At 61.7% G+C, this 56,659-nt stretch carries 53 protein-coding genes and 1 other RNA gene (1 of these 54 cut by a window edge); 23 read left to right on the top strand and 31 right to left on the bottom strand.

From position 1 onward, the window contains the following. The first annotated feature begins 30 nt into the window (after positions 1-30). Positions 31-1,044, top strand: a complete 1,014-nt coding sequence (hemB, locus tag TMS3_RS04200) for a porphobilinogen synthase (RefSeq protein ID WP_025164001.1) — start codon at positions 31-33, stop codon at positions 1,042-1,044. Between the two features lie 18 nt (positions 1,045-1,062). Continuing rightward, entirely contained in the window at positions 1,063-3,261 is a 2,199-nt protein-coding gene (ppk1, locus tag TMS3_RS04205; protein ID WP_025164002.1) for a polyphosphate kinase 1, read from the top strand. On the opposite strand, the gene ppx is transcribed toward ppk1, so the two are convergent. Beyond that, positions 3,248-4,750, bottom strand: a complete 1,503-nt coding sequence (gene ppx, locus TMS3_RS04210; RefSeq protein WP_025164003.1) for an exopolyphosphatase — start codon at positions 4,748-4,750, stop codon at positions 3,248-3,250. The genes ppk1 and ppx overlap by 14 nt on opposite strands. 367 nt (positions 4,751-5,117) lie before the next feature. Between ppx and trxA the strand changes: the two genes are divergently transcribed. From trxA to TMS3_RS04235, 5 genes are all read left to right on the top strand, one after another. Next, the gene (trxA, locus tag TMS3_RS04215) at positions 5,118-5,444 is read left to right on the top strand and encodes a thioredoxin TrxA (protein WP_025164004.1); all 327 of its coding nucleotides are present in this window, start codon (positions 5,118-5,120) and stop codon (positions 5,442-5,444) included. Between the two features lie 248 nt (positions 5,445-5,692). Further along, the gene (gene rho / locus TMS3_RS04220) at positions 5,693-6,952 is read left to right on the top strand and encodes a transcription termination factor Rho (protein ID WP_025164005.1); all 1,260 of its coding nucleotides are present in this window, start codon (positions 5,693-5,695) and stop codon (positions 6,950-6,952) included. A 254-nt stretch (positions 6,953-7,206) separates the two neighbouring features. After that, the gene (gene ubiD, locus TMS3_RS04225; protein ID WP_025164006.1) at positions 7,207-8,673 is read left to right on the top strand and encodes a 4-hydroxy-3-polyprenylbenzoate decarboxylase; all 1,467 of its coding nucleotides are present in this window, start codon (positions 7,207-7,209) and stop codon (positions 8,671-8,673) included. Continuing rightward, positions 8,673-9,641, top strand: a complete 969-nt coding sequence (locus TMS3_RS04230) for a CDP-6-deoxy-delta-3,4-glucoseen reductase (protein WP_025164007.1) — start codon at positions 8,673-8,675, stop codon at positions 9,639-9,641. The genes ubiD and TMS3_RS04230 overlap by 1 nt, the downstream gene beginning before the upstream one ends. A 423-nt stretch (positions 9,642-10,064) precedes the next feature. Next, entirely contained in the window at positions 10,065-10,817 is a 753-nt protein-coding gene (locus TMS3_RS04235; RefSeq protein ID WP_025164008.1) for a helix-turn-helix transcriptional regulator, read from the top strand. A gap of 145 nt (positions 10,818-10,962) precedes the next feature. On the opposite strand, the gene TMS3_RS04240 is transcribed toward TMS3_RS04235, so the two are convergent. From TMS3_RS04240 to TMS3_RS04305, 14 genes are all read right to left on the bottom strand, one after another. Then, positions 10,963-11,577 carry an acyl-homoserine-lactone synthase gene (locus TMS3_RS04240; protein WP_025164009.1) on the bottom strand — a complete coding sequence of 205 codons (615 nt, stop codon included), beginning with the start codon at positions 11,575-11,577 and terminating at the stop codon, positions 10,963-10,965. A gap of 160 nt (positions 11,578-11,737) precedes the next feature. Beyond that, on the bottom strand, positions 11,738-12,427 hold the full coding sequence (locus TMS3_RS04245; RefSeq protein WP_025164010.1) for a hypothetical protein: 690 nt from the start codon (positions 12,425-12,427) through the stop codon (positions 11,738-11,740). A gap of 126 nt (positions 12,428-12,553) precedes the next feature. Beyond that, the gene (locus tag TMS3_RS04250) at positions 12,554-13,966 is read right to left on the bottom strand and encodes a beta/alpha barrel domain-containing protein (protein WP_025164011.1); all 1,413 of its coding nucleotides are present in this window, start codon (positions 13,964-13,966) and stop codon (positions 12,554-12,556) included. A 1-nt stretch (position 13,967) separates the two neighbouring features. Beyond that, positions 13,968-14,891, bottom strand: a complete 924-nt coding sequence (gene rarD / locus TMS3_RS04255; RefSeq protein WP_025164012.1) for an EamA family transporter RarD — start codon at positions 14,889-14,891, stop codon at positions 13,968-13,970. 27 nt (positions 14,892-14,918) lie between these two features. Continuing rightward, positions 14,919-15,911 carry a zinc-dependent alcohol dehydrogenase family protein gene (locus tag TMS3_RS04260; RefSeq protein WP_025164013.1) on the bottom strand — a complete coding sequence of 331 codons (993 nt, stop codon included), beginning with the start codon at positions 15,909-15,911 and terminating at the stop codon, positions 14,919-14,921. Further along, on the bottom strand, positions 15,908-16,738 hold the full coding sequence (locus tag TMS3_RS04265) for an alpha/beta fold hydrolase (protein ID WP_025164014.1): 831 nt from the start codon (positions 16,736-16,738) through the stop codon (positions 15,908-15,910). The genes TMS3_RS04260 and TMS3_RS04265 overlap by 4 nt, the downstream gene beginning before the upstream one ends. Next, complete coding sequence (locus TMS3_RS04270; RefSeq protein ID WP_025164015.1) at positions 16,728-17,996, bottom strand: condensation domain-containing protein; 1,269 nt, start codon at positions 17,994-17,996, stop codon at positions 16,728-16,730. The genes TMS3_RS04265 and TMS3_RS04270 overlap by 11 nt, the downstream gene beginning before the upstream one ends. 12 nt (positions 17,997-18,008) lie before the next feature. Then, on the bottom strand, positions 18,009-19,619 hold the full coding sequence (locus tag TMS3_RS04275) for an FAD-dependent monooxygenase (protein WP_025164016.1): 1,611 nt from the start codon (positions 19,617-19,619) through the stop codon (positions 18,009-18,011). A 72-nt stretch (positions 19,620-19,691) separates the two neighbouring features. Then, positions 19,692-20,690, bottom strand: coding sequence for an aldo/keto reductase (locus TMS3_RS04280; RefSeq protein WP_200929595.1), 999 nt, complete (start codon positions 20,688-20,690; stop codon positions 19,692-19,694). Between the two features lie 249 nt (positions 20,691-20,939). Then, complete coding sequence (locus tag TMS3_RS04285; protein ID WP_025164018.1) at positions 20,940-21,623, bottom strand: HAD family hydrolase; 684 nt, start codon at positions 21,621-21,623, stop codon at positions 20,940-20,942. Further along, the gene (locus TMS3_RS04290; RefSeq protein ID WP_083491700.1) at positions 21,607-22,353 is read right to left on the bottom strand and encodes an AfsA-related hotdog domain-containing protein; all 747 of its coding nucleotides are present in this window, start codon (positions 22,351-22,353) and stop codon (positions 21,607-21,609) included. The genes TMS3_RS04285 and TMS3_RS04290 overlap by 17 nt, the downstream gene beginning before the upstream one ends. A 240-nt stretch (positions 22,354-22,593) precedes the next feature. Continuing rightward, positions 22,594-23,223: a TetR/AcrR family transcriptional regulator gene (locus TMS3_RS04295; RefSeq protein WP_025164020.1), complete on the bottom strand. Its 630-nt coding sequence runs from the start codon at positions 23,221-23,223 to the stop codon at positions 22,594-22,596. Positions 23,224-23,495: 272 nt separating this feature from the next. Beyond that, entirely contained in the window at positions 23,496-23,801 is a 306-nt protein-coding gene (locus tag TMS3_RS04300) for an EthD family reductase (RefSeq protein ID WP_025164021.1), read from the bottom strand. A gap of 120 nt (positions 23,802-23,921) precedes the next feature. Beyond that, complete coding sequence (locus TMS3_RS04305) at positions 23,922-24,899, bottom strand: NADPH:quinone oxidoreductase family protein (protein ID WP_025164022.1); 978 nt, start codon at positions 24,897-24,899, stop codon at positions 23,922-23,924. A gap of 159 nt (positions 24,900-25,058) precedes the next feature. Here TMS3_RS04305 and TMS3_RS04310 point away from each other — a divergent pair, with 159 nt between their 5' ends. Further along, on the top strand, positions 25,059-25,475 hold the full coding sequence (locus tag TMS3_RS04310) for a flagellar basal body-associated protein FliL (protein WP_025164023.1): 417 nt from the start codon (positions 25,059-25,061) through the stop codon (positions 25,473-25,475). Between the two features lie 54 nt (positions 25,476-25,529). Here TMS3_RS04310 and TMS3_RS04315 read toward each other — a convergent pair whose 3' ends face one another. From TMS3_RS04315 to TMS3_RS04335, 6 genes are all read right to left on the bottom strand, one after another. Further along, positions 25,530-27,371, bottom strand: a complete 1,842-nt coding sequence (locus TMS3_RS04315) for a diguanylate cyclase domain-containing protein (protein ID WP_025164024.1) — start codon at positions 27,369-27,371, stop codon at positions 25,530-25,532. Between the two features lie 65 nt (positions 27,372-27,436). Beyond that, positions 27,437-27,886 carry an EVE domain-containing protein gene (locus TMS3_RS04320; protein WP_025164025.1) on the bottom strand — a complete coding sequence of 150 codons (450 nt, stop codon included), beginning with the start codon at positions 27,884-27,886 and terminating at the stop codon, positions 27,437-27,439. Positions 27,887-28,274: 388 nt separating this feature from the next. Beyond that, complete coding sequence (locus TMS3_RS04325) at positions 28,275-28,871, bottom strand: 5-formyltetrahydrofolate cyclo-ligase (protein ID WP_025164026.1); 597 nt, start codon at positions 28,869-28,871, stop codon at positions 28,275-28,277. A gap of 49 nt (positions 28,872-28,920) precedes the next feature. Next, a non-coding RNA gene (ssrS, locus tag TMS3_RS24490) (6S RNA) lies at positions 28,921-29,099 on the bottom strand. A 33-nt stretch (positions 29,100-29,132) separates the two neighbouring features. Then, positions 29,133-29,447 carry a cell division protein ZapA gene (locus tag TMS3_RS04330; RefSeq protein ID WP_025164027.1) on the bottom strand — a complete coding sequence of 105 codons (315 nt, stop codon included), beginning with the start codon at positions 29,445-29,447 and terminating at the stop codon, positions 29,133-29,135. After that, positions 29,444-29,653, bottom strand: coding sequence for a TIGR02449 family protein (locus tag TMS3_RS04335; protein ID WP_025164028.1), 210 nt, complete (start codon positions 29,651-29,653; stop codon positions 29,444-29,446). Before TMS3_RS04335 ends, TMS3_RS04330 begins: the two co-directional genes overlap by 4 nt. Positions 29,654-29,904: 251 nt before the next feature. Between TMS3_RS04335 and TMS3_RS04340 the strand changes: the two genes are divergently transcribed. The 10 genes from TMS3_RS04340 to gcvP all read left to right on the top strand — a co-directional run bounded on the left by TMS3_RS04340 (position 29,905) and on the right by gcvP (position 42,624). After that, entirely contained in the window at positions 29,905-30,459 is a 555-nt protein-coding gene (locus TMS3_RS04340) for a YecA/YgfB family protein (protein WP_025164029.1), read from the top strand. 35 nt (positions 30,460-30,494) lie between these two features. Further along, the gene (gene pepP, locus TMS3_RS04345; RefSeq protein WP_025164030.1) at positions 30,495-31,829 is read left to right on the top strand and encodes a Xaa-Pro aminopeptidase; all 1,335 of its coding nucleotides are present in this window, start codon (positions 30,495-30,497) and stop codon (positions 31,827-31,829) included. A gap of 4 nt (positions 31,830-31,833) precedes the next feature. Next, positions 31,834-33,018: a 2-octaprenyl-6-methoxyphenyl hydroxylase gene (gene ubiH / locus TMS3_RS04350; protein ID WP_025164031.1), complete on the top strand. Its 1,185-nt coding sequence runs from the start codon at positions 31,834-31,836 to the stop codon at positions 33,016-33,018. 10 nt (positions 33,019-33,028) lie between these two features. Then, entirely contained in the window at positions 33,029-33,511 is a 483-nt protein-coding gene (locus TMS3_RS04355) for a DUF4442 domain-containing protein (RefSeq protein WP_025164032.1), read from the top strand. 12 nt (positions 33,512-33,523) lie between these two features. Then, entirely contained in the window at positions 33,524-34,756 is a 1,233-nt protein-coding gene (locus TMS3_RS04360) for a 2-octaprenyl-3-methyl-6-methoxy-1,4-benzoquinol hydroxylase (RefSeq protein WP_025164033.1), read from the top strand. A 294-nt stretch (positions 34,757-35,050) separates the two neighbouring features. Next, on the top strand, positions 35,051-36,052 hold the full coding sequence (locus TMS3_RS04365) for an extracellular solute-binding protein (RefSeq protein ID WP_025164034.1): 1,002 nt from the start codon (positions 35,051-35,053) through the stop codon (positions 36,050-36,052). Between the two features lie 115 nt (positions 36,053-36,167). Continuing rightward, on the top strand, positions 36,168-37,784 hold the full coding sequence (locus TMS3_RS04370) for an ABC transporter permease (protein ID WP_025164035.1): 1,617 nt from the start codon (positions 36,168-36,170) through the stop codon (positions 37,782-37,784). A 233-nt stretch (positions 37,785-38,017) separates the two neighbouring features. Beyond that, positions 38,018-39,115, top strand: coding sequence for a glycine cleavage system aminomethyltransferase GcvT (gcvT, locus tag TMS3_RS04375; protein ID WP_025164036.1), 1,098 nt, complete (start codon positions 38,018-38,020; stop codon positions 39,113-39,115). Positions 39,116-39,241: 126 nt separating this feature from the next. Further along, the gene (gcvH, locus tag TMS3_RS04380; RefSeq protein ID WP_025164037.1) at positions 39,242-39,631 is read left to right on the top strand and encodes a glycine cleavage system protein GcvH; all 390 of its coding nucleotides are present in this window, start codon (positions 39,242-39,244) and stop codon (positions 39,629-39,631) included. A gap of 116 nt (positions 39,632-39,747) precedes the next feature. Then, the gene (gene gcvP, locus TMS3_RS04385; protein ID WP_025164038.1) at positions 39,748-42,624 is read left to right on the top strand and encodes an aminomethyl-transferring glycine dehydrogenase; all 2,877 of its coding nucleotides are present in this window, start codon (positions 39,748-39,750) and stop codon (positions 42,622-42,624) included. Positions 42,625-42,711: 87 nt separating this feature from the next. Here the strand turns inward: gcvP and TMS3_RS04390 are convergent, their stop codons facing one another. The 5 genes from TMS3_RS04390 to TMS3_RS04410 all read right to left on the bottom strand — a co-directional run bounded on the left by TMS3_RS04390 (position 42,712) and on the right by TMS3_RS04410 (position 47,957). Next, a complete protein-coding gene (locus TMS3_RS04390) occupies positions 42,712-43,011 on the bottom strand; it encodes a DUF2388 domain-containing protein (RefSeq protein WP_029866109.1) in 300 nt (99 codons plus the stop codon). Positions 43,012-43,157: 146 nt separating this feature from the next. Continuing rightward, positions 43,158-43,607: an NfeD family protein gene (locus TMS3_RS04395; RefSeq protein ID WP_025164039.1), complete on the bottom strand. Its 450-nt coding sequence runs from the start codon at positions 43,605-43,607 to the stop codon at positions 43,158-43,160. Between the two features lie 3 nt (positions 43,608-43,610). Then, the gene (locus tag TMS3_RS04400; RefSeq protein ID WP_025164040.1) at positions 43,611-44,531 is read right to left on the bottom strand and encodes an SPFH domain-containing protein; all 921 of its coding nucleotides are present in this window, start codon (positions 44,529-44,531) and stop codon (positions 43,611-43,613) included. A 127-nt stretch (positions 44,532-44,658) separates the two neighbouring features. After that, positions 44,659-46,443 carry a GspE/PulE family protein gene (locus TMS3_RS04405; RefSeq protein WP_025164041.1) on the bottom strand — a complete coding sequence of 595 codons (1,785 nt, stop codon included), beginning with the start codon at positions 46,441-46,443 and terminating at the stop codon, positions 44,659-44,661. A gap of 149 nt (positions 46,444-46,592) precedes the next feature. Continuing rightward, positions 46,593-47,957: a CYTH domain-containing protein gene (locus TMS3_RS04410; protein WP_025164042.1), complete on the bottom strand. Its 1,365-nt coding sequence runs from the start codon at positions 47,955-47,957 to the stop codon at positions 46,593-46,595. Between the two features lie 113 nt (positions 47,958-48,070). On the opposite strand from TMS3_RS04410, the gene TMS3_RS04415 reads away from it, so the two are divergent. The 4 genes from TMS3_RS04415 (at position 48,071) to argA (ending at position 52,678) form a co-directional block, all read left to right on the top strand. Continuing rightward, complete coding sequence (locus TMS3_RS04415) at positions 48,071-48,748, top strand: TIGR00153 family protein (RefSeq protein ID WP_025164043.1); 678 nt, start codon at positions 48,071-48,073, stop codon at positions 48,746-48,748. Between the two features lie 37 nt (positions 48,749-48,785). Beyond that, on the top strand, positions 48,786-50,054 hold the full coding sequence (locus TMS3_RS04420) for an inorganic phosphate transporter (protein WP_025164044.1): 1,269 nt from the start codon (positions 48,786-48,788) through the stop codon (positions 50,052-50,054). 69 nt (positions 50,055-50,123) lie between these two features. Then, on the top strand, positions 50,124-51,278 hold the full coding sequence (gene argE, locus TMS3_RS04425) for an acetylornithine deacetylase (RefSeq protein ID WP_025164045.1): 1,155 nt from the start codon (positions 50,124-50,126) through the stop codon (positions 51,276-51,278). A gap of 101 nt (positions 51,279-51,379) precedes the next feature. Next, a complete protein-coding gene (argA, locus tag TMS3_RS04430; protein ID WP_025164046.1) occupies positions 51,380-52,678 on the top strand; it encodes an amino-acid N-acetyltransferase in 1,299 nt (432 codons plus the stop codon). 77 nt (positions 52,679-52,755) lie between these two features. Here argA and TMS3_RS24495 read toward each other — a convergent pair whose 3' ends face one another. Together TMS3_RS24495 and TMS3_RS04440 are read right to left on the bottom strand one after the other, a co-directional pair. Continuing rightward, entirely contained in the window at positions 52,756-53,817 is a 1,062-nt protein-coding gene (locus TMS3_RS24495; RefSeq protein WP_083491701.1) for a hypothetical protein, read from the bottom strand. Further along, the gene (locus tag TMS3_RS04440; protein ID WP_025164048.1) at positions 53,817-54,011 is read right to left on the bottom strand and encodes a hypothetical protein; all 195 of its coding nucleotides are present in this window, start codon (positions 54,009-54,011) and stop codon (positions 53,817-53,819) included. Before TMS3_RS04440 ends, TMS3_RS24495 begins: the two co-directional genes overlap by 1 nt. A gap of 151 nt (positions 54,012-54,162) precedes the next feature. On the opposite strand from TMS3_RS04440, the gene TMS3_RS25290 reads away from it, so the two are divergent. Further along, positions 54,163-54,336 (top strand): hypothetical protein, encoded by a 174-nt coding sequence (locus TMS3_RS25290; protein WP_160321020.1) that lies wholly within the window; start codon positions 54,163-54,165, stop codon positions 54,334-54,336. Between the two features lie 9 nt (positions 54,337-54,345). Here TMS3_RS25290 and TMS3_RS04445 read toward each other — a convergent pair whose 3' ends face one another. The 3 genes from TMS3_RS04445 to TMS3_RS04455 form a co-directional block, all read right to left on the bottom strand. Continuing rightward, positions 54,346-54,870, bottom strand: coding sequence for a hypothetical protein (locus tag TMS3_RS04445; RefSeq protein ID WP_025164049.1), 525 nt, complete (start codon positions 54,868-54,870; stop codon positions 54,346-54,348). A 35-nt stretch (positions 54,871-54,905) separates the two neighbouring features. Continuing rightward, a complete protein-coding gene (locus TMS3_RS25570) occupies positions 54,906-55,922 on the bottom strand; it encodes a hypothetical protein (protein ID WP_235576605.1) in 1,017 nt (338 codons plus the stop codon). Positions 55,923-56,098: 176 nt separating this feature from the next. Continuing rightward, a protein-coding gene (locus tag TMS3_RS04455; RefSeq protein WP_025164051.1) for a hypothetical protein crosses the window boundary here: on the bottom strand, positions 56,099-56,659 show its 3' portion. It continues 69 nt past the right edge of the window; 561 of the gene's 630 nt are visible here — the last part of the coding sequence; its start codon lies beyond the right edge, outside the window; it ends in the stop codon at positions 56,099-56,101.

Below are 56,659 nucleotides of genomic sequence, written 5' to 3' on the forward strand. Positions count from 1 at the left end.
GGCCCGTTCGAGCGGGCTCTGGAGTCTGTCGTGAGCATCACCTCTGCCAATCGCCTATTCCCAGGCACTCGCCTGCGCCGCAACCGCCGTGACGACTTTTCCCGTCGCCTGGTGCGCGAGCACCGTTTGAGTGTCGATGACCTGATCCTGCCGGTGTTCGTACTGGACGGTGACAACCGCCGCGAAGCCATCCCATCGATGCCTGGCCTCGAGCGCTTGTCCATCGACTTGCTGCTGCAAGAGGCGGAAAAGTGGGTGGCCTTGGGGATTCCAGCGCTGGCGCTGTTTCCGGTCACACCGCTGGAGAACAAGTCGCTGGATGGCAGCGAAGCCTGGAACCCGGAAGGCATTGCCCAGCGTGCGATTCGCGCCCTGCGCGCGCGGTTTCCCGAGTTGGGAGTGATCAGCGATGTGGCCCTCGACCCTTTCACCACCCACGGCCAGGACGGCATCCTCGACGAAAACGGCTATGTGCAGAACGACATCACCGTCGACGCCCTGGTCAAACAGGCGCTGTCGCATGCCGCCGCGGGCGCCCAGGTGCTGGCGCCGTCGGACATGATGGATGGCCGCGTGCAGGCGATCCGCGAGGCGCTGGAGCTGGCCGATCACACTAATGTGCGGATCATGGCCTACTCGGCCAAATACGCCAGTGCCTATTACGGACCGTTTCGCGATGCCGTGGGCTCGGCCGCCAACCTCGGCAAAGGCAGCAAGAGTAGCTACCAGATGGACCCGGCCAATGGTGATGAAGCGCTGCATGAAGTGGCGGCGGATTTGTCAGAAGGCGCCGACATGGTCATGGTCAAGCCGGGCATGCCTTATCTGGACATCCTCTGGCGGGTAAAAGCTGAATTTCGTGTGCCGACTTTTGTCTATCAGGTCAGTGGCGAGTACGCCATGCACATGGCCGCGATCCAGAATGGCTGGTTGAGCGAGGCGGTGATTCTTGAATCCCTGACCGCCTTCAAACGCGCCGGCGCCGATGGCATCCTCACTTATTTCGCCGTTCGCGCGGCAGAACTGTTACAGCAGGGCCGCTAGTCCTGCCAGGACGATCTAATGAATACCGAAGGACTCACCGATAGCGAACTGCTCGATCCCCAACCTGTCGTCGCCGACCTCGTGGTGGAAACTCAGCCGCCGGTCGAAGTGCCAACGCCGGCACCGCCGCTGGTCGTGCCAAACCTGGACGACAGCAGCCTGTATATCCACCGTGAACTGTCCCAGCTGCAGTTCAACATCCGGGTGCTGGAGCAGGCGCTGGATGAGTCCTATCCATTATTGGAGCGGCTGAAGTTCCTGCTGATCTTCTCCAGCAACCTCGACGAGTTTTTCGAGATTCGCGTTGCCGGCCTGAAAAAACAGATCAACTTCGCCCGCGAGCAGGCGGGCGCCGACGGCCTGCAGCCGCACCAGGCGTTGGCGCGGATTTCCGAGCTGACCCACGAACAGGTCTCGCGCCAGTACGCCATTCTCAATGAGACCCTGTTGCCAGAGCTGGAAAAGCATCAGGTGCGCTTCATCCGTCGGCGCCACTGGAACACCAAGCTGAAGAGCTGGGTGCGGCGCTATTTTCGCGACGAAATTGCGCCGATCATCACCCCCATCGGCCTCGATCCGACCCACCCGTTCCCGCTGCTGGTGAACAAGAGCCTGAACTTCATCGTCGAGCTGGAAGGGGTCGACGCCTTCGGGCGTGATTCCGGCCTGGCGATCATTCCGGCGCCGCGCTTGCTGCCGCGGATTATCCGGGTACCGGAAGAGGTCGGCGGAGCCGGGGATAACTATGTGTTCCTCTCCTCGATGATCCACGCGCATGCCGACGACCTGTTCCAGGGCATGAAGGTCAAGGGCTGCTATCAGTTCCGCCTTACCCGTAACGCCGATCTATCGGTCGATACCGAAGATGTCGAGGACCTGGCCCGTGCCCTGCGCGGCGAGTTGTTCTCGCGGCGCTATGGCGATGCGGTGCGTTTGGAGGTAGTCGACTCCTGCCCGAAGAATCTGTCGGATTATCTGCTCAAGCAGTTCGGTCTGGCCGAGACCGAGTTGTATCAGGTCAACGGCCCGGTCAACCTGACCCGGCTGTTCAGTATCACCGGCCTGGCCAGTCATCCGGAGCTGCAATATCTGCCGTTCACCCCGGTGATTCCCAAGTTACTGCAGAACAGCGAGAACATCTTCAGCGTAATCAGCAAGCAGGACATCCTCCTGCTGCACCCCTTTGAGTCATTTACTCCGGTGGTCGACCTGCTGCGCCAAGCGGCGAAAGATCCGCACGTGCTGGCGATCAAGCAGACCCTGTACCGCTCCGGGGTCAACTCGGAAATTGTCGACGCCCTGGTGGAAGCCGCGCGCAACGGCAAGGAGGTCACTGCGGTGATCGAGTTGCGCGCACGCTTCGACGAGGAGTCCAACCTGGCCCTGGCCAGTCGCCTGCAGGCGGCGGGTGCGGTGGTGATCTACGGTGTGGTCGGCTTCAAGACCCACGCCAAGATGATGTTGATCCTGCGCCGCGAGAACGGCGATATCGTCCGCTACGCGCACCTCGGCACCGGCAACTACCACGCTGGCAACGCTCGCCTGTACACCGATTACAGCCTGCTCACCGCCGACGTGGCACTGGGCGAGGACGTGTCGAAAATGTTCAGTCAGCTGATCGGCATGGGCAAGACCCTGCGCATGAAGAAGCTGCTGCATGCGCCCTTCACCCTGAAGAAGACCCTGCTCGACCTGATCGCCCGCGAGACTCACCTGGCCAGCGAAGGCAAGCCGGCGCACATCATCGCCAAGTTCAACTCACTGACCGACGCGAAGATAATTCGCGCCTTGTACAAGGCCAGTCAGACCGGGGTGAAGATCGACCTGGTGGTGCGCGGCATGTGTTGCCTGCGCCCAGGTATCCCGGGGGTGTCGCACAATATCCAGGTGCGCTCGATCATCGGCCGCTTCCTCGAGCATACGCGGGTGTTCTACTTCCTCAGCGAGGGCGAGGAGAAGATCTATATGTCGAGTGCCGACTGGATGGAGCGCAACCTCGACAAGCGGGTCGAGACCGGCTTCCCGGTAGAAGGCAAGAAACTGATTCTGCGAGTGAAGAAGGAGCTGGATGCCTACCTGACGGATAACACCCACAGTTGGATCTTGCAGCCCGATGGCCGTTACCTGCGTAGTAGCCCAACCGGCAACCAGCATCCACGCAGTGCCCAGGCGGGGCTGCTGGACAAGCTGACGGTGCCGTTGGTCAGCGCACGCTGAGTACTATGCCGACTCTTTTGAGCCATTCCGCTTCCTGAGTGAAGTCTGCCTGGGTCAGCGGGTTGGTTTCCAGCCAGCCTTCCGGGAAGCGGATTTCCAGGTGCTGTCCGCTCGCCTGCAGGCGCACCATGGGAGACTCCTGACTGCCGCGGATGTGGTGGAACAGAATGGCGAAGCGCAGCAGCACGCACAGGCGGATCAGCTTGAGGCCGTCTTTGCCGAATTCGCCGAGTTTGTCCTTGGGAATATTGCGCCGATGACCGCGCACCAGCAGCGCCAGCATCTGTTGATCCTGACGCGAGAAACCAGCCAGGTCGGAGTGTTCGATCAGGTAGGCGCCGTGCTTGTGGTACTGGTAGTGGGCGATGTCCAGACCGATTTCGTGCACCCGCGCCGCCCATACCAGCAATTCGCGGTGCCACTCATCGTCCAGTTGCCAGCTATCTGCAACCTGCTCCAGCGCTTCCAGGGCCTTGGCTTCGACGCGTGCCGCCTGTTCCAGGTCGACGTGGTAGCGCTCCAGCAGCGCGCTCAGGGTGCGCTCGCGCACGTCCTCGTGGTGATGGCGGCCGAGCAGGTCATACAGCACACCTTCGCGTAAGGCGCCTTCGGAGTGGCTCATGCGGCTGATCTCGCAGGCATCGAAAATAGCCTCGAGAATCGCCAGTCCGGCAGGGAAGATCGCCCGGCGATCCGGTTTGATGCCCTCGAGATCGAGTTTATCCGTCTCGCCGAGCTTGAAGATCTTGCGTTTCAGCCAGGCCAGACCCTGCGGCGTCACCTCACCGTTGCCATGGCCGGCTGCCTTGGTGGCGAGGCCGATGGCCTTGATGGTGCCGGAGGCACCGACCGCATCCTGCCAGCCGATTCGTCGCAGGGCGTGTTCGATGCCCATCAGTTCCAGGCGCGCCGCAGTGTAGGCCTGGGCGTAACGCGCCGGGGTGATCTTGCCGTCCTTGAAAAAACGCTGGGTGTAGCCCACACAGCCCATCTGCAGGCTTTCGCGCAGCAGCGGCTCAAAGCGTTGGCCGATGATGAACTCGGTGCTGCCGCCGCCGATATCGGCCACCAGGCGCTTGCCCGGGGTATCGGCGATGCTGTGCGAGACGCCGAGGTAGATCAGCCGCGCTTCTTCGCGACCGGAGATGACCTCCACCTGATGTCCCAATAGTTCTTCGGCGCGGCGGATGAATTCACCGCGGTTGCGTGCCTCGCGCAGGGCATTGGTGCCGACGATGCGCAGTGCGCCCTCGGGCAAGCGGGCAGTCAGCTGGGCGAAGCGGCGCAAGCAGTCAAGACCGCGTTGCATGGCTTCTTCGCTGAGCAGGCGTTGCTCGTCGATACCGGCAGCCAACTGCACTTTGTCGCCCAGGCGTTCGAGAATGCGAATCTCGCCATGGTCGGCTTTGGCCAGGACCATGTGGAAGCTGTTGGAGCCCAGATCGATGGCGGCAATCAATGGCAATGACTCGGCAGGGGTATGCGTCATGGAGGTAAACGTCTCGATGTGGGACGCCGCCATCCTGCCACGATAGGCCGGGCACGCCAACGCATAGTGATCCTGCTGTGCTCTCAGGACGCTCTGCGCTTAGGCGCGGACGCCTGCGATGCGGGCGTCGGTGCCCGGCGCAGGGCGTTGGCAATTCTCCTGGGCTGTGGTCATTCGGCACTTTATCCGTTGGCCGACCTTGCGTACGGAGCCGCTATTTGCTGTGCTCTGTGACTGGACTGCCGGAAAATTTTCTGAGGTCCATAGATAAGCTCAATAGTGTTTATCAATAGTGCTCACCTTCCTGTGCCGCCAAAGCCGGGCTATGATGCCAGCCACTTTTTGCTTCCGAACACGGAGACTTTCCATGAGCGAACTCATCACCAATGTCAGCGATGCCAGCTTCGACGAAGATGTGATCCAGGCCGATGGCCCGGTTCTGGTCGACTATTGGGCTGAGTGGTGCGGCCCATGCAAGATGATTGCGCCGGTTCTCGACGAAATTGCCCAGACATACCAAGGCAAGCTGAAAATTTGTAAGTTGAATATCGACGAAAACCAGGACACCCCGCCGAAGTACGGCGTGCGTGGCATCCCGACCCTGATGCTGTTCAAGAACGGTAACGTTGAGGCGACCAAGGTGGGTGCACTGTCCAAGTCGCAACTGACGGCTTTCCTCGACAGCAATATCTGAGTGGCTGTGATTAATAAAAAGCCTCGCCAATAGCGGGGCTTTTTTCTGCATGAAGGCTAGACGCCTTCGTCAAGCCGGTGTTACATTCGGCCTCGCTGTATTTTCTATGCAGCCCTCTGCAAGCCGTTGTCGCCGCATTCCTACTCGAATACTTCGCTACACCAGCAGGCGATCCAGTCGCCTTGTTTAGCGGCGCGGCCTCCCAAGCGAATAGCTTATTCTCCCTCCTTCATGATTACGTCATTCCTATGAATCTGACCGAACTCAAGCAAAAGCCGATTACCGAACTGCTAGAACTCGCTGAACAAATGGGCATCGATAACATGGCCCGTTCGCGCAAGCAGGACGTGATCTTCTCGCTGCTGAAAAAACACTCGAAAGGCGGCGAGGAAATCTCCGGTGATGGCGTGCTGGAGATTCTCCAGGACGGTTTCGGCTTCCTCCGCTCCGCGGATGCCTCGTACCTCGCTGGCCCCGATGACATCTATGTCTCGCCGAGCCAGATCCGCCGCTTCAACCTGCGTACCGGCGACACCATCGTCGGTAAGATCCGCCCGCCGAAAGAAGGCGAGCGTTACTTTGCGCTGCTCAAGGTCGATACGATCAACTACGATCGCCCGGAGAACGCGAAGAACAAGATTCTGTTCGAAAACCTGACGCCGTTGTTCCCCACCAAGCGCCTGGTCATGGAAGCCGGTAACGGCTCCACCGAAGACATCACCGGCCGGGTGATCGACCTCTGCGCGCCGATCGGCAAGGGTCAGCGCGGCCTGATCGTGGCGCCGCCGAAGGCCGGCAAGACCATCATGCTGCAGAACATCGCGGCCAACATCACCCGCAATAACCCCGAATGCCACCTGATCGTCCTGCTGATCGACGAGCGTCCGGAAGAAGTGACCGAGATGCAGCGCACCGTGCGCGGCGAAGTGGTCGCCTCGACCTTCGACGAGCCGCCGACCCGCCACGTGCAGGTCGCCGAGATGGTCATCGAGAAGGCCAAGCGCCTGGTCGAGCACAAGAAGGATGTAGTTATCCTGCTCGACTCCATCACGCGTCTGGCACGTGCCTACAACACCGTGATCCCGAGCTCCGGCAAGGTCCTCACCGGTGGTGTCGATGCTCATGCCCTGGAGAAGCCCAAGCGCTTCTTCGGCGCCGCGCGCAACATCGAGGAAGGCGGTTCGCTGACCATCATCGCTACCGCGCTGGTGGAAACCGGCTCGAAGATGGATGAGGTGATCTACGAGGAATTCAAAGGCACCGGCAACATGGAGCTGCCTCTGGATCGTCGTATCGCCGAGAAGCGTGTCTTCCCGGCGATCAACATCAACCGTTCCGGCACTCGCCGTGAAGAGTTGCTGACTGCCGAAGACGAACTGCAGCGCATGTGGATTCTGCGCAAGTTGCTGCATCCGATGGATGAAATCGCCGCCATCGAGTTCCTCACCGACAAGCTGAAGGCAACCAAGACCAACGAAGAGTTCTTCCTGTCGATGCGACGCAAGTAAGGCAGATCTACTGCGCTTCGGTGATGCTGCGTTAAAAGCAGGCTCAGATGCTCATGTACAAAAGTACACTCCGCTTCTTCGCCTGCTTTTGCCTTGCCTGACCTTCGCTCGCTACGCTCTTTGGTTAGTGTTAAGCCACAAAGGCCGGGGAAACCCGGCTTTTGTGTATCTGCACTTCGCTTGAATCTTCAGCATGACCGACTTCGGCGCTAAACTTTGCGTCTCGACTGGTATGCCCGACACGAGGCTTTTGCATGCAGTATCGCGATCTGCGCGATTTTATCCGTGGCCTGGAACAGCGCGGCGAGCTCAAACGCATTCAAACAGCGGTCTCTCCGGTGTTGGAAATGACCGAGATCTGCGACCGCACCCTGCGCAAGGGCGGCCCGGCCTTGTTGTTCGAAAACCCCACGGGCTTCGACATGCCGGTACTCGGCAACCTGTTCGGCACGCCGCAGCGGGTGGCGCTGGGCATGGGCGCGGAAGCGGTCAGTGAACTGCGCGAGATCGGCAAGCTGCTGGCCTTCCTCAAGGAGCCGGAGCCGCCGAAAGGCCTGAGAGACGCCTGGTCCAAGCTGCCGATCTTCAAGAAGGTCCTGGCCATGGCGCCCAAGGTGCTGAAGGACGCGCCGTGCCAGGAAGTGATCGAGGAGGGCGACGACGTCGACCTGGGCAAGCTGCCGGTACAGACTTGCTGGCCCGGCGATGTCGCGCCGCTGATCACCTGGGGTCTGACCGTGACCAAGGGCCCGAACAAGGAGCGGCAGAACCTCGGTATCTACCGCCAGCAGGTGATCGGTCGCAACAAGCTGATCATGCGCTGGTTGAGCCACCGCGGTGGCGCCCTGGATTTTCGTGACTGGTGCGAGAAGTTTCCGGATCGCCCCTACCCGGTGGCCGTGGCCCTGGGCGCCGATCCGGCGACCATTCTCGGCGCGGTCACGCCGGTGCCGGACAGCCTGTCCGAATATGCCTTTGCCGGCCTGCTGCGTGGCAACAAGACCGAACTGGTGAAGTGCCGCGGCAGCGAGCTGCAGGTTCCGGCCAGCGCCGAGATCGTCCTGGAAGGGGTGATCCATCCCGGCGAGATGGCCGATGAAGGTCCCTATGGCGACCACACCGGCTATTACAACGAGGTCGATCGCTTCCCGGTGTTCACCGTCGAGCGCATCACCCGTCGGCAAAAACCGATTTACCACAGCACGTACACCGGTCGGCCACCGGATGAGCCGGCAATCCTCGGCGTGGCGCTGAACGAAGTATTCGTGCCGATCCTGCAGAAGCAGTTTCCCGAGATCACCGACTTCTACCTGCCGCCGGAAGGCTGCTCGTACCGCATGGCGGTGGTGACTATCAAGAAGCAGTACCCGGGCCATGCCAAGCGGGTGATGCTCGGGGTCTGGTCGTTTCTGCGACAGTTCATGTACACCAAGTTCGTTATCGTCACCGATGACGACGTCAATGCGCGCGACTGGAACGACGTGGTCTGGGCCATCACCACGCGCATGGACCCCAAGCGCGATACGGTGTTGATCGACAATACCCCGATCGACTACCTGGATTTCGCCTCACCGGTCTCGGGGCTAGGCTCCAAGATGGGGTTGGATGCCACCCATAAGTGGCCGGGCGAGACCAGCCGGGAATGGGGCCGCGTCATCGTCCAGGACGAAGCGGTCAAGCGCCGTGTCGATGAGCTGTGGCAAGAGTTAGGAATCGATTGATGCAAGTTACCTTACAACCCTCGGGTGCCGTGTTGGCGATGTTGCCCGGTGAACGCATCCTCGATGCAGCGCGGCGCCAGGGCTTCGACTGCCCGCAGGCCTGTCGCAACGGCAACTGCCATATCTGTGCGGCGTTGCTGCTCGAAGGGCGTGTACAGCAGAGCGGTATGGCTATTGAGCATGGTGAGCTGTTTACCTGCCTGGCCGAGCCGCTGGAAGACTGCGTGGTGCATTGGGACGGCGTACTGGCACCGGGAGAGTTGCCGGTGCGGGAGTTGGCGTGCCAACTGCTCGAATGCGTCGAAGTCGGTGGCGATGTCTGGCGTGTGCGTCTGCACGCGCCGGCCGGTAAGCTGCCGCGCTACCACGCCGGACAGTACCTGCTGTTGCAGCGCGAGGACGGCGAGTTTTCGGCGTTTTCCCTGGCCTCGGCGCCGCATGCCGGGCGCGAGCTGGAGCTGCATATCCTGGCGCGCGACGCGTCGTCTCTGGCGCTGCTCGACTTCCTCCGTCGCCAAGGCTTCGCGCGCGTGCAACTGCCGTTCGGCGATACGCACCTGGCCGAATTGCCAGACGGTCCACTGGTCTTGATCGCCGCCGGTACCGGTATGGCGCAGATGAACAGCCTGATCGAGCATTGCCGGGTTAGCGGATTCGCCCATCCCGTGCACTTGTACTGGGGGGTGCGGCGCCCGGACGATTTCTACCAGTTGCCGAACTGGAGCGAATGGCAGCAGTTGACCAACCTCTCGCTGCACCGGGTAGTCAGCGAGGCCTGTGTCTGGGAGGGACGCTGTGGTCTGTTGCATGAGGCGGTAAGTGCCGACTTTGCCGACCTCAGTGCGTTGCATGTTTACGCCAGCGGCTCGCCGTCAATGATCTATGCCACTCTGGATGCTCTGGTCGAGGCCGGTATGGATGCACATCAGATGCGCGCCGATGTCTTCGCCTACGCGCCGCGCCAGTAACTGCTAGGGGTAGGCCGACTGGGTTGTCGCGTTGTGCAGCCCGAATTGCGCTTGTTCATCCCTGCTCGGCGCCGTTGAACAGCGGCGCCGACTCCTGGGGTTCGGGCATCCGCGCCTGAATTTATCGCGCTAAGCGGACGCACGCCCCACTTCCTGACATAACACTCCGGCATAACGAACCCGTGACCAGAGCGTGCCCACCGTCGGCTGCTGTGTGATGGGGAAAAGTGTGCGCGGCATCGTGTTTTTCGCTATATGTGTATCGATCGATAAATAATTATTGAATCGACCAGAAGGCGGCTATAGGATCGTTTTTGCAGTAGGTAAGCTGCTGATCACAACCGTTACATGCACCATGCTGGTGCCCTGCAGTTAATGGACGCTATCTAGTTGTGCGTGGAGTTCGCTGGAGGCATGGATGTTATGGCTAGCACCTTCCACTCTCGTAATGACTTGGTGAAACTGTTGGAGCTGGCACAGCTCTGTATCAAAGCCAGCAGCAACAGGGATGAAGTCGACCAGGTGATTGCCCTGGCGCGCAGTATCATTCCGTTCTCCTCCCTGGTTGTCTGCTTGAACAATATCCACACGCTCGACCTGAGCGAGAGCCGACAGCTGATCAATTACGGCTACAGCGAGGAATGGATCGAGCTGTATTTTCGCCGCTCCTTCCAGTTGCAGGACCCAGTGCTTTTGCAAGCGCAGTGCCAGGATCAGGCTTTTGTCTGGCAGGACAGTTTTGGTCGCAGCCAACAGCCCACGGCAGAGTTTCACAAGCTGTCGCGGGGCTTTCTGGGCAGCAATGGCTTGGCCTGTGCGGCGAATGGCCGGGGAAACAAGGGTTCGACCTTGATTTCCATGGTGCTGCCGGACAGTTTGCCGGCCGAGGAATATGTCGGGGCGCTGGATTACCTGGTGCCGCATCTGCACGAGATCTTCAACCGACCAGGCGAGCTGAATCGTTGCAGCCTGATGGCGCCCGATATATCCCGGCGTGAACTGGAAGTGTTGCAGTGGGCCAAGGAGGGCAAGAGCAATTGGGATATCTCGCATATCCTCAGTATTTCCGAGCGAACGGTGAAGTTTCACTTCGGCAATATCTTTCGCAAGCTCGACGTCATCAATCGCTCCCAGGCCATCGCCAAGGCCATGCACTATGGCGTGCTGACTTTTTAGGCGACGAGGCGAGCGAGACCTAAACATTGCCGCATGCTGCATCTGCGCCGGGTACACATGAGCATTAGTGCGGGGTTCATTTCGAGTCTGTAGCAAACGCTTTGAGGTTGGTGTACGCCGCTCAAGGCCAGGGTGTAATCGCCGGCTAGCCGAGCGCCTGCAACGGTTGATCGCTATAGAAGGGGTCGGCGTAGTTGAGGAAGGCGTGCAGGTCGATGCGTACGGCCAGGGTCTCTACGCCGTCAGGCATCCGTACGATCGGCCCCAGTCGGGTGCAGGGCAAGCCTTTACTCAGCAACAGGCGATAAATCGGCTCGGCGACCACTACCCACCAATAGCGCACCGCGCTCTGCTGCGAGTGCTGCACCAGTCCCTTGATCAGCAGGTCGAACACGCCGAAGCGCCCGAGCATCCGTCGCCCCCGGTATTCGCGTGCGACGGCCAGGCGCGAGACCTCCATGCTGTTGCAGCACACCGCTGCCTGCTGGTGCGGGTCGAGCAGGAAGTCGAAGCATTGCTGCAACATCCAGGGCGCACCTTGTGGGGTGATGCGCAGATAGCCGGCGGCATGCCAGCCATGACTGACGGCCACATGCACGCTGTCGGCGTCGAAGCTGTCGTGTTCCAGCCCTGTGGCACTCTCGCGTACCCAGCGCAGTTCGCGAGCGAAAACGGCCTCGCGCAGACGCTGAAACGCGTGCAGGTTGGGCAACTCCCGACCCAGGGTCAGCAGCGGTGGGATGGGGCGGCTTTCGCGCATAACCCAGGCCTCTCGAAGTGTGGCGATTGGAGGGGGCACTGTAGGAGAGGGGCGGTCTGCCGGCAGCTGTCTGAAAGGGCAGTTGGCGAGGGGGCGTGCCACGGGGGTAGGCGACGACCGGCAGGCCGTCGCCTTCGCTGTGCAGGCGTTAGCAGTCGCGTTACTGCACGTGCCGCGGGTTGATCGGGTAGCTCGGGAACGGCGTGTTGAAGACGATATTTGGGCTGAGTTGAGTCAGCAGTGGGTTGACTTTCAACAGGGTGATTTTCCACTCCCCAGGAGCCGAGGCCATCAGCCCCAGGGTGTTGTTGCTGACGAACAACTGCGGGCCTGGCGTGGGGTCGAAGGGCTGCGGCTCGCTGGATAGCGAGGTGATTTCCTGGTGTACCAGCACGTTGAAGTTCAGGGCAATACTGCCGGTACCTACTCGGCGGCCGCTCTGGTACTGGCTGATATAGGGCGCCGAGAGGGAGAAGATGGCGTTCTGGCGAATGCTGGCCAGACCCTGAGTGGCGATTGCCAGTGCGGCGGCGCGACCACGAGAGCGCTTGCCGCCGATATCGATTTCAATGTTTTCGTCGACGGTTTCGTCGAAGCATTTCTCCACCTCCTCGAGAACGCCGGGTTGCAGCTTATGGTTTGAGGCTTCGGGGATGCACAGGAAAAAACGCCGAACCACCTGATTGGCCTCGAAATAGGCGCTTTGCTTGATCATGCTCGCGCTGATCGGAGCGAGATGACCGAGGCCGTTCGCCGCGTGCTTCTGCTCGGCTGGTTTACTGTCGGCCTGTACCAGGCAAGACGCACTGAGTGCGGAGATCAACAAGGCGGTGCGAAAGGGTTTGCTCACAAATTGTCCTTAATGCGCTGGCGGTTAGGGGGCAGAGAAGAGTGCTGCAAATCGATAGTAGATAGGCGCGCCGTACCGGGCTATTTCAGTGGCTTTCAGCGCGTTGCAGAGGGCTGAAGGCGGTTGTCACAGGCCTTGCTCGGGCGTCAGCAGCGACCAGTCACGGACCTCGAGCTGCAGTTTCGAATCCTTGAAAATCAAAAAGTTGGCTACGTCCAGGCGAATGCTGCCGACTCGGGTAGAGATGGGTTTGAAGCTGTCGAGTCCGACCGACTGCAAGGCGTGACCGATCTGTTTAACCGCCCGGCACAGCTTCACGTTGAATTGCGCCTCGTTGTCGCCAATCATGCGGTGCAGTTCTTCGCGCTCGAGCCAGCCTAGGCTGAGGGGGTCGATCTCACTCGGGTGAAGATCCTTACGCTGGATCTGTGTCTGCTGCTGCTGACAATACTCACGGGCCAGTAACAGCAGCAGGTAATGGTGTACCCGCTCGCCCAGGTCCAGCTCGGTGTCGCCGACTTCGATGCACAGACGCACATGCCAATCGTCACTGCTCACGCGGAAGACAAATCGCAGGTCATCGCCACTCAGGGCTGTGGGGCTCGGTTGGTCGGCAGGCGATGCCAGGGCTCGGCGTGACTCGGCGCTAGTGTCAAGGCTGCGGTAGGCCAAGCCGTCGCGCTGACTGAGGAAATCCCGGTAGCGGTTCAAGCCGGCCTGTTGTGCGGCGGGCAGGGAAAATTGTTCGAGCACGGCCACCAGAGGCGGCGGCTGATCCTGTTCGAGGCAGCCGGCCAGGCTGCAATGGATGTGGCTGGCGCCACTTTTTAAGGCGGCGATAACATTGGCCAGTCCCTGGCCGTGGGCATTTCCGGCGAGAAACTCCAGCTGCGGACCGACTGCGGCCATGCTCGGGGCCTGGCTCTGGAGTGCGGCGAAGATATTGCACACGCCCAGCGCGGTCAGCTGTGAGGCTTCGTCGCTCAGGGTCAGGCGGGCGAACTGCTGCTGCAGGGCGAAGGTCCGGCACAGCTGTAACTGTTCGTGGGAGGCGGTGGCGATTCGGCTCAAGGTCAGCCGCAGGGGCCAGCCGAGACGTCTGCCTAGCTGGCAAACGCTCTCAAGTCGCTGCAACTCGCTGTGCAGGCGGGTAGCAGCGCAGTCAGCCAGATCCACCTGCAAGTTCAGGCCGCAATGGGGGTGGCCGGTAGTCAGGTCGAGCAGTTGCTGCTCCTGCCAATTCGGCGATGTTGGCAGGTTGAACCAGATGCGCACCGGGGCCTGGTGACGCTGCAGCAGGTGCAGCAGTTCCTGGGGAGCACCAGACGGCTCGAGATTCAGCAGGACGTCGGTGACCCTGCTCTGAGCCATGGCATTGAGCCCCTGAGTCACTTCTTCCTGGCTGCTGCAGCTGTGCACCAGGGCATCGAAAGCATGCGCGACGACACCGGAAAAGCTCGGCATCAGGGCCAGTCGGTTCCAGTCGCAGAGGTGAGGTGGGGCGTTGTTGAGTGCGGGGTCTGGGTAATACGCGTGCATATCAGTGTTCCGGATGACTGAGTTTTTTTGCAGGCGATACGGCTGCCTCTGGAGGGGTGGGTTTGAGCAGTTGGTACAGCAGGGCGACCCAGATCAGGCTGAAGCCGGCCAATTTCAGAGCGTTCAGGTTTTCCTGGAAAACCAGCACGGCGAGAAGAAACATCAAGCTGGGGTTGAGGTATTGCAGGTTGCCCACGGTGGTCAGCGGCAGGTGGCGCAGGGACATCACGTAGAACAGCATCGGTAAGGTGGTCACCAGCCCGATGGCCACCAGCAGCTGCAGGTCGCCGCTGGAGAGGGCAGTGCTTTGCTCGCTTTCGATCAGCAGGTAGAGGGTCGCGGGGATGGCCGCCACTGTGGTTTCCAGGGTCAGGCCCGCAAGTGGCGGCATACCCACGGCTTTTTTCAGCGCAGTGTAGAGGGCGAAGGTCAGCGCAATCAGCAGGCCGATCCAGGGCACGTGTTGCAGCCCTCCGGCCAAGGCGATCAAGCCGGCGCCGAGCACGCAGAGACTGACGCACAGCGGCTCGCCAGTGCGCCAGGGTTCGTGAAACAGGCACTTGGCCAGTAACAGGCTGAGCGCCGGGGCGAGGTAGTAGCCCAGGCTTGCGTCCTGTAACCGACCGGCGCCCACGGCCCAGATCACCATGAACCAGTTGCTGGCGATCAGCAGGCTGCTCAGTGGCAGCCAGGCCAGTTGCCGAGGTGTGCGCAACAGGGCGCCCAACTCGGCCAGGGCGGTCCGGCCTCGGTAGAGCAGTAAGATCAACCCGCAGAACAGCAACGACCAGAGAATGCGTTGCGCCAGTACCAGCCACGCCGGCAGGTGCTCGAGTTGCTTGAACAGCAGCGCGGCCGATGCCCACAGCAGGTAGGCGCTGACACTCAGCGCCAAGGCGTGCGAATTGAGGCGGGGACTGGACATGCTCAGCTTCCTTGCTGCAAGGGGGGCTTATGCGCGGCTGATGCTCACCTTGCCCAGTGCCGCGCCAGCTTCGGCGTGGGCGTGGGCCAGGTTGACCTCGCTAAAGCTGAAGCGCTGCGGGTCGAGCAGCGGCGACAGCAGCCCTTCATCGACCAGGCGCGCCACCTCGCGCAGAATGAAACCGTGGTGCTCCATGCCTACGCCACTGGCCATCGGCCAGGACATGTTCACGCAGTGCAGCGACAGCTTGCGTGCCCAGGCCTGAGTGATGTCGAGGTTGCCCATGGCCAGAGTAGTAATCACATGGCCGCCGACCTTGGTGGCCTCCAGGCTGTTCTGCAGCACCTCGCCGCCGACGGTATCGACCACTACATCGAAGCCTTCACCCTGGGTGCAGCTTTGCACATAGGCGGCAACACTCTGCTCGCGGTAGTTGATGGTCACGTCGGCGCCGTACAGGCGCGACAGTTCGGCCTTTTTCTCCGAACTGACCGTGGTGAACACCTGCGCGCCGCGCCATTTGGCCAGTTGCGCGGCGACATGGCCGACCCCGCCCGTGCCGGCATGCACCAGCACGCGCTGGCCCGGACGAATTTCCACACGGTCGATCAGGCCTTCCCAGGCGGTGATGGCCACCAGCGGCAAGGTGGCCGCTTCGGTCGCGCTGATCCGGCTCGGTTGGCGTGCGACCAACGCGGCGTCGGCGACCATGTACTCGGCCAGGGCGCCTTGCCGGCCACGCACGCCACCGGCGCAGCCATACACCCGATCACCCACCTTGAGGTCGCTGACACCTGGGCCGACTTCCACCAGGGTGCCGGCGAAGTCGCTGTGCAGAATGGCCGGAAAATCATGGGTGAAACCCGGCAGATCGCCGCGACGCAGCTTGAAGTCCAGGGGGTTGACCGCAGTCGCCTCGACTTTTACCAGTACTTGCTGGGCGCCGACTTGTGGGGTGGGGAGCTCCATTTCCTCGAAGACATCCGCAGGGCCAAAACGCTTGATGACGATGGCTTTCATGACATTTTCCTTAATGTGTGCGCGACGAAGCTGTCGAGCAGGTCGTTGAAGCGCTGCGGTTGCTCGAGGTGCGGGTTGTGCCCGCAATCCTCGAACAGGCCGACGCTCAGGTTGCAGCCGACGAAGCTGTCGGCGGCCGCGCAATACTGCCAATCGATGAAGCCATCGGCCTGACCTTGCAGCAGTAAGGTTGGCACCGCGCTGTCACGCAGCAGCTGGCACTCGTCGGCGAAGCCCCCGGCGCCCAGGCAGGCGCCCAGTTGGCTGCGTACTTGCGGGTCGGTGGCGTGGATACCGGCTTCGACCAGCGCCAACAGGGGCTCCGAGAGGCGCGCTGAGTTGACGAAGGCGGCGGCCAGGCGACCGACCTGCTGCAGGTCCAGTTCGGCCTGGAACACCAGGCCGTCGCTCGGGTCCGGGCTGAAGGTCTGCCCGGCCGTGTTGGCGTTGAACGGCGGCGCGGCCACCAGCACCAAGCCCAGCAGGCCATGCAGGCGCGGCAGGGCTTCCAGGGCGGCATGCCCGCCGAGGCTGTGGCCGACGACGAAGTACTGATCCAGGCTGAGCAGCTCGACGGCCTCGACCAGCGACTGGGCGAAGCCGGCGAAGCTGTAAGCCTGTTCGGGATTGCGTGCGGGTTCCGAGCCGCCGTGGCCGAGAAAGTCCAGGGCAATGATCCGGTAGCGCTCGCCCAGCTCATCGAACTGAGCGCTGAAGGCTGCGGCGGCCGAGGAGTTACCGTGACAGAACAGCAGCAACGGACCGCTGCCCTGATTGTCCAGGTAGCGCAGCCGGCCGGCGGCGAGGGGCAGGTAATTAATGTGCATGGCAGAGCTCTTCCTGGCGGGCGCCGAACGTCAGCAAGCGGTGCTGCTGGTGCTCGATCAGCGCGACGATGCGCGCGCTGTCGATCAGCGGAGTGACGTAGGTGAAACTGAGATTGAGTCGTTCAGCGAAGGTGGTGGCATGCACCGCGACGGCAAAGTTGCCGGCGCTGCGACAGGCCACGTTGAGGTAGTCGTGCAGCACGAAGGCCGGTGTCTCCGGCAGTGCGATGCGGCCGTGGTTGGTCAGGGCGACGCCCTGCACGAAGCCTTCGGCCTGGATTAACTGAGCGCAGCGCTGGCGCACTTGCGCCAGGCTGGCGCCGGGATTGGCCCGATCGGCGTGCTGCAAGGCCTGCTGCAATTGCTGTTGGTAATCCTGGGCCAAGGCCAGCAGGGAACGTCCGCTCACCTGCAGGTCGCAGCCGACCACGCCGATGTAGCAGCCGAGCTGATCGTTGGCGATGGGCTGGGCCGCGCGTTGGCGCAATGAAATCGCACTGTTCAGGCGGATCTGCTGGCCCAGGCCAATCGCCTCGCAGGCCTGCAGCAGGGCGCCGCCGAGCAGCGCGTTGAGGCTCAGGTCTGCAGCGCGGGCATCGCGCTGCAGGCGTTGCAGCTGGGGTGTGGCCAGGCTGAGAACCTGCACACGGGTGCGCCGTTGTTCCAGTGGAACCCGCTGCTGGTAAGCCGGCGCCGGCAGGTGGCTGGGCAGCGGGGCTGGGCCGTGTGCGCCGAGGAAGTGCTCCAGGGCCGGCGCCAGCGTGCTGAGGTCCGGTGGTGTTGCTGATTCGTGCAACAGTGCCTGGCAAAACTGCAGCAGCTCGCCGAGTAGCAGAGTCAGGCTGAGCGCATCGACGATGGCGTGATGGCAGGTCAGGATCAGGTGGTGCTGGTGCTGCCCGGACTCGCTGAGCAGGGCCAGTTTCCACAGGCCGCGGCTGGGGTCGAGTGGGTGGTTGAGCTCCTGTTCCAGTTGCGCGAGGGTATCGCCGATGTCGGGCAGCGTCAGGCTGCGAATCGGCAGGTCATCCAGGTGTGCGTTGCGGGCGTAGTACAGGCCTTTGCCGTCTTCCTGGATGCTGGCTTGCAGCAATGGGTGGCGCTGCCACAGTAACGCCGCGGCAGCGCGCAGCAGCGCTGCATCCAGCGGGCCGTCGAGACTCAGCAAGCTACTGGTCTGGGTGGTGCCGGCCTGCTCGTGCAGGCCGGCCATGGCGGTTTCGATCTGGCCCAGGGGGCGCAGGCGGGAAAGGTTCATCGGCAACTCCGCTCAACCAGCCAGACGTTCGAGGGATGGCGGCGCAGCGAAGTCATGCAAGCGCTGCAGCTGGTCCCACAGTGTGGCGCTGTGCTGCAGTTGGCCGCTCTGGGCGACGTACAGGTCAGGCCGTACCAATACGAAGTCGCCCTCGGCCAATGCGTAGGCGTGGCGCAGGTGTTGTCGCTCGTCACGCAGGCAGAGTTCGCTGGGTAGGGCCAGGCGATCATGGCTGGCGTCGGTGAGCAGGCGCACGCGGATGCGGTCCTGGCAGACCTGTTGCACTTGAGCGATCAGTGCCAGGCAGGCGTGTAGGCCGGCGGCATCACGCGGCGGTACCAGAAACAGGCTGTGACGACCGCCGCCGAGCAGTGCCAGGCTGTCGCCACCGACGCCGTTGTCGGCGACATAGGGCAGTTGGCGGCCTGGCTGCAATACTTGGCCTGGTAGAGGCGGGGCGTCTGCCGGACCATAGGCCAGATTCAGGCCGGAAGACTCCCAGGGGAACAGGCGCAGGAAGTCGCGGTTGTGCATGCGCGGCAGGAAAGCCTGCTCGTCGCTGCTCTGGTGGCGATCCAGGCGCGCGATCAGTGAGGTGGAGCGGTCGGTCTTGCCGAGCAGTTTTGCCGTGTTGAGATGACGCTCGGCGTTGTAGCTGTCTAGCAGCGCGTCACTGCCGCAACCATTGAGGCAGTAGCCGAGCTTCCAGCCGAGGTTGAAGGCGTCGGCGATTCCGGAGTTCATGCCGAAGCCGCCGATCGGGCTGAACAGGTGCGCGGCGTCGCCGGCGATAAACACCCGGCCCTGCTGGAAGGTCGGCGCGCTGCGGTTATAGAACGGCGCGCTGGACAGCCAGATGGGATCTTCGACCTCCAGGCCTTCGATCTGGTAACGGGCGATGTACTCGCGAACTTCTTCCAGGCTGGGCTTATATCCAGGCGGGCACTCGGCTTCGGCCTTGATCACGATGCGGTGGTAGCCGCTCTTCAGCGGCAGCAGGATCAGGAAGCCATCGTCGCGGACGAAGTAGTGACCTTCCTCCTGGCGACCCGGCCAGCGGATACGCAGGTCGGCGAGGAGGAAGTGCATGCGGTAGTCGTAGCCTTCGAAGCTCAGACCCAGCGACTCGCGCACCTTGCTCAGGCCGCCATCGCAGCCGGCGACGTAGGCGAATTCTGCTGTTTCTTGCTGGGCGCCATTGCGTAGGGCCGCGCGTACTCGATCGCTGTGTTGCTCCAGGTCGAGCAGCTCGCAGTCGCGTTCGATCTGGTAGCCCAGGCTGTTGAGCCGTGCTTCCAGCACCCGCTCGGTTTCAGGTTGCGGCAGCATCAGGAAGAACGGGTATTTGTGTTGCATGCGGCTGAAGCGCGAGCGCGTCAGCGCGCGGTTGTTATACAGCAGGTTGATGACTTCGGTCTGGTGGCCCAGTTCGACCAGGGACTCGGCCAGGCCGAAGTCATTGAGCAACTGCAGCGAGGCCGGGTTGATGCTCAGCGCCTTGGAGGGCGAGGGTTCTGGCCGGCGTTTCTCGATGATGCGAAAAGGTACGCCATAGCGGTGCAGTTGCAGCGCCAGGGTCATGCCGGTGGGACCGCCGCCGACGATCAATACGTCCTGTTTCATCGCGCAGATTTCCATGCAGGGGGCGTGGCACCGATCAGCCGGGCTGCGAACAGCCCGGCTGGTGCCGCCTGGTCAGAGATTGGTGCCTTGGAGGATGGCGTCGGGGTAGCGTTTGCCGGCGATGGCCGATGGGTCGAAGATCTTGCCGAGCATGGCCGAGGCCGCCGCGTCGAGCTGAACGTTCTGCGCCGAGAAGTTGCCTTCCAGGTACGCAATGCGCTTGGTGCCCGGGATCACGTGCAGGTTGGCGTACTGGTCCAGTAGCCAGGCCAAGGCCAGTTGCGCAGTGGAACAGCCCAACTCGGCGCTCATTTTTTCCAGGGTCTTGACCAATTCCAGGTTGTGGTCGAAGTTTTCGCCCTGAAAGCGCGGCAGCTTGGTGCGAAAGTCGGCCGCGGCGTCGGATTGCTGGATCTGATTCTTGTCCAGCTTGCCGGTGAGGAAGCCGCGGCCCAGCGGGCTGTAGGCGACCAGGGCGATGCCGAGCTGCTCGCAGAGCGGCAGCATGGTTTGCTCGAGATCGCGCGACCACAGCGAGTACTCGCTCTGCAGCGCGGCGATGGGGTGCACTGCGTGGGCCTTGCGCAGGGTCTCGGGGGACATTTCCGACAGGCCGATGGCGCCGATCTTGCCTTCCTTGACCAGTTCGGCGAGGGCGCCGACGGTCTCCTCGATAGGGGTGTTGGGGTCGCGACGATGTACGTAATACAGGTCGATCTGCTCGACGTTGAGACGCTTCAGCGAGGCCTCGCAGGCCTTCTTCACGTAGTCGCGCGAACCCTCGATCAGCAGCTTGTACTTGTCGCTCGGGTCGCGGTAGATGCCGAACTTGCTCGCTATCAGCACGTCCTGGCGCTTGGCGCCGATGCGCTTGATGAACTTGCCGAGCAGCTCTTCGTTGTGCCCGCTGCCATACATGTCGGACGTGTCGAAGTGGCGGTAGCCCAGGTCCAGAGCGGCCTCCAGGGTGGCCAGGGACTGTGTGTCGTCGGTTTCGCCGTAAAACTCGCTCATGCCCATGCAGCCGAGGCCGACCGCGGGAACCATTTTGCCTGCCAACATCCTTTTCATGATTTTGCTCTCTCAACGTGGGGCCAGTGCTGTGGCCATTGACGGGTGCGCCATAGGGCGCGCTTACCAAGACTGAATTAAGGCTATAGCGCCGCGCGGCGACGCATCACTGTTCCCTCGTACAGGTAGGCAGGAGTCAAAGACGCAGGGCGTTATCCTCCGACCGGGCACTTGGGCTCAGTAATCCGGGTAGAGCGGCAGAGGGAAGTTGCCACGGCGTCCGAGGACGCCGTGGCGATGCGCGGCTGCTCAGGCAGCTTCGATGATCGGCCAGCGCCGTTGCTGACAGATGCTGCGCAGGGTGTCGTCTGGGTTGACGGTGGTGGGGTTACCCACGCTTTCCAACATGGGAATGTCAGAAATATCGTCGCCATAGGCGTAGCAGTCGGCCGTGTCGATGGGGTGCTCAAGTGCGTAGGCGAGAATGCCTGCGGCTTTACCCTGGCCTATGGTGGGCAAGCCGGTGAGCTCACCGGTGTAGCAGCCCTGTTGCACCGCGAGTGGAGCGGCGATTAGGTCGTCGATGCCCAGCTCATCGGCCAGAGGCTGAAGGATCGCGCGAAACGAGCCGGACACCAGCACTATGCGCACCCCTTGTTGCTGATGGCGGCGGATCTCCTCCAGCATGCGTGGGTAAAACAAGTCCTTGCGGCTGCGCACCAGGCGATACCACTGCTGCCCGAGACGCGCTACCAGCTCGACATCCAGGCCTGCGTAGAGGCTGTAATAGAAACGGTTGATCGCTTCGCGCGGCGCGTCTTCGGCGATCATTTGTTGCAGCTGGGCCCGATACGCCTTGACCCGCTCGGACTCGCCGATGCGTAGCTCGTCGATCAGAAACTCGAGAAAGCTGAACATGCTCTTGATGCTGATCAGGGTGCCATCGACATCGAAAAAGGCGCAGCTGCGTGCGACTTCAGGCCCGCTTTTCATGCTGCGCCTCCGCATAGAGCTCGTGTTGCAGTGCCGTTACGGCCATGCCCTCTTCCTTGGTGCTGATAAAACTGTCGTGGTAAGTGGAGAAGCGGGTTTTCACCACGCAGCAGATCTTCTCGTTCTGGATCACCGACATGCGCACCTGGAAGCGATGAGTGTTGCGTTTGCCCGGTTCATGCTCCTCCACTTCATAGAGGATGCTGATCGGCAAGGGAAAGACAAACTGCAGGTATTCGCTGTCCATCTGGTTGATGACGAAGTAACTGCTGGCGGGGTCGTCCTTGAGGTAGAACTCTTCGGTAACCGCGAGAAACGCCTGGCGGGTAGCTTCCAGCAAGACCATGCCCTGGATGTGTTGACCGGTCATATGGTCACTGAGGTCTGCGCATTCATCGTCGAGCCATACGTCCAGAAGAAAACTGCTGGGGCCGACGCGGCGCGGCATGCTGATCATGCTGTTGCGTGGGTCGTGTTTATGGGCGTGACTACGGCCCGCTTTTTCCGGGCGATTGAATGCCAGCAGTGGACGTTTTCTCTCGCTTTCAGCCAACTTGATCAGGTTTTCCAGGCGACTGGGCGATACCCCCTGGCCCAGCAGTAAGCGCACATTGTGATCGACCTGATTCTGCGCGAGCAGCGTTTCGGCGGCACTGATGGTCAGCACCTGCTGGTTTCCGGCGAACTGTTCGAAGCGGTCCCCAACGATAACCATTCTGTTAACCGACATAGCTCAATCCCTCGAGGGCATCGCCCAAGCAATATTCTGTTTAACCGTCAGTGGTATGGCAGTCAGTGCGACGCAGGCGCTTTGCCGGTCTCGTTTGTGGTCTTGAGACGGGCTGGAAGCGCGTGCGGTTAGGCGCGGCAGTACGCTTTAACTAACGATCACTAAATTAATTGCTCGAGGTGGGGCTGTACATTGCAGGGTATTTCAGGACCTAACGCCTGCCGGGCGGCAGGCGAGGTTTCAGGCCGCAGAGGTGGGCCAGAGGCTGAGGGCTTGTTCGGCAATCTCGGTGAGGGCGGTTTGATTCGCACCATCGCGGGCCTGCACGGCCATGCCTTGGATGACCGCTGAATAGAAACGGGCCATGGCCGCCGGTTGGCTGCTAGCAGGCAATTCGCCGAGCGCCTGGGCCTGATCGAAGCGCAGGGCGAGCACCTCGCGGGTACGGGTGCGCAGGTCGGCGAGTTCCTGGGCGAGTGGCTGATGCGCACTGGCGCTGGCCACCAGACCGGTGGCGATCATGCAGCCGGGAGGGTGGCTGCCGCTGGCGAACTCGCGTGCTGCGTCCAGCAGTACGCGACGCGCAAAGCCTTGGCCGCTCGGTTCTTCTTCGAGGGCACGGGCAACGAAATTGCCCGGTCCCTGCAGATATAAGCGCAGGGCCTCGAGAAACAATTGCTCTTTGGAGCCGAATGCGGCGTATAGGCTGGGTGGGGCGATACCCAATGCGTCGACCAGTTCGGCAATCGAGGTGCCTTCGTAGCCATGGCTCCAGAACAAAGTCAGGGCTTTGTGCAGGGCCTGCTCCCGGTCGAACTGTCGCGGGCGTCCACGCTTGGGCGGTGGGGGGGTATTTTTCATGGAGTTCATTGCAATTTCTTGACGGGTGCCACAATGGTAGTCAATTTATTTAGCTATAGATAAATAAATCTAGACCTGACCTGGCCAGTAATGCGCTTTCAGCTGCGCGGAGCGCTGTGGCTGAAGATTTGGCTGCCGGTTTTCCTGGGAGCACGCTTGATAACCGCGACTCAGAGCTCAGGCGCAACAGGGCGGGATATCAGGCCAGTAGAGTCTGCAGTGGAACGGCCGAGCGGCAATTTAGGCCGCTCGGCTTGAGAGGGACATACTCGGCGGGCTGACTAGAGAATCTCGTCGATCTGGATGATCGGTTGCAGATTGGTGTAGCGCGGGATGTCGTTGGCGACCCAGTCGGCATTGGCGGCCATGACGCTCTGGAACTGTTCGGCCGAGAGAATGTGGGTGTTGAGCAGGCAGTGGAAGGGTGCTGGCGTACCGTCCACCGCCTGTAACCCACGGCGCAGTTCCACGCGCTGAACATTGTCGCCGAGCAGTTTGAGGATGTGCGGAATGTGCTGGTTACGGTAGTAGTCGAAATCGAAGTGGCCATCTTCGGCGCGGGGGTAGATCACGGTCACGCAGTACATGGGCGTCTCCTGTCGATGAATTAAAGAGACAGTATCGACCCGCCCCTGAGGGCTCACCAGTGGCCGAAGGGACAGCTTGCCCGGCGTGTCGAGCCGCCCGTGGACGGCTCGACGGTCCGCTTAGCGGACTTGCACCACTACCTTGCCGACCGCTTTGCGTTGACCGAGGGCGTTGATCGCCTCGGCGGCCTGCGCCAGTGGGAACGTTTGGGATACCAAGGGCTTGAGCTGGCCTGCGGCATGCCAGGCGAATAACTGCTGAAAGTTTGCCAGGTTGTCCTGAGGCTGGCGCTGGGCGAATGAGCCCCAGAATACGCCGACCACGGCTGCGCCCTTGAGCAAGGCCAGATTCACCGGCAGTTCGGGGATGCGCCCGCTGGCGAAGCCTACCACCAGCAGCCGACCGTTCCAGGCAATAGCGCGGATGGCCTGATCGAACAGGTCGCCACCGACCGGATCGTAGATCACATCCGCGCCTTGGCCGCCGGTGAGACGTTTCACCTCGTCCTTGAGGCTCTGTTCGCTGTAGTTGATCAGCTCATCGGCACCTGCGGCCTTGGCCACTTCCAGTTTTTCGGCGCTGCTGGCCGCGGCGATCACCTTGGCGCCCATGGCCTTGCCAATTTCCACGGCAGCCAGGCCGACCCCACCTGATGCGCCCAGGACCAGCAGGGTCTCGCCTGGCTGCAAGTTGGCGCGTTGTTTGAGGGCGTGCATCGAGGTGCCGTAGGTCATGCCGAACGCGGCGGCACTGGTGAAGTCCATGCTTGCGGGGATCGGCATGACGTTGTACCCCGGCACGGCCACTTGTTCGGCGAAGCTGCCCCAGCCGGTCAGGGCCATCACCCGTTCACCGACCTTGACATGGCTGACCTTCTCCCCGACCGCTGCCACCACGCCGGCCGCCTCGCCACCCGGAGAGAAGGGAAAAGGTGGTTTGAACTGGTATTTGCCCTCGATGATCAGGGTGTCCGGAAAGTTGACTCCGGCAGCGTGCACGTCGAGAAGGATCTCGTTCTTCTTCGCTTCGGGGCTGGCGGTCTCTTCCAGTACCAGGGTTTCGGCAGGGCCGAAGGCTTTGCACAACACGGCTTTCATCGGCGGATGTCCTCTCGCGGGTATGACCCCGCAGTGTAGGTGGGCGGCGTGGGTGGTCAACGAGCATGGTCGGCCCTGATAGGGCCGTATAAGCATCGGGCTTGGGTGCGGGCGTGCCAATGGCTATGCTAGCGCTCTCTCTTGTGAGGAACTGCTTACGTGAAAACTTGGATCGCTCTGCTGCTGGCTTTATCTATGCCCCTTGCCGCCCTGGCCGAGGAGGATGAACCGAAGGAGGGCGAGCAGGCCGCTACTCAGGTCGCGTACTTCAGTCTGGTGCCGGCGTTGGTCGGCAACTTCGGCGCTGGGCCCAAACTGAAATTCTACAAGGCCGATATCGCTTTGCGCGTCAGTGGTAGCGAGGCCGAGAGCAAGGTCAGGTACCACGAGCCGTTGATCCGTAATCAGTTGGTGATGCTCTTCGCCCAGCAGACGGAGGAGGCGTTGAACGCGCCGAATGCCAAGGAAACCTTGCGGCAGGAGGCGCTCAAACAAGTGCAGGCCGTGCTCGCTCAGGAAGAGGGCATGCCGTTGGTGGATGATCTGTTGTTCAACAACCTGATCCTGCAGCGCTAGGAGCCTGTCGGACTTGGCCGTCCGCAGTAGGGCAGCGTCAAGTCCGACAGGCTCCTAGGCTGGGCGCCATACGCAGGTGCGATTGCGCCCCTCATGCTTGGCTTGGTAGAGCGCCTTGTCGCTATGGGCAATCAAGCTGTCCGGCTGCTCTTGCGCATTGGGGGTGACGCAAGCCAGTCCAATGCTCAGACTCAGGTAGCCGAGCGGACTGGCACCGTGAGCGATGTGCAGCTCGGCTAATTGCTGGTGCACCTGTGCGGAAACGTGGGCGCCCCCATCCAGATCAGTATTGCTCAGGATGATCGCAAATTCTTCGCCGCCGTAACGGCAGGCGACGTCGCCTTCGCGTTGCAAGCAATCTTGCAGGACCTGAGCGAGACGACGCAGCGCATCGTCACCGGCCAGATGGCCGAACTGGTCGTTATAGGCCTTGAAGTGGTCGATATCCAGCATCAACAAGGTCAGTGGTGCTCCCAGGCGGCGTAACCGGCGCCACTCGCTGTCGAGCTGGCTGTCGAAATAGCGCCGGTTGTACAGGCCCGTCAGGCCGTCCTGCTGGGATAGCTGTTGCAGTTGGGCTTCCAGTTGCAGGCGTTCGATGTTGTCGCGGCTAACCCCGATCAAATATTCATGGCCGTTGCGGATCACCAGTTGTGCGCTGATTTCCGCCGCTTGCTTGCTGCCATCACGGCGGCGCATCTGTCGTTGGAAAATCGTCGAAAGGTCGTCTTGATGGGCTTGGCGTACGCCTTCGAGCCAGCCGTTGAAGCCCGGCAGAAGCTGTTCAGGATCGCGCTTGAACAGCTCCTGGAAGGCTTCGGCGCTGTAACCCAGGCTGCTATAGGTGGCCTGGTTCATGTGCAGGATGTCCCGTGAGTGCGGGTCGATGATGAACAGGCCGTCCTGGCTGGAGTCGGTCAGATCGAGCACCAGTTGCAAGCGTTCGCGGCTGTCACGCAGTACCTGTTCGACCTGTTCGCGCTGTCCGACTTCTTCGTTCAGCTGCAGGTTGCTGGTTTGCAGGGCGCTGGCGCGGCGAGCGTTTTCCAGCGCCAGGGCAAGGGCGGCGACCAGCAGCAGGCTGATGGTCAAACTGGCGCCGAGCACGAACTCCGGGAGCGGCGTAGTCAGCTTCTGCACCAGGCGTTCGCTCGGCTGGAGGCGCAAGGCAAAATTATGGTTGTTCAACAGCTGCAGCGGCACTTGCTGTTGCAGGCTCTTGAGGGCGTCGGTCTGTTCGCGGCTGTAGATCGGTCTGCCAGATTCCAGCAAATAGGCGCTGAACTCGCTGCTGTCCAGGTTGGCGAGCAGTTCATCCATCAACGGCTCGACGCGAAATACCCCTTGGAGGAAACCGTCGAACACCTGTTCATTGAGCGCGTCGCGAACATACAGCGGGGTGTAGAGGATAAAACCACGGCCGCCCTGAATCAGGGCGAAGCTATCGGTAAAGCGTGCTTCACCGCTGGCCTTGGCTTGTATGGCCAGGTTGAAGTTGGGATGCGCCGGGGTCAGGTGGACGCGTTGTGCGGCTTCGTTGCCGTGCAGCGGCTCGATCCAGCGCATGCGCAGGTCGGCGCCGAGCCATTGGATGGCTTGGTAGCTCTTGAAGTGAGTGAGGGAGAACTGGCTATCGAGTGTCCATTCGTCCCTGGGAATGCGGCCGCGCTGGTTCCACAGTTGGGCGATCCGGCGTAGCCCCTCAACCTGATCATTCAGGCTGGCCTCGAGCTCGCGTGCCAGGCTGTTGGCCTGATAGCTCACGCGTTCAGCAATGCGCTCCTGTTGTGCAGTCAGCAGCTGTTGCCACAGTAATAAACTGGCAATACACAGCGCCAGCAAAAATGCCATGAGTGTCAGGCGAGCTGGCCAGAGGGGCTGGGAGCGCTGTTGCATAGGCGGGTTCCTGAGGGAGTTGCCTACCTCATAGCACAGTGCCGGTTCTTAGGGCCAGAGCCGGTTCAGCGCATGGCGAGGACCGCGGCCCACTCCTCGGCGCTGACCGGCATCACCGACAGGCGGCTGCCTTTGTGCACCAGCGGCAATTCCAGCAAGGCGCTCTGCGCCTTCAGCTCGGCCAACGGGATCAGCTGCTTGAAGGTTTCGACAAACTCTACGTCTACCGCGCTCCATGGGTTCTTCGTGGCGCTGGCCTTGGTGTCGAAGTATGGGCTGGCGGGGTCGAGTGCAGCTGGGTCGGGGTAGGCCGTGCGGGCGACGCGGGCAATCCCGGCAATTCCCGGTTGGGGGCAGCTGGAGTGATAAAAGAACAGCAGATCGCCAGCTTGCATGTTGCGCATGAAATTGCGCGCCTGGTAGTTACGCACACCGTCCCAGCAGGTCTGGCCGAGACGCTGTAGGTCGTGGATGGACAGTTCATCGGGTTCTGATTTCATTAGCCAATAAGGCATGAACTTTGCTCCATTAAGCGTGTCCTTGATGCGGGCTGCTAGCCTACTCATGTAGCCGACAACCGTCTGGCGCCAAAAATTGCAGGGTCATATCGGTTGGCGGACAATGCCAACCCTTGTGCTAGGCAGTGGCGTACGACCTATAAAAATAACCGACGCCGGTCCACCGTGCGCAGTGTGCCTCGAAGGGGGAGGCATCCAATGAAACGCAAGCCAGATCTATTGTGGGTATTAGTCATTCTATTCAGCCTGGGCATGGTTACTACGGGTTACACCCAAAGCCAGTGGAGTCAGGAGTATCAGGCACCAGTGAGCGTGTCTCAGCAGCGTTGAAGGGTTCGGCTGCATTCGCTTAGCGCCACAGGGATCGCAGTGGCGCTGGTCTGCCTCAGTACCACGACTTATTCGTCACGGTCGCCTTGAGCGGCACATCCCAGCTGGCCAATGCCAGTCGATCGACCTGCTGACACTCATGGGCCAAGCCCACCAGGGTCGGTTTGTGCCAATTTTTGCGCATGTCGCGATAACCCAGGCTGCGATCGTAGAAACCACCACCCATTCCCAGGCGTCCGCCGTGTCGGTCGAAGCCGACCAGAGGTAATAGGATCAGGTCCAGGGTCCAGATTTTGCGTTGCCGCGCCGGATTGCGTTTGGGTTCGGGAATACGGAAGCGATTCGGCCTCATGGCCTCGTGCCGGTGTACCCGTTGGAACACCATCTTGCTGTGCGGCCAAGTATTGAGGACCGGCAGGTAAGTGGCTTTGCCGCGGCGCTGGGCTGCGTGTAACAAGGGGCGTGGATCGATCTCGCCGTCGCTGGGCAGGTACAGGGCGATATGTTTGGCGCGGCGAAACAACGGGTGCTGGACCAGTTGGCGATACAGCTCTTGCGCAGCCTTGCGCTGTTCCTGGGGAGCGAGTTCACGGCGCCTCTGGCGCAGCAGGCGGCGGAGTTGCGGGCGGGTCAGTTCGCTGGAGTCGAACATGTTCAGGCGCCAGCCCTACTGCCAGCGGCGGGCAGTAGGTCAGTAATAATGACTCCCCGACGTGCCGCTGTCGGTTTAGCCCTTGAACCCGAAAGTTCAAGGTGGAGGTTGCAGGAGGCGTTAAGGCTTTCCGTCAGGCGGACATGCACACCGGCCCCAACATGCAACCCCCGGGTTTGTGCGTATCGGCTCAGGGACATCACCAACTGGCGCACACTCCAGGGAGCGGGGGCCAGTATACCCGAAACTGCCGCGCTGCAATCAGGCACCTTGGTCATCGCCTTCGTTGGCCAGTGCATGGTCGACTCGTTCGAGCAGGCTGCGCACCTGGTCGCGGGTCGACGTCGCCTGCTGATCCGAGTGTTGCTGTTTGTGTAGCAGGTCGTGGGTGATGTTCAGGGCCGCCATCACCGCTACGCGGTCGGCGCCGATGACTTTGCCGCCGCTGCGGATCTCACGCATTTTGCCATCCAGGTAACGTGCGGCGCTTTCCAGTTTGGCGCGCTCGTCCGACGGACAGGCGATGCAATATTCTTTGTCCAGAATATGGACGGTGACGGTATTGGTCTGGGTCATGAGTCCTGCTCCAGGGCTTTAAGGCGCGAAATCATCGATTCGACCTTGTGCCGGGCCATTTCGTTCTTTTCGATCAGATGGGCGCGCTCAACGCGCCAGGCCTTTTCATTCGCCAGGAGGAGTCGGTTGTTGGCCTTAAGCTGCTCAACGCGCTGGATCAGCAAGTCCAGCTTGGTTGTAAGGGCGTGCAGATCGGCGTCTTCCATGGGGTCTCGCTAAGGCAAGGGTTAACCGGACTATATAGGCGTGTCCCCGCTCGGGGTCAAACCCTCGGCGTTGGTTTGCGACCTTTGGGGCAATGCGGCAGTGTGCAAGTGGCTTGAGTGGTTGATTGGCGCGTGGTAAGCATCGCTGGTAAACACGCTCTCGGCTACCTTGGATGGTTTTGGCGCGCCTGCCGGTGCTAGGATACGAGGCCTCCATTCTAGTGATTGCGCCGTCTGGCGCCTAGTGATCTATGCCGACTTCCAGTTCCCCCTATAGCGCTTTTGCCGCCCTGCTCACCAGCAGCGGCTTTCCTGTTTCCCCCGCAGAGTTGCACGGTTTGCTGCTCGGCCGCAGTTGCGCCGGCGCCGGCTTTGAAATCGACGCCTGGCTGGTGGATGCTGCCGAACTGCTCGGCGCTGCGCCACAAGACAATGTGCGTCAGGCGCTGATCGGTTTGCAGGAGATGGTCAAGGGCGAGTTGTCCGGCGACGAGGTCACCGTGGTCCTGTTGTTGCCAACCGATGATGCGCCGCTGAGCGAGCGTGCCGTGGCCCTTGGCCAGTGGTGCCAGGGCTTTCTCGGCGGCTTCGGTCTCACCGCTCGCGACAGTGCTCTGAGCGCCGAGGCGATGGAAGTGCTCCAGGACCTGTCGGCGATCGCCCAGGTGCAGAATGCCCTGGAGGAGTCGGAAGACGGCGAGAACGATTATATGGAAGTGATGGAATACCTGCGTGTGGCGCCGCTGCTGTTGTTCAGCGAGTGTGCCAAGCCGCTAGCAGCGACCGCGAAGCCGTCGCTGCACTGATTTTTCATGCATCAAGTAGTGGACTCAATCTGCCCATGATCAGCATCCCCAAGTCGGAATACGCCCGTCGGCGCAAGGCGCTGATGGCGCAGATGGAACCCAACAGCATCGCCATCCTGCCGGCTGCGCCGGTTTACATCCGCAACCGCGATGTCGAGCATGTGTATCGCCAGGACAGTGACTTTCAATACCTCTCCGGCTTCCCCGAGCCGGAGGCGGTGATCGCGCTGATTCCCGGTCGCGAGCATGGCGAGTACGTGCTGTTCTGCCGTGAACGCGATCCCGAGCGCGAGCTGTGGGACGGCTTGCGCGCCGGGCAGGACGGTGCGATCGGCCAGTACGGCGCCGACGATGCCTTCCCGATTGGCGATATCGACGACATCCTGCCCGGCCTCATCGAAGGCCGCGAGCGGGTGTACTACGCCATGGGCACCAATCAGGAGTTCGACCGCCACCTGATGGACTGGATCAACGTGATCCGCTCTAAGGCGCGGCAGGGCGCGCAGCCGCCGAACGAGTTCGTCGCCCTCGACCATCTGTTGCATGACCTGCGCCTGTATAAGAGTGCCAACGAGGTGAAGGTGATGCGCGAGGCTGCGCAAATCTCCGCGCGTGCGCATGTCCGCGCCATGCAGACCAGCCGCGCCGGCCTGCATGAGTATCATCTGGAAGCCGAACTGGATTACGAATTCCGCAAGGGCGGGGCGAAGATGCCGGCCTACGGCTCGATTGTCGCGGCCGGCAAGAATGCCTGCATCCTGCATTACCGTGAGAACGACGCCGTGCTCAAGGACGGCGATCTGGTGCTGATTGACGCCGGTTGTGAGATCGACTGCTACGCCAGCGACATCACCCGCACCTTTCCGGTCAGCGGCAGGTTTTCACCGGAGCAGAAGGCTATTTACGAGCTGGTGCTGGCCTCTCAGGAGGCAGCGTTCAAGGAAATTGCCCCCGGCAAACACTGGAGCGAGGCCCACGAGGCCACGGTGCGGGTGATCACCGCCGGGTTGGTCGAGCTTGGGCTGCTGCAGGGCGAGGTTGATGAGCTGATCGCCAGTGAAGCCTATAAGCCTTTCTACATGCACCGTGCCGGCCACTGGCTGGGTATGGATGTGCACGATGTGGGCGAGTACAAGGTCGGCGGCGAATGGCGCGTGCTGGAAGTCGGCATGGCCATGACCGTCGAGCCGGGCATCTACATCGCAGTGAATAATCAGGACGTGGCGAAGAAATGGCGCGGCATCGGTGTACGCATCGAGGATGACGTGATCGTGACCAAGTCCGGCTGTGAAATTCTTAGCGGTGGCGTGCCGAAGACCGTCGCCGAGATCGAGGCGCTGATGCTCGACGCGCGTGCCGAGGTCGCCTGATCCTATGCACCGAGTCAATCTCGCGATCATCGGTGGTGGCCTGGTTGGCGCCAGCCTGGCACTGGCCCTGCAAGGCGCCGCCAGGGCGCGTGGCTGGCAGATCTGCCTGATCGAGCCCTTCGCGCCAGGGGACGGTTATCAACCGAGTTACGATGCGCGTTCGACCGCGCTGTCCTACGGTTCGCAGCAGATCTATCAGCGGCTCGGCCTGTGGTCACAGATCGCCCAGCGCGCCGAGCCTATTACGCAGATCCATGTGTCCGACCGCGGTCGGTTTGCCGCGGCGCGCTTAAGCGCTCAGGACGAAGGGGTGCCGGCGCTCGGCTATGTGGTGGAGAACGCCTGGTTGGGCCAGTGCCTGTGGCAGGCGCTGGATCGGCAGGTGGTCAGCTGGCGCAGCCCGGCCCAGGTGACGGCGATGCAGGCCTTGGCGGACGGTTATCGGCTGAGCCTGGATGATGAATCCACTCTGGATTGCGACCTGGCGATTCTCGCCGATGGCGGCCGCTCGGGTTTGCGCGAGCAACTGGGCATCGGCGTGCAGCACCGCGAGTATGGGCAGAGCGCGCTGATCGCCAATGTCAGTGCGCAGGAAGCCCATCGCGGCCAGGCCTTCGAGCGCTTTACCGAAGACGGGCCAATGGCCCTGTTGCCGTTGCCGGATAGTCGCTGCGCCTTGGTCTGGACCCGCAGCAGCGCCGATGCCGAGCGTCTGCGGGCACTGGATGAGGGGCGCTTTCTCGACGAGTTGCAGCAGGCCTTCGGATACCGGCTCGGCGCCTTGCACCAGGTGGGCGCACGGCATCTCTATCCGCTGGCCTTGATCGAGGCGCAGGAACAGGTGCGGCCCCATCTGGTGGTGCTCGGCAACGCCGCGCACAGCCTGCATCCGATTGCCGGTCAGGGCTACAACCTGTCCTTGCGCGACACCCTGGCGCTGGCCGCGACACTGCTCGACAGTCGCGCCGCACTTGGTGACTTCACCACCTTGCAGGCGTATCTGCAGCGCCAACGGGCCGATCAGCAGCTCACCGTGGGCTTCTCCGATCAGGTGACGAGGCTGTTCAGTACGTCCGCACCCTTGCTCGCCGCAGGGCGTAGTCTGGGGCTGCTGGGCCTGGATGTGCTGCCACCGGCCAAGCGCTGGTTCGCTCGCCAGGCCATGGGCCTGGGCACCCGCCCTACATGAGCGCGGCTGCATGAGTGCTCGCCGCTTGGCTCGTCGTGCCCGCTTGCTGCGCTTCGGTCTGAACCTCTACCCGCCGTACCTCGGCGCTGGGGTGAGCGTGCAGCACATCAGTGCCGATTGCCGTCAGGCACGGGTAAAAATGGTGCTGCGCTGGTACAACCGTAACTTTGTCGGCACCCAGTTCGGTGGTTCGCTGTACAGCATGGTTGACCCTTTTTACATGCTTTTGCTGATGCCACTGCTCGGCGATGAGTATCTGGTCTGGGATAAGGCCGCGAGCATCGAGTTTGTCAGCCCCGGCAAGGGGCCTGTGTTCGCCGACTTTCGCATCGACGACGCCCTGCTAGCGGATATCCGCACGCATACCGCCAACGGTGAAAAGTATTTGCCGCAGCTCAGTGTCGAGGTGCGCGACGCGCAGGGCCAGTTGGTGGCCAAGGTACACAAGACCCTCTACGTTCGCCTCAAGCCGCGTGCGCGGCAGGCCACATAAGGAAATTCAAGCATGCGTGCGGATCTGATCATCGTCGGTGCCGGTATGGTCGGCAGTGCCTTGGCCCTGGCCCTGCAGGAGGCTGGACTGGATATCCTGCTGGTCGATGGTGGCTCGCTCAGCGTCAAACCATTCGATAACGGTGCACCCTTCGAACCGCGTGTCAGTGCGCTTTCAATGGCCAGTCAGCGGGTGCTGGAGCGTCTGGGCGTATGGCCCGGCATCGTCGCGCGGCGCTGCAGTGCCTATGCCGAGATGCAGGTATGGGACGGCTCCGGCACCGGACAGATTCATTTCAGTGCGGCCAGCGTACATGCCGAGACACTCGGCCATATCGTCGAAAACCGCGTGGTGCAGGATGCCCTGCTCGAACGCTTGCACGACAGCAATATTGGCCTGTTGGCTAACGCCCGACTGGAACAGTTGCGTCGCTCCGGCGATGACTGGTTGCTGACCTTGAACGATGGCCGGCAATTGCGTACTCCCGTGTTGATTGCCGCAGACGGTGCCAATTCCGCCGTCCGCCACCTCGCCGGCTGCGCCACCCGTGAGTGGGCGTATCTGCACCATGCCATCGTCACCAGCGTGCGCTGTACCCAACCGCATCAGGCCACCGCCTGGCAGCGCTTTACCGACGATGGCCCGCTGGCGTTTCTACCGCTGAGCGAGGCTGGCCAGGGCGCGCAGGTCGACGAACACTGGTGCTCGATCGTCTGGTCGGCCACGCCCAGCGAGGCCGAGCGCTTGATGGCGCTGGATGACACAGGTTTCTGCAGCGAGCTGGGCAAGGCCTTCGAGCATCGCCTGGGCGAGGTGCTGCAGGCGGATCGACGCCTGTGCATACCGCTGCGGCAACGGCATGCCAAACGTTATGTCGAAGAGGGTCTGACACTGATCGGCGATGCCGCGCACAGCATTCATCCCTTGGCCGGGCAGGGCGTCAACCTGGGTTTTCTCGATGCCGCGGTGCTCGCCGAGGTACTGTTGCACGCCCTGGCGCGGGGCGAACGTCTGGCCGATACACGGGTGCTGAGCCGATATGAGCGCCGCCGTATGCCGCACAACCTGGCCATGATGGCGGCTATGGAAGGCTTCGAACGCTTGTTTCAAGCCGACCCGCTGCCGCTGCGCTGGTTGCGCAACGCCGGCCTCAATCTGGTCGATGACCTGCCGGAGGCCAAGGCACTGTTTGTCCGCCAGGCGCTCGGCCTGTCCGGCGACTTACCGGAACTGGCGCGCGTCTAGCGACATTGCCATTGCTCGCTATCGCCCGCGATAAATGGTCGCAGCGCCTTGTCTCCGAGCCTCAGTCGTCCGAATCAAACCGCTAGCCGTACAAGCCATCAGAGCAGTGGCCATCACTCGTCGAGTGAAGGGGTTCGCAGCGTCTCGGCACGGGTTGCCAAGTACCCAAAAATCCCTGCGGTCTCGGTTTAAGTCCGGGTAGGCGACGCTTGATTAGCTAAGTCGGGTTGAGAAACTAAATGTTATTCACTACTATTTGGACTTTCGACTCATCTTCACTAAGAGGCAGTATCCATGCAGGCAAGTAAGCGTTTGTTCGCCGCTCTGACCCTCACCGCGCTGGCTGGCGCCGTGCAGGCCGCCGATGAGGTGGTGGTTTACTCCTCGCGTATCGATGAGCTGATCAAGCCGGTCTTCGATGCCTACACCGCCAAGACCGGCGTGCCGGTCAAGTTCATCACCGACAAGGAAGCACCGCTGTTGGCGCGTTTGAAAGCCGAGGGCGAGAACACTCCGGCCGACATGCTGATCACCGTGGATGCCGGCAACCTGTGGCAGGCCGAGCAGGAAGGTGTACTCAAGCCGCTGCAGTCTGCCGTCATCGCCCAGAATATCCCGGCTCAATACCGCTCCAGCACCGGCAGCTGGACCGGCCTGTCGCTGCGCGCGCGGACCATCGTCTACTCCACCGAGCGGGTCAATCCGAGCGAGCTGAGCACCTACGAAGCCCTGGCCGACAAGAATTGGGAAGGCCGTCTGTGCCTGCGCACCAGCAAGAAGGTCTACAACCAGTCATTGACCGCCACTCTGATCGAGACCCATGGTGCGGCCAAGACCGAGGAAATCGTCAAGGGTTGGGTCAACAACCTGGCCACCGATGTGTTCGCCGACGACACCGCGCTGATCCAGGCCATCGATGCCGGCCAGTGCGATGCCGGTATCGTCAACACCTACTACTTCGGCCGCCTGCACAAGCAGCAGCCGGACCTCAAGGCCAAGCTGTTCTGGCCGAACCAGGCTGATCGTGGTGTGCACGTCAACCTGTCCGGTGCCGGTGTGACCAAGTACGCGCCGCATGCCGAGCAGGCGCAGCAGTTGCTGGAGTGGATGACCACCGAGGAAGCCCAGGGCCTGTTCGCCGGCTTGAATCAGGAGTTCCCGGCCAACCCGCAGATCGCCCCGTCCGCCGAGGTTGCCGCCTGGGGTGTGTTCAAGGCCGACAGCATTCCGCTGGAAGTGGCCGGTAAGCGCCAGGCCGAAGCCACTATGTTGATGGATCGCGCCGGCTGGAATTGATCGACGCTCGATTCGTCTGTTGATTGGCGCCAGCCAGTCTGCCTGCGGAAAATCGTTATACTCGGCGCCCCGGCTCAGCCCGGGGCGTTGTGTTTTCAAGTTCTGAGGATTTTGCGTGGCCCACCCTGCCCAGCGTCGCTGGTACCCCATAGCGTTCGCGGTTGCCCTGCTGGTGTTGCTGCCGCTGAGCGTGCTGCTGTTCAGCTGGCACGAGGTGGATCGGCAGATATGGGCGCATCTGTGGCAAACCCAGTTGATGCGCTTGATCGGCAACACCCTGATGTTGGTCCTCGGCGTCGGCATCGGGGTGACCTTGCTCGGCGTCAGTCTGGCGTGGCTGACCAGCCTGTGCGAGTTCCCTGGGCGGCGCTGGCTGGACTGGGCCTTGATGCTGCCGTTCGCCATTCCGGCCTATGTCCTGGCCTTCGTCTTCGTCGGTCTGCTGGATTTTGCCGGGCCGGTGCAGAGCCTGATGCGCGAGTGGTTCGGCGCTGACTTGCGCCTGCCACGGGTGCGCTCCACCGGTGGGGTGATCACAGTCCTGATTCTGGTGTTCTACCCATACGTCTACCTGCTGGCGCGCAATGCCTTCCTGGCTCAGGGCAAGGGCTTGATGGAGGCTGCGCGGGTGCTGGGGCTGAGCCCCTGGTCGGCATTCTGGCGGGTAGCCCTGCCGATGGCGCGGCCGGCGATTGGCGCTGGTCTGGCATTGGCCATCATGGAGACCCTGGCCGATTTCGGTGCGGTGTCGGTGTTCAACTTCGACACCTTCACCACTGCCATTTACAAGACCTGGTACAGCTTCTACAGCCTGACCAGCGCCACTCAGTTGGCCAGCTTGTTGCTGCTCGCGGTGATGCTGGTGCTGTATGGCGAGCGCCGCGCCCGCGGTGCGGTACGCCCGGTCAGCGAGCGGCCGCGCGGCAAGGCGCTGTATCAGCTCAAGGGCGCCCAGGCACTGGCCGCCAGCGTTTGGTGCGGCCTGGTATTTGCCTGCGCCTTCGTGATTCCGGTCCTGCAATTGTTGGTGTGGTTCTGGCAGCGCGGTCGTTTCGATCTGGACGAGCGCTACACCGGCTTGATTCTGCACACGCTCTATCTTGGTGGTATTGCCGCGTCGGTGACCGTTGGCGTGGCCTTGCTGCTGGCCTTTGCCCGACGTATGGCGCCAACCCGGCTGATGCGTACGACGGTCGGTCTGGCCAATCTCGGCTACGCATTGCCTGGCTCGATGCTCGCGGTGGCGATCATGCTGGCGTTCAGCTACCTCGACCGCCAGCTGGTGATTCCGTTGTCCGACTGGCTCGGCGGGGCCGGTAAGCCATTGCTGCTCGGCAGCCTGTCGGCGCTGTTGCTGGCCTACCTGATTCGATTTATGGCGGTGGCTTACGGCCCGCTGGAAAACAGCCTGGCGCGGATTCGCCCGTCGCTGCCGGAAGCCTCGCGCAGCCTTGGGGTTGGCGGCGTCGGTCTTTTTTTCAGGGTTTACCTGCCGCTGCTGGTGCCGGGCGCGTTGTCGGCCGCTCTGCTAGTGTTCGTCGATGTGCTCAAGGAAATGCCGGCGACCCTGCTGATGCGCCCATTCGGTTGGGACACGCTGTCGGTGCGAGTGTTCGAGATGACCAGTGAAGGCGAGTGGGCACGCGCGGCGCTGCCGGCCTTGACTCTAGTACTGGTCGGCCTGCTGCCGGTAATCGGACTGATTCGCCGCTCGGCCCGAAGGATCGGCTAGGCCGGCCTCTGCAGCATCGCCAACAGTCCGTCGTTGGCTCACGCTGTAGGCCTTTGTCGAGTTAGTCCAATGGCCAAGATGACCAGCCCCGGCCTTGCCGCTACAATGCGCGCCATCCGCTGCGACCGGTCATCAGGATCGGCTGCGTGAAGCCCTTTTTAGCGCCCATTTCAACGGGCTCGCCAGGTTTCATTAACAGCTCGCAGCTTCGCCAATCCCGGAAGGAGACACCCATGGGACTGCGTACACCTCTCTATGGCCTGCACCTCGCGTTAGGGGCCAAGATGGTCGATTTCGGTGGCTGGGACATGCCGCTGCACTACGGCTCGCAAGTCGAGGAGCACCACCAGGTGCGCCGCGATTGCGGCGTCTTCGATGTGTCCCATATGACTGTGGTCGACGTGAGCGGCAGCCAGGCCAAGGCCTATTTGCAGCACCTGCTGGCGAACGACGTCGAGCGCCTGGATATCCCTGGTAAAGCGCTGTACAGCGGCATGCTCAATCAGCAGGCAGGGGTGATCGACGACTCGATCGTCTACCTCACCGCTACGCCTGAGCTTCCAGACAGCTACCGCCTGGTGGTCAACGCCGCCACCCGCGACAAGGACCTGGCCTGGATGCGTCAGCAGAGCAGCGCTTTTGCTGTCGAGTTAAACGAACGTGCCGACCTGGCCATGCTCGCTGTTCAGGGGCCGCAGGCGCGAGCCAAGGTCGCCGAGCTGGTGACCCAGGCCCGCGCCGCCTTGATCCATGAGTTGCAGCCGCTTCAGGGTTTGCCGGAAGGCGACTGGTTTATCGCCCGTAGCGGCTATACCGGTGAGGATGGCCTGGAGATCATGCTGCCGGCCGAGCAATCGCTGGCGTTTCTCAACGACCTGGTTGGCGCCGGCATTCCTCCGATCGGCTTGGGTGCGCGTGACACCTTGCGTCTGGAGGCCGGGATGAATCTATACGGTCAGGACATGGACGAGCAGGTCTCGCCGCTGGCGGCGAACATGAGCTGGACGGTTGCCTGGGAGCCAGCCAGTCGCGACTTTATCGGCCGCGCGGAACTGGAGCGCCAGCAGAAAGCGGGGGCGAGCGCCAAGCTGGTAGGCCTGGTGCTGGAAGAGCGCGGCGTGCTGCGTGCGCACCAGGTGGTGCGGGTGGCAGGTGTTGGCGAAGGAGAGATAACCAGCGGCAGTTTCTCGCCAACCCTCGGCAAAGCCATTGCCCTGGCCCGAGTGCCGGCGGCCACCGCTGAGCGCGCCGAAGTGGAGATCCGTGGCAAGTGGTACCCGGTGCGGGTGGTACAGCCCAGCTTCGTGCGTCACGGCAGGGCATTGATCTGAAGGCGTGTTGCACCGCAGTAGAAGGCTTTTCTCGCGAACTTTGCGACGCTTCGCTAACGGCATGGCCAACGCCTGCTAAATTTTCCTGACGGCGCGGTTGCCGTCATGTCTTACGAGGAACAACACATGAGTACTATCCCCGCCGATCTGCGTTTTGCCACCAGCCACGAGTGGGCACGCCTGGAAGCCGACGGCAGCGTCACAGTGGGCATCTCCGATCACGCCCAGGAAGCCCTGGGCGACGTGGTCTTCATCGAGCTGCCGGAAGTCGGCAAGGTACTGGCCGCAGGCCAGGAAGCCGGTGTGGTGGAGTCGGTCAAGGCCGCTTCCGACATCTATGCGCCGATCGGCGGTGAAGTGATCGCGATCAACGAAGCGCTGGCCGACAGCCCGGAAAGCGTCAACAGCGACCCCTACGGCAGCTGGTTCTTCAAGCTCCAGCCGAGCGATGTCAGCGAACTGGACAAGTTGCTCGATGCTGCCGCCTACAAGAGCACTGCCGACGTCGAGGCCTGATCTTCTCGGGCAGACGGCGTGAACGGACAGGTTGGTCGCGCACTTCGCTGAATTTTTCCTAAGCTGATAGAGCCTCGCATTGTCGAGGCTTTGTCTTTTTCAGCAGAGTGAAGACCATGTCCAGCACGCCCCGTCTGTCCCAGCTGCAACAGCCCGACGCCTTTCTGCGGCGTCATCTCGGTCCGGATGACGCCGAACAGCAGGTCATGCTGGCGGCCCTCGGTCTGCCCAGTCGCGCCGCGTTGATCGAACAGACGGTACCGCCGGCGATTCGTCTGCAGCAGCCTCTGGCGCTACCTTCGGCGCTGGATGAGCAGGCGGCCCTGGCCAAGCTCAAGGGCTATGCCGAGCAGAACCAGGTGTGGACCAGCCTGATCGGCATGGGCTATCACGGCACCCTCACGCCACCGGTGATTCTGCGCAACGTGCTGGAAAATCCGGGCTGGTACACCGCCTATACGCCTTATCAGCCGGAAATCGCTCAGGGCCGCCTGGAGGCGTTGCTGAACTTCCAACAGCTGACCATCGACCTCACCGGTCTCGACCTGGCCAGCGCCTCCTTGCTCGATGAGGCCACCGCCGCCGCCGAAGCCATGGCCCTGGCCAAGCGCGTGACCAAGAGCAAGAGCAACCTGTTCTTCGTCGATCAGCACTGCCACCCGCAGACCATTTCCGTGGTGCGCACCCGGGCCGAGGCGTTCGGCTTCGAGCTGATCATCGACAGTGTCGACACCCTGGCAGCGCATCAGGTGTTTGGTGCGCTGTTGCAATACCCGGATACCCACGGCGAGATTCGCGACCTGCGCCCGCTGATCGAGCAGCTGCATGCCCAGCAGGCGCTGGCCTGCGTCGCGGCCGACCTGCTCAGCCTGTTGTTGCTGACGCCACCGGGTGAGTTGGGCGCCGACGTGGTGTTCGGTTCGGCCCAGCGTTTCGGCGTGCCGATGGGCTACGGCGGACCGCACGCGGCGTTCTTCGCCAGTCGCGAGGCCTACAAACGCGCCATACCGGGGCGGATCATCGGGGTCTCCAAGGACACCCGCGGCAATGTCGCGCTGCGTATGGCCCTGCAAACCCGCGAGCAACATATTCGCCGCGAGAAGGCCAACTCCAACATCTGTACCGCCCAGGTACTGCTGGCCAATATCGCCAGCTGCTATGCCGTTTATCATGGGCCGCAGGGCTTGTTACGGATCGCCCAGCGGGTGCAGCGGCTGACCGCCATCCTCGCCGAAGGCCTGGCGCAGAAGGGTATCGCCCGTGACAACCGACACTTCTTCGACACCCTGACCCTCGACGTCGGCGGCAGCCAGACGGCGATCATCGAGTCGGCCCAGGCCGCGCGGATCAACCTGCGCATCCTCGGTCGCGGCAAGCTCGGCGTCAGCCTGGACGAGACCTGCGACGAGCAGACCGTGGAGCAGTTATGGGCGATCTTCCTCGGCGCCGATCATGGTCTGAGCGTGAGTGCGCTGGATGCCGGTGAGGTACCGAGCGGAATTCCGTCTGCTCTGGAGCGCAGCAGCCGCTATCTGAGCCACCCGGTGTTCAATGCACACCACAGCGAAACCGAGATGCTGCGCTACCTCAAGCAACTGGAGAGCAAGGACCTGGCGCTGAATCAGGCGATGATTCCGCTCGGCTCCTGCACCATGAAGCTCAATGCCAGCAGCGAGATGATCCCCATCACCTGGCCCGAGTTCGCCAACCTGCACCCCTTCGCCCCGCTCGAGCAGGCCCAGGGCTATAAGCTGATGATCGACGAGCTGGAGGCCTGGTTGTGCGCCATCACCGGCTTCGACGCCATCTCCATGCAGCCCAACTCCGGCGCCCAGGGCGAGTTCGCCGGTCTGCTGGCGATCCGCCGTTACCACGAGAGTCGCGGCGACAGCCAGCGCACCATCTGTCTGATCCCGGCTTCGGCCCACGGTACCAACCCGGCGTCGGCGCAGATGGCCAGTCTGCGCGTGCAAATCGTCGAGTGCGACGCCCAGGGCAACGTCGATCTCGACGATCTGAAACTCAAGGCGGCTGAGGCCGGCGAGCAACTGGCCTGCTTGATGGCCACTTATCCCTCGACCCACGGCGTGTACGAGGAAGGTATCCGCGAGATCTGCGAGGTGATCCACGTCCATGGCGGGCAGGTCTATATGGACGGCGCCAACCTCAATGCGCAAGTCGGACTGACCCGGCCGGCGGACATTGGCGCCGACGTCTCGCACATGAACCTGCACAAGACCTTCTGCATCCCGCACGGCGGCGGCGGGCCGGGCATGGGGCCGATCGGTGTGCGTGCGCACCTGGCGCCGTTCGTCGCAAATCATCCGGTGATCGAGCTGAAGGGCCCCGACCCGCAGAACGGTGCGGTCAGTGCGGCGCCCTGGGGCAGCGCGAGTATCCTGCCGATCAGTTGGATGTACATCGCCATGATGGGCCCGCAACTGGCCGATGCCACTGAGGTGGCGATTCTCGCGGCGAATTACCTGGCCCACAAACTGAACGGCGCTTTTCCGGTGCTCTACAGTGGCCGCAACGGCCGCGTGGCGCATGAGTGCATCCTGGACTTGCGCCCGCTCAAGGCGGACACCGGGATCAGCGAGGAGGATGTGGCCAAGCGCCTGATCGACTACGGCTTCCATGCGCCGACCATGTCGTTCCCGGTGCCCGGCACGCTGATGATCGAGCCGACCGAGAGCGAGTCACTGCATGAGCTGGATCGCTTTGTCGAGGCCATGCTGAGCATCCGCGCGGAGATCGACAAGGTGCAGAGCGGCGCCTGGCCAGCCGAGGACAATCCGCTGAAACAGGCGCCGCACACCCTGGCCGACGTCACCGGCAACTGGCAACGGCCGTACAGCATCGAGCAGGCCGTGACCCCCAGCGCGCACACGCGGGCGCACAAGTATTGGCCGACGGTGAATCGCGTCGACAACGTCTACGGCGATCGCAACCTGTTCTGCGCCTGCGTGCCGCTGGACGCCTACCGCGAATAGGGAGCATGACGCAGGGCCGCACTGAGCGGCCCTTATGTCACGTGCAGTGGGCGAGCTGCCGCTCAACCCCGGCGCTGCTCGTTAGGGTTACTGGGCTGTCAGAATGGCGCTGGCCAACTCCATGTCACTGGCCTGCAGGTCGGGATGCTCGGCGCGCAGGCGCTGCAGTGCGGCTTCCAGATAAGGGCCGCGAATCTGCCCGCCACTGGCGACATAGCTGCTGGCATCGTCCTGGGCCGGGACGATCAGCTTCTTGTCCTTGAAGGTCAGGTAGATCGAGGCGGTGGTCGCCCCGGAAGAGAGGATGTCGCGGACCCAGTTGTCGGCGAAAGCTGGGACGCTCGTGAGAGAAAGAGCGGCAAGGATTACCAGGCTAAGGCGGCGCATGCTGATTACTCCAAGATGGCTAGGGTTACGCTGATCTTAGAGTCGTGGATGGGAGCGGGGTTCCAGTGCGCCGACAAACGCATGGCCTATCGCCAGGTGCCCGCACCGACTTCGCGCCGCCGCTGGCGGCGCGAAGTCGGTGTCAGTCACTCACAGGCCTCTACTTTCAGCAGCACGCCGTCCTGGCCGACCACCCTGATGGTGCTGCCGACGGGGAGGTCGGGACCGCTGACCAGCCACAGCGAGTCGCCGGCCTTGATCTTGCCGCGGCCCTCATGGATGGCTTCATGCAGGATGAATTGGCGGCCGAGCAGTTCGCTGCCGCGCAGGTTCAGTCCGGGTTGATCGGAGGGCTTGGCGGCCGTGCGCTGGCGCCGCCACCAGAGCACCGCAGTGAGTATCGACAGCACGCCGAACAGGATGAACTGGATAGCCCAGGGCAGCCCCGGCATCAGGTAGGTCAGCACGCCGACGCAGGCGGCGGCGACGCCGATCCACAGCAGATAACCACCGGCGCCGAACACCTCGAGGATCAGCAGCAAGGTGCCGAAGGCCAGCCAATTCCAGTACGAGAGCTGTTGCAGAGAGTCCCACATCGCTTAGGCCTTCTGTTCACCGAAGGTGGCTTTGACGATTTCGCCGATCCCGCCCACCGCGCCGATCACCTGGCTGGCTTCCAGCGGCATGAGAATCACCTTGCTGTTATTGGCACTGGCCAGTTGGCCGAGGGCATCGATGTATTTCTGCGCGACGAAGTAGTTGACCGCCTGCACGTTACCGCTGGCGATGGCTTCGGAGACCATGCGCGTCGCTTCGGCTTCGGCCGCGGCGGCGCGTTCGCGGGCTTCGGCTTCGAGGAAGGCCGCTTGCCGTTCACCCTCGGCCTCGAGGATCTGCGCCTGCTTCTTGCCTTCTGCGGTAAGGATGGCAGCGGCGCGCAGGCCTTCGGCTTCGAGGATCTGTGCGCGCTTGATGCGCTCGGCTTTCATCTGCCCGGACATGGCGGCCATCAGGTCGGCCGGTGGGCTGATGTCCTTGATCTCGATGCGGGTGATCTTGATGCCCCAGGGCGCAGTGGCCTCGTCGACGGTGCGCAGCAACTTTTCATTGATCGCATCGCGCTGGCTGAGCATGGCGTCCAGCTCCATGGAGCCGAGTACGGTACGGATATTGGTTTGCAGCAGGTTGCGGATCGCATGGGTGAGGTTGTTCACCTCGTAGGCGGCCTGGGCGGCATTGATCACCTGAAAGAAGCACACCGCATCAATCTGCACCGTGGCGTTGTCGGAGGTGATGACTTCCTGCGGTGGAATATCCAGCACTGTTTCCATGACGCTGAGTTTGTGGCCGATGCGGTCCATCACCGGCACGATGATGTTCAGCCCCGGGTTGAGTGTGTTGGTGTAGCGGCCGAAGCGCTCCACCGTCCACTGCGACCCCTGTGGCACCACCTTGAAACCCATGAACACCACGGCCAAGGCGAGGCCGACGAAGAGAAAGATCACACTGCCGACTTCCATATAACTCCATTTCCTTAGGGCTAGATTTGCAATTATTCGGCTGAGCCGAGGCTCTGGTTCCAAAGCCTGGTAGCTTCGAGCTTAGGTCAGCGCTACCGGGCTGAGTATTAATCAGCCGATTTCAGGTTCACTTCTGTTCGCTTTGCGGGGTGACCCGTAGCACTTCCTCTATGGTAGTCAGGCCGCTGGCAACTTTCTGTGCGCCAGATAGCCTTAGGCTGCGCATGCCCCCTTTGAAGGCATGCCGACGCAGGTTGATCAGATCGGTGTCGGCGCTGAGCAGCGGTTTCATCGCGTCGTCCAGCAGCATTATTTCGTAGACCCCGGCCCTGCCACGGTAGCCGGTGTCACGGCATTCCAGGCAACCCACGGCCTTGTGCGCACCGGTCGGCAACGGGGCGTTCCAGGGTTTGGTCAGGCTCTGCCAATCATCCTCGCTGAGCTCATGCGGCGCCTTGCAATGCGGACACAGGGTGCGCACCAGACGCTGGGCCATGACCCCGAGCAGGGTGGCCTTGAGCAGGTAGTGCGGTACACCCAGCTCCAGCAGACGGGTGATCGCGCTCGGTGCATCGTTGGTATGCAGGGTGGAGAGCACCAGGTGACCGGTGAGCGCGGCCTGAATCGCCATTTCGGCGGTTTCCAGGTCGCGGATCTCGCCGACCATGATGATATCGGGGTCCTGGCGCATCAGCGCGCGCACGCCGCTGGCAAAAGTCAGGTCGATGTTGTGCTGCACCTGCATCTGGTTGAAGGCGCCTTCGATCATCTCGATCGGGTCTTCGATGGTGCAGACGTTCACCTCTTCGGTGGCCAGCTGTTTGAGCGTGGTGTACAGCGTGGTGGTCTTGCCCGAACCGGTCGGTCCGGTGACCAGGACGATGCCGTTGGGCTGGCCGGTCATGCTGGCCCAGCGCTTCAGGTCGTCCGGGGAGAAACCCAGCTGATCGAAGCTTTTCAGCAGTACTTCCGGGTCGAAGATGCGCATCACCATCTTCTCGCCGAAGGCGGTCGGCAGGGTGGACAGGCGCAACTCGACTTCGCCGCCGTCCGGGGTCTTGGTCTTGACCCGGCCGTCCTGCGGTTTGCGTTTCTCGGCGACGTTCATCCGCCCGAGGCTTTTCAGGCGACTGACCACCGCCATGGTCACCTGGGGCGGGAACTGATAGACGGTGTGCAGCACGCCGTCGATGCGAAAGCGCACGCTGCCCTGCTCGCGCCGTGGCTCGATATGGATGTCACTGGCACGTTGCTGGAAGGCGTACTGGAACAACCAGTCGACGATGTTGACGATGTGCGCGTCGTTGGCGTCCGGCTCCTGGTCCTGGGCGCCGAGGTTGAGCAGCTGCTCGAAGTTGCCGACGCCGCTGACCTTCATGTCATGGGCGGTAGCGCCGCTCACCGACTTGGCCAGGCGGTAGAACTCCACGGTGAAGCGCTGGATGTCCGCCGGGTTGGCCACTACGCGTTTGATTGGACGCTTCAGAACGTGGGTCAGGTCGGCTTCCCAGCGTTGCACCAGAGGCTGGGCGCTGGCGATGGTCACGGCATCCGGCGCCACGGCGACGGCGAGGATCTTGTGGCGCTGGGCGAAGGCGTAGGACATCAGCGGGGTGATGGCAGCGACGTCGATCTTCAGTGGGTCGATACGCAGGTACGGTTGCCCGGTGAACTCAGCCAGCCACTGGGTGAGGCTTTCCAGATCGAGTTTTTTGCCCGTGCGGGAACGATCATCGACCTGTTGCGCGGCGAGAAACTCAAGAGGATGCAGTTGGTTGTTAACCGCGCTACGCCGAATTGCCAGGCACTGCTCCGCGCTGTCCTGATCGACCCGGCCCTGGGTGACCAGCTCACGCAGCAGGTCGTTGAGCTCCAGCGGGCGATCCTGGGTGGGCGAGGCTAATGCGGACATGGGACTCCTTGCGATCGTGGCGTAGGCTAAGCCCGTAGCTTGACGCCAAGCGTAAGGGCTGTCTGCCGACTCGGTCTAGCTGCGTAAGGGCCGTTCGGCCGTTGGTGGATATGCCGCTGCGCGGCTAATCCACCCTACGAGCGCGAGGCTTATTTCACCAATAGCTTCCAGGCTTTCAGCGTAGCCACAGTTTGGGCCTGGGATTGCCGTGCCGCCAGTGCCTCGGGGTCGATGGCCTGGTTGGCCAGCTCGCTCAGCTTGCTCAGCTCGCCGTACAGCCGGTCGACTTCCGCTACTTCCAGTACGTTACGGGCGAGGCGCAGCCAGACCAGCAGGCGCTCGATACGCGGCAGTTGTTCGGCGAGGTCTTCCGGTTGCTGCTGGTAGCGTTTCAGCTGCAAGGCGGCACCTTCCTCGGCAATCAGGGTTGGCAGCCAGTTGCCCAGCGGTGCGGCGCCCTGACGATTGCCGCGGTTGTTGCGCTCGACCGTCCAGCTGCGTGCGAGCAACCAGCGTGAGGCATTCAACGAGAACTGTCCCCAGCGCGTGCCGTCCAGTTCGCTGGCGAACTGTGCCGGGGCGCTCTGCCGTGCGGCATCGTCGTGTTGGCCAGCCTGAATGCGAGGACGCCAATCGTGCAACAGGGCGTCGAGTGGCTGGCGCAGCGCGCTGCTGCTGGCGCGCGGTGCGGCTTGGCCGAGACTGCCGAGCAACGCGCGGAAGCCGGCCAGTTGCTCCAGCCAGTCGACCAGCAGGCGCCAGTGGCCGTTGAAGCGATATTGTTCGGCCAGGCGTTGGCTGCTGCTGAGCAGGTGCCAGGCGAGGGCGGCAAAGGCATCGTCCAGGCTCAGTTCGGCATGCACCTGCGGCGCTGGCAGGCTGAGGCTGTAACTGTGGCTGTCGAACAAGCGGTAACCGCGCTCAGCCTTGCTGATGTCGCAGGGCATCAGTGGCAGGTCGGCGGCCAACTCGGCGGCCAGCTCCAGCAGTGCGGCGGGTTCGCCCTGGCGCAGTTCCAGTTCCAGCTCGCAGATTTCCTCTTCCGCGCCATTGGCGATGACCTTGCCGAGGTCCAGCGCAGCCTCGATTACCACCTTGGCCTTGCCGCGACCCCAGGCAATCTCGGCGCGTTGACGGGTGAAGTCGGTGGTGAAGATAGGTTTGAGCTGTTTCTTGTCCAGCTCGGCCAAGTCTGCCGGCCAGCAACTGTCATCGAGCTTTTTCAGATCCAGCTTGGCTTTCGCCAGAGACCAGTCCCACTCATTGCGCTCAGACAGGCCGGCGATGCTCTGGCCCCGGGTTTTCAGGGTCTGGATATGTTCTTCGCCATCGCGGCGCAGGCGCAGGGCAACCTTGGCCAGGGCCAAGTCGCGGGCCGGGGTATCGAAGTACTGATTGAACAGCTCGCGTTGTTCCCAGCCGCTCTTGTTGCGTTTTTTCAGCAGCGGATGCTCGCGTAAGGCGGTCAGGGTGTCGCGGCTAACCCGCAGCTTGATTTCGGTTTCTTTGACCATAATGGTGAGCTTAAGCGCCTACTTATGAAATTATGACGGTTGGATGACGTGAACTGGCGAGCATTAGGCGTGATCCGTATACTTGCCGCCTTTCTACAACAGGGGTCCACCCTATGCCAATCAATCCCTTTGTCAGCCTGTTTGGTCGCTCGCCTTTCGGGCCGATGCAGCAGCACATCGTCAAGGCCCACGAGTGTGCGGCGAACCTTGTGCCCTTTTTCGAAGCCGTGATGGCCGAGGACTGGACCAAGGTGGAGCAGGTGCAACAGGAGATGGCGCGCCTGGAACACGAGGCCGACAAGCTCAAGAAAGGCGTGCGATTGCACCTGCCCAAGAGCCTGTTCTTGCCGGTGCCACGCTCGGATTTGCTAGAGCTGCTGAGTGTACAGGACAAAGTTGCCAACCGCGCCAAGGACATTGCCGGGCTGATGCTGGGTCGGCAGATGGCGATTCCGCAAGACTTGCAACCGCTTATGCGCACCTTCGTACAGCGCACCGTGGATGCCAGCGCCCAAGCGCTGAAGGCCATGAACGAGCTGGATGAATTGCTCGAAGCCGGCTTCGGCGGCCGTGAGGCAGTGCTGGTGGAAACCTTGATCGAGGAGCTGGATGTCATCGAGCAAGACACCGACAGCCTGCAGATCGAGGTACGCCGTGCACTGTTCAAACTGGAGAAGGATCTTCCGCCGGTCGATGTGATGTTCCTCTATCAGATCATCGACTGGATCGGCGATGTCGCCGACCGTGCCCAGCGTGTGGGCAACCGACTGGAACAACTGCTGGCGCGCTAAGCGCCAGTGTCCTTTCTGGGATCAACGGAAATCATTTATGTCTCTGATTGCGGATTACGGCCTGCTACTCCTGTTGCTGGCTTGCCTGTTCGGCTTTTTCATGGCCTGGGGCGTGGGCGCCAACGATGTGGCCAATGCCATGGGCACCTCGGTCGGCTCGCGCGCGCTGACCATCAAGCAGGCGATCCTCATCGCCATGGTCTTCGAGTTCTGCGGTGCCTACCTGGCCGGTGGCGAGGTCACGGACACCATCAAGAGTGGCATCGTCGATGCCACCATGATTTCGCCTGACCTGATGGTGCTGGGCATGATGTCGGCGCTGTTGGCGGCGGGCACCTGGCTGCTGGTGGCCTCGACCCGGGGCTGGCCAGTCTCCACCACCCACTCCATTGTCGGCGCGGTCATCGGTTTCGCCGCCTTTGGCGTGTCCATGGATGCGGTGCACTGGGCCGGCGTCGGCCCGATCGTCGCCAGCTGGGTGATTTCCCCTGTGCTGTCGGGCCTGGTAGCGTTCGGCGTGTTCATGAGCGTGCAGAAGCTGATCATCGACACCGACAATCCGTTCCAGAACGCCAAGCGTTTTGTGCCGATGTACATGTTCATCACCGGGTTTATGGTCACCATCATGACCGTAACCAAGGGTCTCAAGCATATTGGCCTGGACATCAGTGCCGCTCAGGGTTTTCTTCTGGCCCTGGGCGTCGGCTCGGTGGTGATGCTGCTGGGTATTGCCTTGCTCAGCCGCATCCGTCTGGATGTCGAGGCCGATAAGGCTTTCCACTACGCTAGCGTGGAAAAAGTTTTTGCCGTACTGATGATCTTCACCGCCTGTGCCATGGCCTTCGCCCACGGCTCCAACGACGTGGCCAATGCTGTCGGCCCGTTGGCGGCGATTGTCGGGGTGATCCAGTCCGGCGGTGAGGCGGTAGGCGTCAAGTCCGCATTGCCGAGCTGGGTACTGCTGCTCGGTGCCATCGGTATCGTCATCGGCCTGGCCACCTACGGCTACAAGGTGATCGCCACCATCGGCAAGGAAATCACCGAGCTGACCCCGAGCCGTGGTTTCGCCGCCGAACTGGCCACCGCCACTACCGTGGTTGGCGCTTCGGCAATTGGTTTGCCGGTGTCCACCACCCACACCTTGGTCGGTGCGGTACTGGGGGTCGGCATCGCGCGGGGTATCGGTGCGTTGAACCTGGGGGTGGTCGGCAAGATCTTCATGTCCTGGATTATTACCTTGCCCGTTGGCGCGGCCCTGTCGATTCTGTTCTTCACGATCTTGCGCAGTATCTTCGGCGGCGTTTGATCTGACTCGGTGGTTTCATCTCTACTGGCGTTGCCCCTATGATGAGGGCTACGCCAGTGGAGACCGCCGATGCCCCTGCCTTCCTTCAAAGAGCAATTCGCTGCGCTGATCGCCGCGCCTTCGGTGAGCTGCACCCAGGCGCATTGGGACCAATCCAACCGCCCGGTGATCGAGTTGCTCTCCAGCTGGCTCGGTGACCTCGGCTTCGCCTGCGATGTGCAGCAAGTCAGCCCCGGTAAATTCAACTTGCTGGCCAGCTATGGCAGCGGCCCTGGCGGCCTGGTCCTGGCTGGGCACAGCGACACCGTGCCATTCGACGCCGCGTTATGGCAGACCGACCCGCTCAAACTCACCGAACGCGATGGTCGCTGGATCGGCCTCGGCAGCTGCGACATGAAGGGTTTTTTCGCCCTGATCATCGAGGCTGTGCAGCCCTTGTTGACCCAGTCGTTCCAGCAACCCCTGCTGATCCTCGCCACCTGTGACGAGGAAAGCTCGATGTCCGGGGCGCGTGCCCTGGCCGACGCCGGACGGCCGTTGGGTCGGGCGGCGGTGATCGGCGAGCCGACCGGGCTCAAGCCGATCCGCCTGCACAAGGGGGTGATGATGGAGCGCATCGACATCCTCGGCCAGAGTGGCCATTCCTCCGACCCCGCCCTCGGCCATAGTGCGCTGGAAGCGATGCAGGCGGTGATGGGCGAGCTGCTGCAGTTGCGCCAACAATGGCAGCGGGACTACCGCAATCCGCAGTTCAGTGTGCCGCAGCCGACGCTTAACCTCGGCTGTATCCACGGTGGCGACAACCCCAATCGCATCTGCGGTCAGTGCTCGCTGGAGTTCGACCTGCGCCCGTTACCGGGCATGCAGCCCGAGGCGCTGCGTGCGGCGATCAGGCAGAAGCTGCAACCGCTGGCTGAACAGCATCAGGTCAAGATCGACTTCGCTCCGCTGTTTCCCAGCGTGCCGCCGTTCGAGCAGGCCGCCGATGCCGAGCTGGTGCGGGTGGCCGAGCGGCTCACCGGGCATGCGGCGGCGGCGGTGGCATTCGCCACCGAAGCGCCTTATCTTCAGCAACTTGGCTGCGAGACCCTGGTGCTCGGCCCCGGCGACATCGACTGCGCCCATCAGCCGGGCGAGTTCCTGGAAATGTCACGCCTTGAGCCAACTGTGCGTCTGTTACGTGAGTTGATCCACCACTACTGTTTGCAACCTGTGAAAGCCTGAAGGGGAGTCCTGATGCTGCTGCGACGACGCTAGTTACCTTCTCTCAGCGCGAGAAGCGTTGTTTTCACCTTTACTTTCGTCATTGCTCTACAGGCTCTTACATGCACGACTACGTTAACTGGCTGCGTCACGCCTCGCCCTATATCAATGCCCACCGCGACTGCACCTTTGTGGTCATGCTGCCGGGCGAGGGCGTTGCCCACCCGAATTTCGGCAATATCGTCCACGATCTGGTGCTGTTGCACAGCCTCGGCGTACGCCTGGTGCTGGTGCACGGATCGCGCTCGCAAATCGAGGCGCGCCTGACGGCGCGCGGCTTGACCCCGCATTTTCACCGCGATCTGCGGGTCACCGACGGGCCAACCCTGGAGTGCGTAATCGACGCGGTCGGCCAACTGCGTATCGCCATCGAGGCGCGCCTGTCGATGGACATGGCCGCCTCGCCGATGCAGGGCGCACGCCTGCGCGTGGCCAGCGGCAACTTCGTCACCGCGCGGCCGATCGGCGTGGTCGACGGCATCGACTATCACCACACCGGCGAGGTACGTCGGGTCGACCGTAAAGGCATCGGCCGGCTGCTCGACGAGCGCAGCATTGTGCTGCTGTCGTCGCTGGGCTATTCGCCCACCGGGGAAATCTTCAACCTGTCCTGCGAGGACGTGGCCACCCGTGCGGCCATCGACCTGGGCGCCGACAAGCTGTTGTTGTTCGGCGCCGAGTCCGGTCTGCTCGACGAGACGGGCAGGCTGGTGCGCGAGCTGCGTCCGCAACAGGTGCCGCAGCATCTGCAGCGGCTGAACGGTAGCTATCAGGCCGAATTGCTCGATGCCGCCGCCCAGGCCTGCACTGGCGGGGTGCGGCGCAGTCATATCGTCAGCTATACCGAGGATGGCGCGCTGCTCAGCGAACTGTTCACCCGTGCCGGCAACGGCACCCTGGTGGCGCAAGAGCAGTTCGAATCCCTGCGCGAGGCGACAATCGAGGATGTCGGCGGCTTGATCGAACTGATCAGTCCGCTGGAAGAACAGGGCATCCTGGTGCGCCGTTCGCGCGAGGTGCTGGAGCGCGAGATCGAGCAGTTCAGCATCGTCGAGCGCGAAGGGTTGATCATCGCCTGCGCCGCGCTCTACCAGATCGCCGACTCGGACTACGGCGAACTGGCCTGCCTGGCGGTCAACCCGGCCTACCGCCACGGCGGCCGTGGCGACGAACTGCTCGCGCGGATCGAGGAACGGGCGCGGGCTCAGGGCTTGAAGCACCTGTTCGTGCTCACCACCCGCACCGCCGACTGGTTCCGCGAGCGCGGCTTCGTGCCCAGCAGCGTCGAGCGCCTGCCTGCCGCCCGCGCCTCGCTGTACAACTTCCAGCGCAATTCCAAGGTGTTCGAGAAGGCGTTGTAGCGCGGCGATGTGATCTGGCGGCGGCCAACATTGCATTCAGAAGGATTGGCTGATCCCTGTGGTTCGGGGGCAAACCATCAGTCCGTATATTCCACATGCCGCGCCATCAAGTTGGGGCGGGACAGCGTGTCTATAGCGCCGATGCGGCTGAGTGTGTCCTTGAGCTTGGTCTTGAAGCTGTCGTCGTCCATGTCGATCCAGTAACGCGGGTTGCGGCCGCTGCGTTGATCGTGCGCGGCGGTAACCGGGTCCAGCGGGCGGTACTTCTCCAGGCTGGGGACGTCCGGCAGCGGCCGGCTGGTGTCCATGTAGTTCTGCAAGAAGTCCCACAGGGCAAAGTGCGGCTCGGCCAAGCTGTCCATCGGCACCAGATCAGCGAGGCTGAACTTGATATCGCGGTAGCGGTGGGCCAGGTACAGAAAGTTCATCGGCAAGCCCTGGCGGTCAGGGTGGGTAGAGAGGTAGGCGTCGAACTCATAAAAGGGCGCGACAATCTCGCCGATGCTGCCGTGTTTTTTGTATGCGCCGTTATTGTCGTAGTCGAACAGCGTGACCATGCCGCTGCGGCGGTTGAACTCCCAAAGCGGCCCGCGCGATGGGCGGAGCCACCACTTGGGGAGGAAGCGGATCACGAAAGAACCCAGCGCCCAGCAGAGCAACGGCACTCCAAGAAACCAAGAGTAATACTCAATTAAAGATCTCTTGGTAAAAAACCAAAGTGATTGATGCGAGGAAGATGCCATCATGAAATGGATGGGTACTGAAAGTACGAAGAGCATAAGGAACATCCACTTCCCCCCCCCTTTCATGTACAGCCAAAAATTAGATCTTGTGGACAGCGTTGCGAAACGATAATGCTCATGGTCGAAATGATCATGAAAGTCTAGGTGTTCAAGAGGCTTGGGGATGTACTGCCCTTTGGCCTTGAGTTCTTCTTGTTCTTTTTCCCATTTCTCCCAGAAACGCATGTCTTCCGGTGTCGTTCTTTCTAAGTAACGTCTGGGGGCAACCTCCTGGGTACCTCCCCAAGGCAGGCGCATTTTGGCCAGACGGCGAATCCACGAACATTCGGCCGCCGGTGGCTGATCCGGGATATGCCGAGTGTCGTAGGCGGTGCTTGCGTAGTGGCTGTGTTTCATTAGTTGCGCTGACCTTGCTTGGCGGTGACTGTGACTTTCGCCAGCAGGGTCACTCCATGGGTTTGTTCGTCGGCCCAGAAGGGCTGGACGGTTTTTTCAAAGTCGGCGGCAATGTAACCGGCAAGGCCGGCGTTGGCGCCGCCATCATCAGCGCGGCTTACCGCATCCAGCTGGGTGGCCTCTGCGGCGATCACATCCGTTGCCTTGGCCACCCTGGGGGCTGGTGACGGGAACAGCCACTGACGTCCGGTATCGTCTGCCAAGCGAAACTGGGCGCGTACCGCCCTGCGATTAAAGGGGGCGAAGTGATTTATTTTTAACCAATTGGCATCTTGGCGGGCCTGAGTGCCGGCCAGCCAAGACAATCAAAATGCCATTGCCGACCTGATTGAACGCGAGGAAAGCGGCTTTGTGCAGCAGGCTTTCCAGATCAAGGTCAGGACGCTCACTGACCAGCTCCAGCTCGAAGAGCTGACTGATGCATTAGCTGCCCCCGAAGAAATCGTGGTCTGTTTCTGATATACACCTTCAAGGTTGGAATTTACGCAGCTTTCCAATGTTGTAGTTCATGTCGCTCAGCGACGGCTGCAGACTCACTAACAGGTTATCCAATCCTTGTCGGTTGAGATTTAGTGATAGCCGAAATTGCAGTTCATGCTTGGTTTCTAGCAAGATACCGCGATCCCGCACCCACAACCATCCATCCTGGATATAACCGGAAATCGACTTAATATCGGATAATTTAATTTTCTCTTGAAACTCTACCAAATTATCCACAGTTGCCAAAATTCGAACTCCATCTTTGCGAAATTCCGCAGATAATTCGCCGATATCTTCGGGGCAGTTCGGCTTGGTCACCCATGCAATGAACAGGTACAGCACCAGGAACATCCCAGCGACAAGAACAGCATCTATCGGGCCAGAAAGTTTTGTGACAGCAGTAAACAGAAGTGCAATTGTTATTAATCCCGACGCATATTGAGGTTTTTTTGGTTTAGTCTCGGCAGGGCGGTAATATTTTTTGATGAGGTGATGGTCAAGCTTCTTGCTCATGAAATGTCGTTCCTTGATAAATGTATCGATAATACTCAACTACGATGGACATTATCGAAATCGTCGCCCCTGGGCGTGACCTGGATGCCTTTGGCTTCCTGCTGGCGATAGTAGGTTTCGATGCTCAGGCTGGGGTCGATCCTAGTTTGGAGGATGCAGGGTTGCTGCTGCCACGGGTATTGTTGATTGCGTTTCATCGTCTCTGACTGCCCGCGGCTTTCCCAGGCACGATAAGGCATGTCGCGCTTGCTCTGGCGGTCATACTCGGCCGTGACCGGGTCGAGGTGGCGGAATTGTTCGAGTACCGGTAGCTCGGGTAGTGGCTGGCTTACATCCATATAGCGTTGCAGGCAGTCCCAGAAGGCCAGTGCTTCTTCCGGGGTGAGGCCCAATGGATGAAGCTTGCCGCCGAGAAATATTTCGCAATCGGCATAACGGTGATGCAACCACAGCGCCATGCCGCCACTGCCATGCGGCCCCGGGCGAAATTCCATGGTGGCGTCGAATTCATAAAACGGTGCCATGAACGGCTTACGAAAGCGCCGGGCGATGGTCACCATACCGGTTTGCCTATTGAACCCGCTGCCGTCGTATTTAAACAGCCGCAGATACAGATCCAGCAGAAAGTCGAAACCGACCACGCCCATAAAGATGGAGAAGGCCATAATCCCGCAAAACCAAAACAGATCGGTGCCGTAGCTGGACGTATTGTAAGTAAATACCGCACTGAGCAGCGCCGTAGCCAAGCCAGCACCTACTTGAATCAAATAAGCCTTTAAAGTTTTCTCCCAATAGAGCCAACCGCTAACGCCGATCATCAGCAGAGCAAATAGTACCAGTATAAAATTAGGCAGCAGTGTATTCGGCAACAGGTCTATGGTCGCAAACATCCAGAAAAACCACGGAACCATAAATAAAGCTAAATACTTTAGGAAGGGTATCAATATAAGTAGCTTATTGAAGTTCTCGAAGCGCCAGCGCTGCTGATCGCAATACAGCTCAGTTTCTCCCGTGCGCTCGACAAAGGTATGTTCATTGGCCTGCAGTTGCATATCGACCACCTGCCAGGGCTGCAAGTTGGCATAGTGGCCCCAACGCAACTGGGTACGGCGCAGGTTGCTGCGGTTGGCATCCTGCTGCCACTTATGCGGTGGCTGGATCGGAATGGCAGTCGAGTTGTAGGCGCTTGCCGTATAAGGGCTTTGCTCTATTACGGGTGCATTTATAGTTAGCCCCGGTGGATATTGTCGTAGTCATCGCCCTTGGGCGTGGCCTGGATGCCTTTAGCTTCCTGGCTGCGGTAGTAGGCTTCGATGCTCAGGCTGGGCTCGATCTTCGCCTGGAGAATGCAGGGGTGCTCTTGCCAGAGGTAGACGGCTAGTTTCTCTCGCAATTGCTTGCCCTCTTTGCGCGTCCAGGCTTGGGCATTGATATCACGCCAATAGCACGGTGGGCGGTTTGTCGTTGCATCGTGGGCGGCGGTCACCGGGTCGAGGTGGCGGCTTTGCTCCAGAATCGGCATGTCTGGTAAGGGCTGCTGCACATCCATATAGCGTTGCAGGGTGTCCCAGAAGGCCAACAGGTTGGGTTTGTCCAGACCCAGGCTGTGCAGCTTGCCGGCCAGGCAGACCTTAGTGCTGGTGTAGCGGTGGTATAGCCACAGGGCATAGTCATGGCCGCCATGAGGCGTGACCATCAGCTGCATCACCGGATCGAACTCGTAGAAAGGCGCAACGAAGGGTTTACGCAAGCGCCGAGCGATAGCCAGGGTGCCCGCCTGGCGGCGGAA

Source organism: Pseudomonas taeanensis MS-3, assembly GCF_000498575.2.
Classification (GTDB): Bacteria; Pseudomonadota; Gammaproteobacteria; order Pseudomonadales; family Pseudomonadaceae; genus Aquipseudomonas; species Aquipseudomonas taeanensis.

Bases quoted from the DNA above. Each gene is read 5' to 3' on its own strand.
- ppk1 (WP_025164002.1), top strand. From the start codon at position 1,063: ATGAATACCGAAGGACTCACCGATAGCGAACTGCTCGATCCCCAACCT.
- ppx (WP_025164003.1), bottom strand. From the start codon at position 4,750: ATGACGCATACCCCTGCCGAGTCATTGCCATTGATTGCCGCCATCGAT.
- trxA (WP_025164004.1), top strand. From the start codon at position 5,118: ATGAGCGAACTCATCACCAATGTCAGCGATGCCAGCTTCGACGAAGAT.
- rho (WP_025164005.1), top strand. From the start codon at position 5,693: ATGAATCTGACCGAACTCAAGCAAAAGCCGATTACCGAACTGCTAGAA.
- ubiD (WP_025164006.1), top strand. From the start codon at position 7,207: ATGCAGTATCGCGATCTGCGCGATTTTATCCGTGGCCTGGAACAGCGC.
- TMS3_RS04230 (WP_025164007.1), top strand. From the start codon at position 8,673: ATGCAAGTTACCTTACAACCCTCGGGTGCCGTGTTGGCGATGTTGCCC.
- TMS3_RS04235 (WP_025164008.1), top strand. From the start codon at position 10,065: ATGGCTAGCACCTTCCACTCTCGTAATGACTTGGTGAAACTGTTGGAG.
- TMS3_RS04240 (WP_025164009.1), bottom strand. From the start codon at position 11,577: ATGCGCGAAAGCCGCCCCATCCCACCGCTGCTGACCCTGGGTCGGGAG.
- TMS3_RS04250 (WP_025164011.1), bottom strand. From the start codon at position 13,966: ATGCACGCGTATTACCCAGACCCCGCACTCAACAACGCCCCACCTCAC.
- rarD (WP_025164012.1), bottom strand. From the start codon at position 14,891: ATGTCCAGTCCCCGCCTCAATTCGCACGCCTTGGCGCTGAGTGTCAGC.
- TMS3_RS04260 (WP_025164013.1), bottom strand. From the start codon at position 15,911: ATGAAAGCCATCGTCATCAAGCGTTTTGGCCCTGCGGATGTCTTCGAG.
- TMS3_RS04265 (WP_025164014.1), bottom strand. From the start codon at position 16,738: ATGCACATTAATTACCTGCCCCTCGCCGCCGGCCGGCTGCGCTACCTG.
- TMS3_RS04270 (WP_025164015.1), bottom strand. From the start codon at position 17,996: ATGAACCTTTCCCGCCTGCGCCCCCTGGGCCAGATCGAAACCGCCATG.
- TMS3_RS04275 (WP_025164016.1), bottom strand. From the start codon at position 19,619: ATGAAACAGGACGTATTGATCGTCGGCGGCGGTCCCACCGGCATGACC.
- TMS3_RS04280 (WP_200929595.1), bottom strand. From the start codon at position 20,690: ATGAAAAGGATGTTGGCAGGCAAAATGGTTCCCGCGGTCGGCCTCGGC.
- TMS3_RS04285 (WP_025164018.1), bottom strand. From the start codon at position 21,623: ATGAAAAGCGGGCCTGAAGTCGCACGCAGCTGCGCCTTTTTCGATGTC.
- TMS3_RS04290 (WP_083491700.1), bottom strand. From the start codon at position 22,353: ATGTCGGTTAACAGAATGGTTATCGTTGGGGACCGCTTCGAACAGTTC.
- TMS3_RS04295 (WP_025164020.1), bottom strand. From the start codon at position 23,223: ATGAACTCCATGAAAAATACCCCCCCACCGCCCAAGCGTGGACGCCCG.
- TMS3_RS04300 (WP_025164021.1), bottom strand. From the start codon at position 23,801: ATGTACTGCGTGACCGTGATCTACCCCCGCGCCGAAGATGGCCACTTC.
- TMS3_RS04305 (WP_025164022.1), bottom strand. From the start codon at position 24,899: ATGAAAGCCGTGTTGTGCAAAGCCTTCGGCCCTGCCGAAACCCTGGTA.
- TMS3_RS04315 (WP_025164024.1), bottom strand. From the start codon at position 27,371: ATGCAACAGCGCTCCCAGCCCCTCTGGCCAGCTCGCCTGACACTCATG.
- TMS3_RS04320 (WP_025164025.1), bottom strand. From the start codon at position 27,886: ATGCCTTATTGGCTAATGAAATCAGAACCCGATGAACTGTCCATCCAC.
- TMS3_RS04325 (WP_025164026.1), bottom strand. From the start codon at position 28,871: ATGTTCGACTCCAGCGAACTGACCCGCCCGCAACTCCGCCGCCTGCTG.
- TMS3_RS04330 (WP_025164027.1), bottom strand. From the start codon at position 29,447: ATGACCCAGACCAATACCGTCACCGTCCATATTCTGGACAAAGAATAT.
- TMS3_RS04335 (WP_025164028.1), bottom strand. From the start codon at position 29,653: ATGGAAGACGCCGATCTGCACGCCCTTACAACCAAGCTGGACTTGCTG.
- TMS3_RS04340 (WP_025164029.1), top strand. From the start codon at position 29,905: ATGCCGACTTCCAGTTCCCCCTATAGCGCTTTTGCCGCCCTGCTCACC.
- pepP (WP_025164030.1), top strand. From the start codon at position 30,495: ATGATCAGCATCCCCAAGTCGGAATACGCCCGTCGGCGCAAGGCGCTG.
- ubiH (WP_025164031.1), top strand. From the start codon at position 31,834: ATGCACCGAGTCAATCTCGCGATCATCGGTGGTGGCCTGGTTGGCGCC.
- TMS3_RS04355 (WP_025164032.1), top strand. From the start codon at position 33,029: ATGAGTGCTCGCCGCTTGGCTCGTCGTGCCCGCTTGCTGCGCTTCGGT.
- TMS3_RS04360 (WP_025164033.1), top strand. From the start codon at position 33,524: ATGCGTGCGGATCTGATCATCGTCGGTGCCGGTATGGTCGGCAGTGCC.
- TMS3_RS04365 (WP_025164034.1), top strand. From the start codon at position 35,051: ATGCAGGCAAGTAAGCGTTTGTTCGCCGCTCTGACCCTCACCGCGCTG.
- gcvT (WP_025164036.1), top strand. From the start codon at position 38,018: ATGGGACTGCGTACACCTCTCTATGGCCTGCACCTCGCGTTAGGGGCC.
- gcvH (WP_025164037.1), top strand. From the start codon at position 39,242: ATGAGTACTATCCCCGCCGATCTGCGTTTTGCCACCAGCCACGAGTGG.
- gcvP (WP_025164038.1), top strand. From the start codon at position 39,748: ATGTCCAGCACGCCCCGTCTGTCCCAGCTGCAACAGCCCGACGCCTTT.
- TMS3_RS04390 (WP_029866109.1), bottom strand. From the start codon at position 43,011: ATGCGCCGCCTTAGCCTGGTAATCCTTGCCGCTCTTTCTCTCACGAGC.
- TMS3_RS04395 (WP_025164039.1), bottom strand. From the start codon at position 43,607: ATGTGGGACTCTCTGCAACAGCTCTCGTACTGGAATTGGCTGGCCTTC.
- TMS3_RS04400 (WP_025164040.1), bottom strand. From the start codon at position 44,531: ATGGAAGTCGGCAGTGTGATCTTTCTCTTCGTCGGCCTCGCCTTGGCC.
- TMS3_RS04405 (WP_025164041.1), bottom strand. From the start codon at position 46,443: ATGTCCGCATTAGCCTCGCCCACCCAGGATCGCCCGCTGGAGCTCAAC.
- TMS3_RS04410 (WP_025164042.1), bottom strand. From the start codon at position 47,957: ATGGTCAAAGAAACCGAAATCAAGCTGCGGGTTAGCCGCGACACCCTG.
- TMS3_RS04415 (WP_025164043.1), top strand. From the start codon at position 48,071: ATGCCAATCAATCCCTTTGTCAGCCTGTTTGGTCGCTCGCCTTTCGGG.
- TMS3_RS04420 (WP_025164044.1), top strand. From the start codon at position 48,786: ATGTCTCTGATTGCGGATTACGGCCTGCTACTCCTGTTGCTGGCTTGC.
- argE (WP_025164045.1), top strand. From the start codon at position 50,124: ATGCCCCTGCCTTCCTTCAAAGAGCAATTCGCTGCGCTGATCGCCGCG.
- argA (WP_025164046.1), top strand. From the start codon at position 51,380: ATGCACGACTACGTTAACTGGCTGCGTCACGCCTCGCCCTATATCAAT.
- TMS3_RS24495 (WP_083491701.1), bottom strand. From the start codon at position 53,817: ATGAAACACAGCCACTACGCAAGCACCGCCTACGACACTCGGCATATC.
- TMS3_RS04445 (WP_025164049.1), bottom strand. From the start codon at position 54,870: ATGAGCAAGAAGCTTGACCATCACCTCATCAAAAAATATTACCGCCCT.
- TMS3_RS25570 (WP_235576605.1), bottom strand. From the start codon at position 55,922: ATGCAACTGCAGGCCAATGAACATACCTTTGTCGAGCGCACGGGAGAA.